Source organism: Deltaproteobacteria bacterium (assembly GCA_030690165.1).
Classification (GTDB): Bacteria; Desulfobacterota; GWC2-55-46; order UBA9637; family UBA9637; genus JACRNJ01.
The window spans coordinates 1-57,671 of sequence record JAUYHF010000062.1 but is presented as its reverse complement, the minus strand read 5'-3'; the positions used below and the strand labels follow the sequence as shown (position 1 = coordinate 57,671).

General features: G+C 44.7%; 60 protein-coding genes and 2 pseudogenes (1 of these 62 running past the window's edge). 57 read left to right on the top strand and 5 right to left on the bottom strand.

The annotated features are described in order from the left end of the window. The 14 genes from phoU to Q8P28_10765 all read left to right on the top strand — a co-directional run. Window positions 1–114, top strand: partial view of a phosphate signaling complex protein PhoU gene (phoU, locus tag Q8P28_10830; protein ID MDP2683271.1) — the 3' portion only. The gene continues 552 nt to the left of window position 1, outside the view; only the last 114 of its 666 coding nucleotides appear in the window; the start codon falls outside the window, past its left edge; the stop codon is at window positions 112–114. 183 nt (window positions 115–297) lie between these two features. Beyond that, window positions 298–1,089, top strand: coding sequence for an undecaprenyl-diphosphate phosphatase (locus Q8P28_10825; protein ID MDP2683270.1), 792 nt, complete (start codon window positions 298–300; stop codon window positions 1,087–1,089). 33 nt (window positions 1,090–1,122) lie between these two features. Then, complete coding sequence (locus Q8P28_10820; protein MDP2683269.1) at window positions 1,123–2,754, top strand: class I SAM-dependent DNA methyltransferase; 1,632 nt, start codon at window positions 1,123–1,125, stop codon at window positions 2,752–2,754. Next, a complete protein-coding gene (locus Q8P28_10815; protein MDP2683268.1) occupies window positions 2,751–3,806 on the top strand; it encodes a PDDEXK nuclease domain-containing protein in 1,056 nt (351 codons plus the stop codon). Before Q8P28_10820 ends, Q8P28_10815 begins: the two co-directional genes overlap by 4 nt. Continuing rightward, the gene (locus Q8P28_10810) at window positions 3,799–4,968 is read left to right on the top strand and encodes a restriction endonuclease subunit S (GenBank protein ID MDP2683267.1); all 1,170 of its coding nucleotides are present in this window, start codon (window positions 3,799–3,801) and stop codon (window positions 4,966–4,968) included. Before Q8P28_10815 ends, Q8P28_10810 begins: the two co-directional genes overlap by 8 nt. Continuing rightward, window positions 4,965–5,714, top strand: coding sequence for an HNH endonuclease (locus tag Q8P28_10805; protein MDP2683266.1), 750 nt, complete (start codon window positions 4,965–4,967; stop codon window positions 5,712–5,714). Before Q8P28_10810 ends, Q8P28_10805 begins: the two co-directional genes overlap by 4 nt. A gap of 220 nt (window positions 5,715–5,934) precedes the next feature. After that, entirely contained in the window at window positions 5,935–7,683 is a 1,749-nt protein-coding gene (locus tag Q8P28_10800; GenBank protein ID MDP2683265.1) for a DUF2326 domain-containing protein, read from the top strand. A 61-nt stretch (window positions 7,684–7,744) separates the two neighbouring features. After that, complete coding sequence (locus tag Q8P28_10795; GenBank protein ID MDP2683264.1) at window positions 7,745–8,350, top strand: four helix bundle suffix domain-containing protein; 606 nt, start codon at window positions 7,745–7,747, stop codon at window positions 8,348–8,350. Then, entirely contained in the window at window positions 8,347–11,577 is a 3,231-nt protein-coding gene (locus tag Q8P28_10790) for a type I restriction endonuclease subunit R (GenBank protein ID MDP2683263.1), read from the top strand. Before Q8P28_10795 ends, Q8P28_10790 begins: the two co-directional genes overlap by 4 nt. A gap of 6 nt (window positions 11,578–11,583) precedes the next feature. After that, the gene (locus tag Q8P28_10785) at window positions 11,584–12,555 is read left to right on the top strand and encodes an ATP-binding cassette domain-containing protein (GenBank protein ID MDP2683262.1); all 972 of its coding nucleotides are present in this window, start codon (window positions 11,584–11,586) and stop codon (window positions 12,553–12,555) included. A gap of 2 nt (window positions 12,556–12,557) precedes the next feature. After that, window positions 12,558–13,322: an ABC transporter permease gene (locus Q8P28_10780; protein MDP2683261.1), complete on the top strand. Its 765-nt coding sequence runs from the start codon at window positions 12,558–12,560 to the stop codon at window positions 13,320–13,322. Window positions 13,323–13,431: 109 nt separating this feature from the next. Then, complete coding sequence (locus Q8P28_10775; GenBank protein MDP2683260.1) at window positions 13,432–13,728, top strand: PilZ domain-containing protein; 297 nt, start codon at window positions 13,432–13,434, stop codon at window positions 13,726–13,728. A gap of 19 nt (window positions 13,729–13,747) precedes the next feature. Next, complete coding sequence (gene rsmI, locus Q8P28_10770) at window positions 13,748–14,581, top strand: 16S rRNA (cytidine(1402)-2'-O)-methyltransferase (protein MDP2683259.1); 834 nt, start codon at window positions 13,748–13,750, stop codon at window positions 14,579–14,581. Next, window positions 14,578–14,796, top strand: a complete 219-nt coding sequence (locus Q8P28_10765) for a hypothetical protein (protein MDP2683258.1) — start codon at window positions 14,578–14,580, stop codon at window positions 14,794–14,796. Before rsmI ends, Q8P28_10765 begins: the two co-directional genes overlap by 4 nt. A 9-nt stretch (window positions 14,797–14,805) precedes the next feature. Here Q8P28_10765 and Q8P28_10760 read toward each other — a convergent pair whose 3' ends face one another. Both Q8P28_10760 and Q8P28_10755 read right to left on the bottom strand, forming a co-directional pair. Further along, window positions 14,806–15,486, bottom strand: a complete 681-nt coding sequence (locus Q8P28_10760; GenBank protein MDP2683257.1) for a hypothetical protein — start codon at window positions 15,484–15,486, stop codon at window positions 14,806–14,808. After that, window positions 15,487–15,771, bottom strand: a complete 285-nt coding sequence (locus Q8P28_10755) for an acylphosphatase (protein MDP2683256.1) — start codon at window positions 15,769–15,771, stop codon at window positions 15,487–15,489. 116 nt (window positions 15,772–15,887) lie between these two features. On the opposite strand from Q8P28_10755, the gene Q8P28_10750 reads away from it, so the two are divergent. From Q8P28_10750 to Q8P28_10610, 29 genes are all read left to right on the top strand, one after another. Beyond that, a complete protein-coding gene (locus Q8P28_10750) occupies window positions 15,888–16,451 on the top strand; it encodes a HEAT repeat domain-containing protein (protein ID MDP2683255.1) in 564 nt (187 codons plus the stop codon). A gap of 108 nt (window positions 16,452–16,559) precedes the next feature. Continuing rightward, window positions 16,560–17,171: an NAD(P)H:quinone oxidoreductase gene (gene wrbA, locus Q8P28_10745; GenBank protein ID MDP2683254.1), complete on the top strand. Its 612-nt coding sequence runs from the start codon at window positions 16,560–16,562 to the stop codon at window positions 17,169–17,171. 134 nt (window positions 17,172–17,305) lie between these two features. Further along, window positions 17,306–17,668, top strand: coding sequence for an NADH-quinone oxidoreductase subunit A (locus tag Q8P28_10740; protein MDP2683253.1), 363 nt, complete (start codon window positions 17,306–17,308; stop codon window positions 17,666–17,668). After that, on the top strand, window positions 17,659–18,228 hold the full coding sequence (nuoB, locus tag Q8P28_10735; protein ID MDP2683252.1) for an NADH-quinone oxidoreductase subunit NuoB: 570 nt from the start codon (window positions 17,659–17,661) through the stop codon (window positions 18,226–18,228). Before Q8P28_10740 ends, nuoB begins: the two co-directional genes overlap by 10 nt. Next, window positions 18,229–18,726, top strand: a complete 498-nt coding sequence (locus Q8P28_10730) for an NADH-quinone oxidoreductase subunit C (GenBank protein MDP2683251.1) — start codon at window positions 18,229–18,231, stop codon at window positions 18,724–18,726. 61 nt (window positions 18,727–18,787) lie between these two features. Next, window positions 18,788–19,975, top strand: coding sequence for an NADH dehydrogenase (quinone) subunit D (nuoD, locus tag Q8P28_10725; protein ID MDP2683250.1), 1,188 nt, complete (start codon window positions 18,788–18,790; stop codon window positions 19,973–19,975). An 89-nt stretch (window positions 19,976–20,064) separates the two neighbouring features. Further along, entirely contained in the window at window positions 20,065–20,529 is a 465-nt protein-coding gene (nuoE, locus tag Q8P28_10720; protein ID MDP2683249.1) for an NADH-quinone oxidoreductase subunit NuoE, read from the top strand. Between the two features lie 4 nt (window positions 20,530–20,533). Next, window positions 20,534–21,793 carry an NADH-quinone oxidoreductase subunit NuoF gene (nuoF, locus tag Q8P28_10715; GenBank protein MDP2683248.1) on the top strand — a complete coding sequence of 420 codons (1,260 nt, stop codon included), beginning with the start codon at window positions 20,534–20,536 and terminating at the stop codon, window positions 21,791–21,793. Next, window positions 21,794–24,268: an NADH-quinone oxidoreductase subunit NuoG gene (gene nuoG, locus Q8P28_10710; protein ID MDP2683247.1), complete on the top strand. Its 2,475-nt coding sequence runs from the start codon at window positions 21,794–21,796 to the stop codon at window positions 24,266–24,268. It begins immediately after the preceding gene. Between the two features lie 73 nt (window positions 24,269–24,341). Next, on the top strand, window positions 24,342–24,812 hold the full coding sequence (locus tag Q8P28_10705; protein ID MDP2683246.1) for a cyclic nucleotide-binding domain-containing protein: 471 nt from the start codon (window positions 24,342–24,344) through the stop codon (window positions 24,810–24,812). A 52-nt stretch (window positions 24,813–24,864) separates the two neighbouring features. After that, complete coding sequence (nuoH, locus tag Q8P28_10700) at window positions 24,865–25,860, top strand: NADH-quinone oxidoreductase subunit NuoH (GenBank protein MDP2683245.1); 996 nt, start codon at window positions 24,865–24,867, stop codon at window positions 25,858–25,860. Continuing rightward, window positions 25,857–26,402 (top strand): NADH-quinone oxidoreductase subunit I, encoded by a 546-nt coding sequence (locus Q8P28_10695; GenBank protein ID MDP2683244.1) that lies wholly within the window; start codon window positions 25,857–25,859, stop codon window positions 26,400–26,402. The genes nuoH and Q8P28_10695 overlap by 4 nt, the downstream gene beginning before the upstream one ends. Before the next feature lie 28 nt (window positions 26,403–26,430). Beyond that, on the top strand, window positions 26,431–26,988 hold the full coding sequence (locus Q8P28_10690) for an NADH-quinone oxidoreductase subunit J (GenBank protein ID MDP2683243.1): 558 nt from the start codon (window positions 26,431–26,433) through the stop codon (window positions 26,986–26,988). Continuing rightward, a complete protein-coding gene (nuoK, locus tag Q8P28_10685) occupies window positions 26,988–27,290 on the top strand; it encodes an NADH-quinone oxidoreductase subunit NuoK (protein ID MDP2683242.1) in 303 nt (100 codons plus the stop codon). Before Q8P28_10690 ends, nuoK begins: the two co-directional genes overlap by 1 nt. Window position 27,291: 1 nt before the next feature. Further along, window positions 27,292–29,313, top strand: coding sequence for an NADH-quinone oxidoreductase subunit L (nuoL, locus tag Q8P28_10680; protein ID MDP2683241.1), 2,022 nt, complete (start codon window positions 27,292–27,294; stop codon window positions 29,311–29,313). Between the two features lie 9 nt (window positions 29,314–29,322). Then, entirely contained in the window at window positions 29,323–30,915 is a 1,593-nt protein-coding gene (locus Q8P28_10675; GenBank protein MDP2683240.1) for an NADH-quinone oxidoreductase subunit M, read from the top strand. Further along, window positions 30,912–32,495 (top strand): NADH-quinone oxidoreductase subunit M, encoded by a 1,584-nt coding sequence (locus tag Q8P28_10670; GenBank protein ID MDP2683239.1) that lies wholly within the window; start codon window positions 30,912–30,914, stop codon window positions 32,493–32,495. The genes Q8P28_10675 and Q8P28_10670 overlap by 4 nt, the downstream gene beginning before the upstream one ends. Then, a complete protein-coding gene (locus tag Q8P28_10665; GenBank protein MDP2683238.1) occupies window positions 32,492–33,934 on the top strand; it encodes an NADH-quinone oxidoreductase subunit N in 1,443 nt (480 codons plus the stop codon). Before Q8P28_10670 ends, Q8P28_10665 begins: the two co-directional genes overlap by 4 nt. 40 nt (window positions 33,935–33,974) lie before the next feature. Beyond that, entirely contained in the window at window positions 33,975–34,160 is a 186-nt protein-coding gene (locus Q8P28_10660; protein ID MDP2683237.1) for a hypothetical protein, read from the top strand. Window positions 34,161–34,410: 250 nt separating this feature from the next. Continuing rightward, window positions 34,411–35,772 carry a sensor domain-containing diguanylate cyclase gene (locus Q8P28_10655; GenBank protein MDP2683236.1) on the top strand — a complete coding sequence of 454 codons (1,362 nt, stop codon included), beginning with the start codon at window positions 34,411–34,413 and terminating at the stop codon, window positions 35,770–35,772. Between the two features lie 153 nt (window positions 35,773–35,925). Then, entirely contained in the window at window positions 35,926–37,725 is a 1,800-nt protein-coding gene (lepA, locus tag Q8P28_10650) for a translation elongation factor 4 (GenBank protein MDP2683235.1), read from the top strand. 207 nt (window positions 37,726–37,932) lie between these two features. Continuing rightward, window positions 37,933–38,631: a signal peptidase I gene (gene lepB, locus Q8P28_10645; protein ID MDP2683234.1), complete on the top strand. Its 699-nt coding sequence runs from the start codon at window positions 37,933–37,935 to the stop codon at window positions 38,629–38,631. 83 nt (window positions 38,632–38,714) lie between these two features. Continuing rightward, a complete protein-coding gene (locus Q8P28_10640) occupies window positions 38,715–39,668 on the top strand; it encodes a tyrosine recombinase XerC (GenBank protein MDP2683233.1) in 954 nt (317 codons plus the stop codon). A 92-nt stretch (window positions 39,669–39,760) separates the two neighbouring features. Further along, the gene (gene hslV / locus Q8P28_10635) at window positions 39,761–40,288 is read left to right on the top strand and encodes an ATP-dependent protease subunit HslV (GenBank protein MDP2683232.1); all 528 of its coding nucleotides are present in this window, start codon (window positions 39,761–39,763) and stop codon (window positions 40,286–40,288) included. Window positions 40,289–40,291: 3 nt separating this feature from the next. Beyond that, window positions 40,292–41,656 carry an ATP-dependent protease ATPase subunit HslU gene (gene hslU / locus Q8P28_10630; protein MDP2683231.1) on the top strand — a complete coding sequence of 455 codons (1,365 nt, stop codon included), beginning with the start codon at window positions 40,292–40,294 and terminating at the stop codon, window positions 41,654–41,656. Window position 41,657: 1 nt separating this feature from the next. Continuing rightward, window positions 41,658–42,524 (top strand): acetylglutamate kinase, encoded by an 867-nt coding sequence (gene argB / locus Q8P28_10625; GenBank protein MDP2683230.1) that lies wholly within the window; start codon window positions 41,658–41,660, stop codon window positions 42,522–42,524. A 13-nt stretch (window positions 42,525–42,537) separates the two neighbouring features. Further along, the gene (prmC, locus tag Q8P28_10620) at window positions 42,538–43,452 is read left to right on the top strand and encodes a peptide chain release factor N(5)-glutamine methyltransferase (GenBank protein MDP2683229.1); all 915 of its coding nucleotides are present in this window, start codon (window positions 42,538–42,540) and stop codon (window positions 43,450–43,452) included. A gap of 341 nt (window positions 43,453–43,793) precedes the next feature. Next, window positions 43,794–44,060 carry a DUF4160 domain-containing protein gene (locus tag Q8P28_10615; protein MDP2683228.1) on the top strand — a complete coding sequence of 89 codons (267 nt, stop codon included), beginning with the start codon at window positions 43,794–43,796 and terminating at the stop codon, window positions 44,058–44,060. A gap of 16 nt (window positions 44,061–44,076) precedes the next feature. Then, window positions 44,077–44,307 carry a DUF2442 domain-containing protein gene (locus Q8P28_10610; protein MDP2683227.1) on the top strand — a complete coding sequence of 77 codons (231 nt, stop codon included), beginning with the start codon at window positions 44,077–44,079 and terminating at the stop codon, window positions 44,305–44,307. A 275-nt stretch (window positions 44,308–44,582) separates the two neighbouring features. On the opposite strand, the gene Q8P28_10605 is transcribed toward Q8P28_10610, so the two are convergent. Genes Q8P28_10605 through Q8P28_10595 form a run of 3 tightly spaced genes read right to left on the bottom strand, consistent with a single transcriptional unit; the run spans window position 44,583 to window position 46,063 of the window. After that, window positions 44,583–45,137, bottom strand: a complete 555-nt coding sequence (locus Q8P28_10605; GenBank protein ID MDP2683226.1) for a hypothetical protein — start codon at window positions 45,135–45,137, stop codon at window positions 44,583–44,585. Between the two features lie 13 nt (window positions 45,138–45,150). Continuing rightward, window positions 45,151–45,411, bottom strand: a complete 261-nt coding sequence (locus tag Q8P28_10600; GenBank protein ID MDP2683225.1) for a hypothetical protein — start codon at window positions 45,409–45,411, stop codon at window positions 45,151–45,153. Window positions 45,412–45,463: 52 nt separating this feature from the next. After that, window positions 45,464–46,063, bottom strand: coding sequence for a hypothetical protein (locus tag Q8P28_10595; protein ID MDP2683224.1), 600 nt, complete (start codon window positions 46,061–46,063; stop codon window positions 45,464–45,466). Window positions 46,064–46,317: 254 nt separating this feature from the next. Between Q8P28_10595 and Q8P28_10590 the strand changes: the two genes are divergently transcribed. The 14 genes and pseudogenes from Q8P28_10590 to Q8P28_10525 all read left to right on the top strand — a co-directional run bounded on the left by Q8P28_10590 (window position 46,318) and on the right by Q8P28_10525 (window position 57,463). Beyond that, entirely contained in the window at window positions 46,318–46,452 is a 135-nt protein-coding gene (locus tag Q8P28_10590; protein ID MDP2683223.1) for a hypothetical protein, read from the top strand. 81 nt (window positions 46,453–46,533) lie between these two features. Further along, the gene (locus Q8P28_10585; GenBank protein MDP2683222.1) at window positions 46,534–46,749 is read left to right on the top strand and encodes a type II toxin-antitoxin system HicB family antitoxin; all 216 of its coding nucleotides are present in this window, start codon (window positions 46,534–46,536) and stop codon (window positions 46,747–46,749) included. Window positions 46,750–46,751: 2 nt separating this feature from the next. Continuing rightward, window positions 46,752–46,972 (top strand): annotated as a pseudogene (locus Q8P28_10580) (type II toxin-antitoxin system HicA family toxin). A gap of 160 nt (window positions 46,973–47,132) precedes the next feature. After that, window positions 47,133–48,326, top strand: coding sequence for an aspartate aminotransferase family protein (locus Q8P28_10575; GenBank protein ID MDP2683221.1), 1,194 nt, complete (start codon window positions 47,133–47,135; stop codon window positions 48,324–48,326). Between the two features lie 11 nt (window positions 48,327–48,337). Then, window positions 48,338–49,279: an ornithine carbamoyltransferase gene (gene argF / locus Q8P28_10570; GenBank protein MDP2683220.1), complete on the top strand. Its 942-nt coding sequence runs from the start codon at window positions 48,338–48,340 to the stop codon at window positions 49,277–49,279. Next, a complete protein-coding gene (locus Q8P28_10565; protein MDP2683219.1) occupies window positions 49,266–50,480 on the top strand; it encodes an argininosuccinate synthase in 1,215 nt (404 codons plus the stop codon). Before argF ends, Q8P28_10565 begins: the two co-directional genes overlap by 14 nt. Window positions 50,481–50,483: 3 nt before the next feature. After that, complete coding sequence (locus Q8P28_10560) at window positions 50,484–51,239, top strand: fumarylacetoacetate hydrolase family protein (GenBank protein ID MDP2683218.1); 756 nt, start codon at window positions 50,484–50,486, stop codon at window positions 51,237–51,239. Between the two features lie 34 nt (window positions 51,240–51,273). Continuing rightward, a complete protein-coding gene (locus tag Q8P28_10555; protein ID MDP2683217.1) occupies window positions 51,274–52,509 on the top strand; it encodes an LL-diaminopimelate aminotransferase in 1,236 nt (411 codons plus the stop codon). 4 nt (window positions 52,510–52,513) lie between these two features. Beyond that, entirely contained in the window at window positions 52,514–53,005 is a 492-nt protein-coding gene (gene folK / locus Q8P28_10550; GenBank protein ID MDP2683216.1) for a 2-amino-4-hydroxy-6-hydroxymethyldihydropteridine diphosphokinase, read from the top strand. Window positions 53,006–53,082: 77 nt separating this feature from the next. Further along, window positions 53,083–53,250, top strand: coding sequence for a hypothetical protein (locus Q8P28_10545; GenBank protein ID MDP2683215.1), 168 nt, complete (start codon window positions 53,083–53,085; stop codon window positions 53,248–53,250). A 52-nt stretch (window positions 53,251–53,302) separates the two neighbouring features. Next, a pseudogene (gene lsrF, locus Q8P28_10540) lies at window positions 53,303–54,106 on the top strand (3-hydroxy-5-phosphonooxypentane-2,4-dione thiolase). Window positions 54,107–54,115: 9 nt separating this feature from the next. Further along, window positions 54,116–54,940: a 3-deoxy-8-phosphooctulonate synthase gene (kdsA, locus tag Q8P28_10535; GenBank protein ID MDP2683214.1), complete on the top strand. Its 825-nt coding sequence runs from the start codon at window positions 54,116–54,118 to the stop codon at window positions 54,938–54,940. Then, window positions 54,937–55,911: a KpsF/GutQ family sugar-phosphate isomerase gene (locus tag Q8P28_10530; GenBank protein ID MDP2683213.1), complete on the top strand. Its 975-nt coding sequence runs from the start codon at window positions 54,937–54,939 to the stop codon at window positions 55,909–55,911. The genes kdsA and Q8P28_10530 overlap by 4 nt, the downstream gene beginning before the upstream one ends. A gap of 286 nt (window positions 55,912–56,197) precedes the next feature. Beyond that, window positions 56,198–57,463 carry an alginate export family protein gene (locus tag Q8P28_10525; GenBank protein ID MDP2683212.1) on the top strand — a complete coding sequence of 422 codons (1,266 nt, stop codon included), beginning with the start codon at window positions 56,198–56,200 and terminating at the stop codon, window positions 57,461–57,463. Window positions 57,464–57,671: the final 208 nt, after the last annotated feature.

Below are 57,671 nucleotides of genomic sequence, written 5' to 3'. Positions count from 1 at the left end.
ATCTGGCTTGCCCATAACCTGGAAAGGATAGCAGACAGGGTAACAAACATTGCGGAGAGGGTGGTTTTTATGGCTACAGGGAAGATGGAAGAGGTGAATGTGTCGAAGTATTAAATTTAGGGTTTTCAATTTAAACTTTTCTGCGGGAGCAGGTTTGCAACCTGCTCCCTAAATTTCGTATGTGCTGCATACGAATTGTTTGGGTTCAAGTTACAAACTTGAACCCGCAACAGAGGGAGGATTTTCACGCATCACGCTCACATATAACGGTATTTTCAGTGTAAAAAGGGGGATTTTATATTTGTTGATATTATAAAGGCATGTGTCCTTGGCATCGTTGAGGGTGTTACAGAATTTTTGCCCGTCTCATCCACAGGTCATCTCATACTGGCAGGTAATCTCCTTTCATTCACAGGGGAGAATGCGAATACCTTTGAGATATTTATACAACTCGGCGCCATTATAGCAGTGGTCTGGCTTTACAGGGAAAGGCTTTTCTTTATGGCCATGGATTTGGGTAGCGGAAAATCCAGAAGGCTATCAGCCAATATCATCATTGCGTTTCTGCCAGCGGCAATCATCGGCCTTTTAACACATTCATGGATAAAATTGTATCTTTTCAATACCCGCACAGTTGCCGCTGCGCTTATCGCCGGCGGCCTTGTAATATTGATTATTGAAAGGACTGTAAAGGCTCCACATGTTTTGGAGATTGAAAATATATCTTTGCGCACAGCATTGGGCATTGGTTTTGCTCAGGTATTTTCCCTGTTCCCGGGTGTTTCAAGGTCAGGGGCAACAATCATGGGCGGGCTGGTTGCCGGCCTTGACAGAAAAACAGCAACAGAGTTTTCATTCTTTCTTGCAATACCCACAATGTTTGCAGCCACATCGTATGACCTGCTTAAAAACCTGAAACACCTTTCAGCAGGAGACATCCCTGTCTTTGCAACTGGTTTTATAATCGCATTTCTATCAGCCCTGCTGGTTATAAAGGCATTCCTTGGTTTTGTTACGAAACATAACTTTTCAGCGTTTGCATACTACCGCATTATATTCGGCATTCTCATCCTGCTGCTGCTTGGATAGGCATATTGTTATGTCAGTTATTCAGGTTACATAATGGCAAGAACCAAAAATGATAAAAAAGAGATACAGGAAGAGCCGTTAGAAAAGAAGCTCTGGAAGTCGGCCGACAAGCTGCGGAAGAACATGGATGCGGCTGAATACAAGCACATTGTATTGGGCTTGATCTTCCTGAAATATATCTCTGACGCCTTTGAAGAACTTTATCAAAAACTCACCACACAGAAAAGCGAAGGCGCTGACCCCGAAGACAAGAACGAATATACCGCTGAAAAGGTTTTCTACGTGCCACCTTCTTCGCGCTGGGATTGGTTGCAGGGGCGGGCAAAACTTCCTACCATTGGCAAAGATATTGACAATGCAATGGATGCTATTGAAAAGGATAATCCTTCGCTCAGAGGGGTCTTGCCAAAGGTTTATGCGCAAGAGAAGTTGGACAAGGCAAGCCTCGGCGGATTGATTGACCTAATAGGCAGTGCGGCGATTGGGACAAAGGAAGCGCGGAGCAAAGATGTTCTCGGTAAGGTCTATGAATACTTCCTTGGTGAATTTGCCTTGGCTGAAGGAAAAAAGGGAGGGCAGTTCTACACTCCGGGAAGTGTCGTAAAACTGCTTGTTGAAATGCTTGAGCCTTACGAAGGAAGGGTATTTGACCCATGCTGCGGCTCAGGCGGGATGTTTGTGCAGAGCGAGAAGTTTGTAGAGGCGCACCGTGATTACTACAAGAAAAAACGCAACGGATTATCCCTGAATCCGGCAGACCGCATATCAATTTATGGGCAGGAAAGCAACCAGACTACATGGCGATTGGCAAAGATGAACCTCGCAATCCGCCATATAGACAGCAGTAATGTGAAATGGAATAACGAAGGCTCTTTTCTTAATGACGCACACAAAGACCTGAAGGCAGATTATATCATCGCAAACCCGCCGTTTAATGACAGCGATTGGAGCGGCGACCGGCTTCAAAATGACGCCCGCTGGAGCGTGCTGGGACAAAGACTACCACCTCCGCCGAATAATGCAAATTACGCATGGATACAACACTTTCTTTATCATCTTGCGCCTACAGGACAGGCAGGCTTTGTATTGGCAAAGGGTTCGCTGACAACCAAGACCAATAATGAAGGCGAAATACGCAAGGCAATGGTTGAAAACGATTTGATAGACTGCATCGTCAACCTGCCATCCAAATTATTTTTGAATACGCAGATACCTGCCTGCCTTTGGTTTCTCAGACGCAACAAACAAAATCGCAAACGGCAAATGCTGTTTATTGATGCCCGTAACCTTGGTTTTTTAAAGACCCGAAAAAACCTTGAATTTACCGATGAGGATATTGCAAAGGTGGCAAGCACATACCACAACTGGCGTTTGTCCCCCGCTGGAGGGGGCAAGGGGAAGGAATATGAGGACATACAGGGTTTCTGCAAGAGCGTAAGTATTGAAGAAGTAAAAGCATTGAACTATGTAGTTACACCCGGCAGGTTTGTGGGTTTGCCCGATGATGAAGATGATTTTAATTTTGAAGAACGTTTTACTTCATTGAAAACAGAATTGGAAAAACAGATCGCCGAAGAAGCGGCGCTGAACAAGAAAATACAGGAAAACCTTGCGAAAATTAAGCCTGTCCCGTTATCTCTTAAAACGGGATTGGAGGGCAAATGAGTAATATAACCCCCATCGGATATGCGGAGTTATTGTCAGATATTAAACAAAGAATCCGTTCTGCACAATACGAGGCATTAAAAGCGGTCAATAAGGAACTGATCGCATTATATTGGGACATCGGCAAATCCATTGTAGAGAAACAGAAGAAGACCGGCTGGGGAAAATCGGTTGTTATTCAATTGGCGAAGGACCTGCAGGAAGAATTTCCCGGTATCGGCGGTTTTTCGTCTTCAAATCTTTGGAGGGCAAGATTATTTTATGAAACGTATGCCGACAAGCCAAAACTCGCACCATTGGTGCGAGAAATTGCATGGTCACACAATGTCCTTATTTTCGAGAAATGCAAAGATGCTCATGAGCGGCAGTTCTATATCATGGCAACGAAAAAGTTCGGCTGGTCAAAAAATGTCCTCATACACCAAATAGAAAACAAATCATACGAAAAATATCTTCTGAATCAGACAAATTTTGATAAGACCGTGCCTGAGAACATTAGACATCAGGCGAAGCTGGCGGTAAAAGATCATTACACCTTTGATTTTCTGGAACTGGCGGACGAACACTCCGAACACCAGCTTGAACAGGCGCTTATAAAAAATATCCGGAACTTTCTTTGTGAGATGGGCTATAGCTTTGCGTTTCTCGGCAATCAGTTCAGGCTTACCGTTGATGAGGAAGATTTTTTTATTGACCTGTTGCTTTATCATCGCGAGCTGCAATGCCTTGTAGCCATAGAGCTTAAAATCGGAGATTTCAAGCCGGAATACAAGGGCAAAATGGAGTTTTACCTTAATCTGCTGAACGACAAGATAAAGCTGCCCCGCGAAAACGATTCCATTGGTATTATTATCTGCAAAAACAAAAAGCGTACCATTGTGGAATACGCCCTAAAGAAATCAGTTCATCCTATTGGCGTGTCAACTTACAGCATCAGCCCCGCCCTGCCGGCAAGCTATAAAAACATTTTGCCAGACGCAAAAACCATTGCCCGAAAATTGCAAGCATTCAATTTAAACAGTGTGGATGAAGAGGCAGATGGTAATGGGTGAGTGGAAGGAATATAAGTTAGCCGACATAGCGGAAATTATTGGCGGTGGCACGCCTAAGACTACTGTGACTGAGTATTGGGATGGCGATATACCTTGGCTTTCTGTAGTAGATTTTAACAACGGTAGAAAATTAGTATTTGATACAGAAAAGAAGATAACTAAAAAGGGATTACAAGAAAGTAGCACAAAACTCTTAAAGAAGGGGCAAATAATTATTTCAGCAAGAGGAACTGTTGGGGCTCTTGCAGTCTTAGGCAAAGATATGGCCTTTAATCAATCTTGCTATGGATTAACGACTAAAGAAAACCTCACATTTAATGACTATCTCTATTATCTGGTTAAAGACAATGTTTCCTCTTTGCTTAATAACACACATGGTGCGGTTTTCGATACCATTACAAGAGAAACTTTTGAGCATATTTCAGTAGAGTTACCTTCTCTCCCCGAACAAAAATCCATCGCCTCAATCCTCAGCAGTTTGGATGACAAGATAGACCTGCTGCACCGCCAGAACAAGACCTTGGAGGCATTGGCGGAGACGCTTTTCAGACAGTGGTTTGTGGAGGAGGCGGAGGAGAGTTGGGAGGTGACGAAACTTGGAACGTTAGGAAAAATCATTTGTGGCAAAACGCCATCAAAAAAAATTACGTCTTACTTTGATGGAGAAATTCCATTTATAAAAATTCCTGATATGCACGGAAATACATTTGTTTTTGATAGTGAGGATAGTTTAACTGAATTGGGATTGAAATCGCAGTCAAACAAAACACTACCACCTAAATCTATTTGCGTTAGTTGTATTGCAACGGTTGGCTTGGTTATTATGAATGCCAAAACTGCACAGACAAACCAACAGATTAATTCAATCATTCCAGCAAAAGAGATTTACAGGTATTTTCTATATCTGAACATGTTAAGCATGAAAGATGAATTGTTAGCAATGGCAAGTGGAGGAACAGCAACAGACAATTTGAATACAGGTGATTTTTTAAATATTGATATTGTGCTGCCACCGGATACTTTGATAAAAGAATTTGATGATAAAGTAAATCCAATGTTTGAAAAAATATTTACAAATCAAATCCAAAGCAGCACTCTCACTAAACTGCGCGATACGCTATTGCCAAAGCTGATGAGTGGGAATGTTAGGGTACTAGGATGAGTGGGACAATAAAAACTAAAGATCAGAAAATATTATGCACTAAAAGTGGCAATAGATGTGCATTGCCTGATTGTAGGAAAATCCTGGTTATTGACGGAACAGCAACTGATTTAGCTTCACTTGTTGCAGAGATGGCCCACATCAACGGTGAAATGCCTGGTGCTGCACGCTATGATGCCAGCATGTCTGACATAGAACGGAATACACACCCCAACCTCATTTTTGTGTGCCCATCATGCCATAAAAAAATAGATGATCAGCCAAATAAATATAGTGTTGAAAAACTATACAACATTAAGAGTGACCATGAGGAATGGATAAATAAGCTGACTGGACAAGCCGTTGTAGATGTGACTTTTGCAGAGCTTAGTATTGTTACAAAATATATCATGTCTTGTCAGGCAGGTATAAAGGACTCATTAACCCTAATTCCTCCAAAGGATAAAATTCAGAAAAATGGCCTTTCTAATAACATTGAGCAAATGATCATGATGGGAATGATTCAAGTAAAACAGGTCGCTGATTTTGTTAATAGATGCCCAGATATAGAATTTGGTGATCGTTTGTCGCAGGGCTTTGTATTGGAGTATGAGCGACTGAAAAATACTGAATTGATGAGCGGCGATGAACTATTTAACGGACTTTTGGATTTCGCATCTTCAGGCGCTACTGATTTTAAACAGAGAGCTGCGGGGCTGACAGTGCTTGTCTATTTGTTTGAAAAATGTGAGGTGTTTGAAAAGTGATTCTCCCATCAAAACACTTAAAGCTGTCTAACACACTAATCGGCGCAGGTGCAGTTCTTCTGAAATGTCTTGATTCAGATAAAACAGTCACTTCTTTATGGACGGCCACGCGCGCGCTGCCTGAGATTAATAGCTTCGAGCGGTTTACTTTAGGACTTGATTTTTTATTTATAATAGGCGCTGTTGATTTTAATGAAGGTCTCTTGAGGAGGGTTGGTAAATGATATATTCCGTGAAGAGCGATCAGCCTTCATTCAAAAAAATAGATTTGAAGCCAGGATTTAATGTGATTCTTGCAGAAAGGACAAAAGAGTCCACAAAAAAAGATTCACGAAACGGGCTTGGGAAGTCCACTCTTATCGAGATCATACATTTTTGCTTGGGTGCAAATAAAGGAGAAACGCTTTCAAAGAAGGAATTGGATGACTGGGCATTCACCATAGACCTTGACATCGCAGGGAAAAAATATTCTGTTACCAGAAACACTACCAAACAAAATAAAATTATCATAGAAGGGGACTGTTCTGGATGGCCGATTCCACCAGATGCCGACCTTGAGACAGGCAACAAAATGCTTTCCAAAAATGACTGGAATAAGACACTCGGCGTATTGATGTTTGGACTTAAACCTTCATACGACACTATGAAATACGTACCAACTTTTAGAAGTTTGATTTCTTATATTGTCAGGCGTAACGGTCAGAGAGGTGCTTTTCTTAATCCATTTCAGCAGTACAAGCAACAGCATACGTGGGATATTCAGGTGAATAATGCATATCTTCTTGGCCTTGGTTGGGAATTTGTTTCTATGTTACAGGTATTGAAAGATAGAGAGAAAATTCTTGCTCAGATTAAGCAGGAAGCACAATCAGGAATTCTTGCTAATTTAATGGGAACGATTGGAGAGCTTGAAGCGGTTAAGGTTAGGCTTGAAGCTCAAACTAAGCAAGAAGAAGATGATTTAAAAAAATTCAAAGTGCATCCGCAGTACAGTAATATAGAGTTAGAGTCAAACGACATAACCAGAAAAATACATGAACTTATTAACGAAAACATCAATGACAAGAGACTGCTTGAACACTATGAGTCAAGCATTAATGAAGAAGTCGACGTGAAACCGGAGCGCGTCATTAAAATCTATGAGGAAGCAGGACTCCATTTACCGAACTTAGTGACGAAAAGAATTGATGATGTTTTGTCTTTCCACAAGCAGGTTGTTACCAATAGAAAGGATTTCCTGAAAGCAGAAATAGAAAGAATAAAAACTAACATCGGACGGATAGAAAATGAAAAGCAGCGGCTCTCCTCAAAAAGGGCTGAATTAATGCTTGTTTTGAAAGAGCATGGCGCACTTGAAGAGTATACACAGTTGCAGAATCACCACCAAAAAACCGTTTCTCAACTTAAAGATTTAGAGTTAAGAATCGAAAACTTGAGAAAATTTGAGCAAGGAAAGAGCGAGCTTAACGTAGAAATTGAACTGCTTCAGCAACAGTTAAGCACAGATCTTTCCGAAAGAAAGGCGCAAAAAGAAAAAGCTATTCTCCTGTTTAATTCTAACTCACAAGCACTCTATGAAGCCCCTGGTACACTCTCAATTGATGTTACAAAGACCGGTCTTAAGTTCGGTGTAAATATAGAACGCTCAGGAAGTCACGGCATTGGCAATATGAAAATATACTGTTATGACCTTATGCTTGCACAGATTTGGTCTGAAAAAGGATTTGCGCCACGCTTCCTAATCCATGACAGCATAATTTTTGCTGATGTTGATGAAAGGCAAAAGGCGTTAGCTCTTGAACTTGCGGCAAAAGAATCGGCAAGGCTAAATTTTCAGTACATATGCACGATGAATTCCGATGCGATACCCACTAATGATTTCAGTGCTGATTTTAAATTTGATGATTATATTCGTCAGACGTTCACTGATGCCACAGAAGCGGGTGGGCTCTTGGGAATACGTTTTTAGAGCTAATAGTGTCAGTTGAAAATTAGCCGCATGAGATATACAAGATGTACAAGAACAGAAAATGAATAACAAAAACCAGAAACCAAAACCTTCCCTCATCCCGCCTCACGGCGGATACCGCAATCTGAGATCCTACCAGACGGCGGAACTTGTCTATGACGCTACGGTGTCGTTCTGTGACCGCTTTATTGACAGGCGTTCGCGCACGCATGACCAGATGGTGCAGGCGGCGCGAAGCGGGGTGCAGAACATTGCTGAAGGTAGTATGGCGTCTGCAACCTCAAAAAAAACAGAACTCAAACTGACTGGCGTTGCCCGGGCAAGTCTTGAAGAATTGTTGCTGGATTATCAGGCTTTTCTTCGTCAGAAGGGTTTGCGCATCTGGGCTAAGGATTCACCAGAGGCTATGGCAGTGCGAAGGAATTATCAGTCAGACAAGTCGGACATGTCTGACAGGTCAGACCCTTCTGCCTGTGCGGACGCAGACAGGTATTCTTTGAAAGCGGCTTCACCAGAGGTTGCGGCAAACACTCTTATTTGCCTGATAAACCAAGCCAGTTATCTCCTTGGGCGGCAGCTTCGGAGGCTGGAACAGCAATTTCTTGAAGAAGGCGGTTTTACAGAAAGGCTATATAAGGCGCGGGTACAGGCCAGAAAAACAAAATGACCAAAATCACTGAAAACAACATAGAAACCTTTGCCATAGAAACGCTCCAGTCTCTGGGCTGGGAGTATGTTCACGGCCTCGCTATTGCCCCGGGCGCAGAGCACTCGGAAAGGGAAAGTTTTGAACAAATCATTTTAACGCATCGCTTACGCAAAGCTATTGCAAGGTTAAACCCCGATATTCCAGCCGATGCACAGGAACAGGCTATTCAAAAGGTATTGCGTATTTATTCGCCTGACCTGCTGCACAACAACGAGACCTTTCACCAGTTTTTGATTGAGAAAATAAAAATCCCTTATCAGCAGGACGGTTATGAAAGAAGCTATGAGGTTAGTCTGATTGATTTTGACAATCCTCTGAATAATGAATTCTTAGCCGTCAATCAATACACAATCATTGAGAACAATCAAAACAAGCGTCCCGATATTTTGCTTTTTATCAATGGCATTCCGTTAGTTGTGATTGAATTGAAGAATGCGGCGGATGAAAATGCCACCATAAGGAAAGCCTTTGACCAGATACAGACTTACAAGGCTACCATACCGAGCCTTTTCACCTACAATGCCGTTTGTGTAATCTCCGATGGTATGGAATGTAAGGCAGGGAGTCTTTCAGCAGGGTTCAGCCGTTATATGACATGGAAGTCCGCAGACGGCAAAAAAGAGGCATCACGGTTTATTCCACAAATAGAAATTCTGATAAAAGGAATGTTGAACCCCGCTACATTATTAGACCTTGTCCGCAATTTTATCGTTTTTGAGAAATCAAAAAAAGAAGACCCCAAGACCGGTATTATAAAAGTTGAAACTGAAAAGAAACTATCTGCATACCATCAATACTATGCGGTGAATAAGGCAGTAGAAAACACCCTCAAGGCTGCTTCCACTGATGGAAACCGCAAGGGCGGCGTTGTGTGGCATACACAGGGCAGCGGCAAATCCATTTCAATGGTTTTTTACACAGGCAAACTGGTATTGAGTCTTAACAATCCAACTGTTGTAGTTATCACAGACCGCAATGATTTGGACGACCAGTTGTTTGAAACCTTCGCAGCATCAAAGCAATTGCTCAGGCAAGAGCCGGTTCAGGCAAAAGACCGTGAACATTTAAAAGAACTTTTAAAGGTTGCATCCGGCGGAATTGTGTTTACCACTATTCAGAAATTTTTGCCTGAGGCAGGCAGGGCGGAATACGACAGGCTTTCGGACAGAACAAATATAGTTGTTATCGCTGACGAAGCCCATCGGACTCAATATGGGTTTGAGGCAAAACTGATCGATGAAAAGGACAAAGAGACCAAAGAGGTTGTCGCCAAACGGATAGCCTACGGTTTTGCCAAGTATATGAGGGATGCGCTGCCCAATGCCACATATATCGGATTCACAGGCACGCCCATTGAGAGCGCAGACATAAACACCCCGGCGGTGTTCGGCCAGTATGTTGATATATACGATATTTCACAATCAGTTGCCGACGGCGCAACCGTCAAGATTTATTACGAGAGCCGTTTGGCAAAGGTGAATCTGGATGAAGAAGGCAGACGGTTGATTGAAGAGTTTGACAAAGAACTTGAAGAAGATGGAGAAATAACCGACAAGCAGAGAGCCAAAGCAAAGTGGACGAAACTTGAGGCGATTGTAGGAAATAAAGAAAGAGTAAGAAACTTAGCCAAGGATATTGTTACCCATTTTGAGCAGCGGCAGGCTGTATTTGACGGCAAGGGCATGATTGTGGCTATGAGCAGAAGGATTGCCGTTGACCTCTACAATGAAATTATCAGGCTGAGACCTGACTGGCATAATGACGATCTGACAAAAGGCGTAATCAAGGTTGTAATGACCGCATCCAGCGCGGACGGCCCTGTTATGCAGAAGAAGCACACGACAAAAGCACAGCGCAGGGTTTTATCCGACAGAATGAAAGACCCTGCAGACACGATGAAGCTCGTTATTGTCCGGGATATGTGGCTCACAGGATTTGATGTGCCGTGTCTGCATACAATGTATATTGATAAGCCCATGAGAGGCCATACCCTGATGCAAGCAATAGCAAGGGTGAACAGGATATTTAAAGATAAGCCCGGCGGCTTGGTTGTAGATTATTTAGGCATTGCATCAGACCTCAAAAAAGCATTGGCCTTCTATTCCGATTCAGGCGGCAAGGGCGACCCGGCAGAAGGGCAGGAAAAGGCAGTTGCAGCGATGCTGGAGAAATTGGAAGTAGTGCGCCAGCTTTTATTTGAAGAAAGCAAAACAAAAAAAGCAATTATGATTGCAGAACCCTCTGCTTATTATGCCGACTATCCCGGAACAGGCTTTAATTATAAGCGTTTCTTTTCTGCAGCCCCAAAAGAAAAACTGTCTATCATCTTACAGGCAGAAGAGCATATATTAGGTTTGGAAGACGGCAAGAACCGTTTTGTTCGTGAGGTAACATTGTTAAGTCAGGCATTTGTTCTCTCTATACCGCATGAAAAGGCATTGGTGGTTAAAGAGGAAGTCGCATTCTTTCAGGCAGTAAAGGCAAGGCTTGTAAAGTTTGTCGTCAGCGGCACAGGCAGGTCGGATATAGATATTGAAACGGCCATAAAGCAGATAGTTGATGAGGCATTGAGTTCCGGGCAGGTAATTGATATTTTTGATGCGGCTGGGATTAAGAAGCCGGAGATATCTATTCTGTCAGAGGAATTTTTGCTGGAAATAAAGGGAATGAAGCATCAGAACCTTGCCCTTGAATTATTGAAGAAAATATTAAATGATGAAATCCGAAGCCGTTCAAGAACCAATCTTGTAAAAGGCAAGGCATTACTTGAGATGCTTGAAACAGCAATCAAGAAATACAATAACGGATTGCTTACAACAGCGGAAATCATACAGTTCCTTGTTGATGAAGTCGCCAAAAAAATAAGGGAGCATGACGAAAGAGAAAAGAATCTGAACTTATCAACAGAGGAGCTGGCTTTCTATGATGCGCTTGCGGAAAACAAGTCGGCGGTTGAAATCTTAGGGGATGAAAAATTGAGAATTATTGCAATCGAAGTGGCGGAAAAGGTAAAGGCTAATGCAACTATAGATTGGACGATTCGGGAAAGCGCAAGGGCAAAGCTGATGGTGCTGGTGAAAAGAACATTAACCAAATACGGTTACCCTCCGGACGTGCAGCAAAAGGCTATTGATACGGTTCTGAAGCAGGCGGAGCTGCTGGCGGATTGGTTTGTCGCCGCATAAAATTTTATGTCAATTATCGAAGTTACAGACCTTGTAAAAAGATATAACGGCCTTACAGCCGTAAACGGCATATCATTTACTGTAAATGAGGGCGAATTCTTTGGATTTCTCGGGCCTAATGGCGCTGGGAAGACAACAACCATAAACATACTCTGCACACTTCTGGCCCAAACATCGGGAAAGGCTGAGGTCAATGGTTTTGACTGCCTGAAACAGCCGCCCAAAGTTCGCTCATCCATTGGGTTGGTGTTTCAGGACATCACCCTTGATAACGAGCTGACAGCGTATGAAAATCTCAAGTTTCACTGCTACCTTTACAATATGGAGAAGGCAAAGGCAGAAGAGAGGATAGAGGCTATACTCCATATTGTGGGTCTTTATGACAGGAAGGATGACCTTGTAAAAAGGTTTTCCGGGGGCATGAAGAGGCGCCTTGAAATAGCGCGGGGGCTTCTGCATCATCCAAAGGTTTTATTCCTTGATGAGCCGACCCTCGGCCTTGATCCTCAGACAAGGGCGCATGTCTGGGAATTTATAAATAACTGGCGCAAAAAAGAGGGTATAACAGTATTTCTTACAACGCATTATATGGACGAGGCAGAGGTGTGCGACAGGATAGCCATTATAGACCACGGGAAGATAATTGCCTGCGGCACGCCTGAAGAACTTAAAAAGATGATAAAGGGCGATACCATTTATCTGAAAACAGAGGATGATAACGCTGCCGGCGCAGAGATAGAAAAAAACTTTGGTATAAAGGCCATAAAACTACACGACAGCATCTGTTTTAATGTGGAGGCAGGCGACAAATTCATCCCGAAGATTTTTAACGGCCTCAAAACGGCTGTCTTTTCCGTGAATCTGAAAAAACCTACGCTTGATGATGTCTTCATGCACCTTACAGGCAGGGAGATAAGGGAAGATAATAACAGCAGCAGGGGCGGAGAGACCTTAAGGCTCAGAAGGAAAAAGGGCTAACCATGTTTTCTTATAAAGCAATATATGTAATTGTAAGCAGGGAGTTTAAGCGGTTTTTCCGCCAGCGCGGGAGACTGATCGTTACCTTTGCCCGCCCTATCCTATGGCTGTTTGTAGTGGGGGCAGGTTTTACCCGGCTTGTCAATATTCCCGCAGGTATGAACTATAGGCAATTTTTGCTGCCTGGCATTATCGGCATGACAATACTTTTTAGCTCTATATTTTCCAGCATATCTGTTGTGTGGGACAGGGAGTTTGGATTTTTAAGGGAGATGCTTGTTGCGCCCATATCACGGACTACCATTGTGATAGGCAAACTCTTAAGCGGCGCCGCGCTTTCCGTGCTTCAGGGCGCTGCCTTGCTTGTTTTTTTGCCGTTTTTAGGCCTTAATATGAATCTTGTGGAATTTCTTGCAATGCTGTTTTTCATGACCCTTTTGAGCGTTGCCATAACCGCCCTGGGGCTTTTTATATCTGCATTCCTCACATCCCTTGAAGGTTTTAATGTGATTATGAATTTTATAGTCCTGCCCATGTTTTTTTTAAGCGGCGCACTTTATCCCATGAACGCCCTCCCTCCTGCCCTTCATTATTTTACGCTTATAAACCCGCTCTCCTACGGCATTGATGCCTTTAAGCATGTATTATTCAAAAACAACACTGCATTTGGCGCTGAATTTCCCCTCTTCCTTGACATAGGTTTACTGGCGCTGTTCTCAGTTGGAATGACAATCCTTGCGGCGCGTTTTTTTGAGAGAAAAGGATAATTTTTTACTTTAGTTATGGAGGTTAACCTGATAAATTTGTTTTATGCGCCTTTTGCTGAAAGGATAACAGATAGCTGAAAAGAAGGTTATTAATAGACATTTAAAGAGAATGAATGTGCTGTTTGGAACTGATAAGCCGGTATTTCACGGTTTTACAGTGGATATTTCCAATACAGGGATATTTTTAAAGAGCGTTAAGGTATATACGCCGGGTTCTGTTGTTGCCGTAGAGATTCATATACCCGGCTGCGGTGTTGTAGAGTTTCATGGCAGGGTTATGTGGGCAAAGGCTGTTCCATCCAATATGATAAATATTATTAAGAAGGCTGGAATGGGTGTAAAGATAATAAATTTTTTGAAAGGCGAAGATGAATATCGGAAATTGGTAAAGGAATTACATCATTAGCAGATAGGGTTTAGGAGATATGAAAACTCTTTTTATAGTTGCCACGCCGATAGGAAATCTTGAAGATATAACATTGAGGGCGCTCAGGGTCTTGAAAGAGGTGGATATAATAGCCGCTGAAGACACGAGGCATACGAAAAAGCTTCTCAACCATTACGGTATAGCTAAACCGCTTACAAGCTATTTCGAGCACAATGAGATTAAAAAGGCAGAGCAACTCATATCACAGCTTAAAGAGGGAAAGGATGTAGCCCTTGTATCTGACGCAGGAACGCCAGGGGTATCTGACCCCGGTTACAGGCTTGTAAAACTGGCAATTGAAAATTCCATCCCTGTTGTTTCAATACCAGGCCCATCTGCAATTATAGCCGCATTAAGCGCTGCCGGTCTGCCTACGGATAGTTTTTGCTTTGAGGGCTTTATCCCGTCAAAGTCTGGGGAAAGGCGAAGATTTCTTGCAAGTCTTAAAGGGATGAAAAAAACCATTGTGCTTTATGAGTCGCCGAAAAGGCTTTTGGAGTCATTGGCTGATATAAATAGTATATTGGGCAATATTAGTGTGGTAGTTGCAAGAGAGATGACTAAACTCCATGAAGAGATTATAAGGGGAAAGGTGATTTCTGTATTGGAAGGATTAAGAGGCAGAGAGATGAAAGGGGAAATAACCCTTCTCCTTAATCTTAAAGAGTTTAAGGCCGAACAAGAACTTTCCCTGATTGACGAGATTAAAATCCTGCAAAAAGAACTGGGGCTGCCCCTTAAAGAAATAGCTAAAATAATAGCTGAACAAAGGGGAATCCCCAAAAGAGAGGTTTATAAAGAAACGTTGAAATTGAAGGAGGAGAAAGAATGATAAAAAAGGCAATGCAGATAACCCTCGGCATATTTATCGGGGTCATATTATTATACCTGTTTATCTACTTTGGCGGCGCAGACTACCTAAAGGCCTTTGGCAAAAAAACAGAGCAGGCCGGCGAGGGGCTTAAACAGTATGAAAAGGGCGTTAAGGATGTTGGCGATAAGGTCTTGGAAAAGGCCAAAGAAAAGGTGAAGGAAAGGATGCCGTAAATAAATTTGTCATTTGGATGCTTCCTTGGATTCCTCTGTAATTTTAAATCCAAACGATAGCGCTATTGTTGATGTGCCTATATAAATCTCTTTCATGGTTATTGCTGCCTCGCTTGCTTCTTCATCAATACCGGAAAAGAGCAAAAGACGCGATGTCCGCTGTCCTGGGGCGAGGGTGATGGTAAGGTCATAGATTATATCCTTTATGACGTTAATCGTAGTCTCGGGATTAGGTAAATTCCCAAGAAGGGTATACAGGTCTGTATAATCTAAAGGTTTATGCAGCCCCATATTGTTGTCAAATAATGTTGTGAGCGACGGGTTATACATTACCTTTGCCTTTGAAGAGTTTTCTATGTCTAATAAAAATACAAAATATCCCGGTTGGGTTAGTATCTCTATCAAAGGATTATTCGCATCTTTGCCTGTGAGTAATTTTTTAGTTTCCGATGAATTAAGCGGAGAGATGCTGACCTTTACATCATTATTGCTGAATACTATATTTTGTTCTGTAATACTGTATCCTGGCAGCGTGGTCGGCAGCGGCGTAAGAAATGGATGGCCTTTTGTAGATGCGCAGCCTGTTAAAACAGTAAGCAGTAAGCAGGTAGCCGCAACCTTTAGATTGCGTTGCAATCGCAGGCTAAAGCCTGCGGCTACCTGCTGACTCCTGACTTCCGTATTTATCATCTACACCCCATGGATCACTATAAAATTTTTAAACTCACCTTTATATGTTTCCCAATCTGTCTTTACATTTTTAACCACGGCCTCAGGAGGGCCGTTATGACACCACTCAATAAGTTTTTTTACAGGCTCTTCATCTTCTTCAAAAACAGCCTCTACTGTGCCGTCAGGCCTGTTTCTGACCCAGCCGTGTATAGAATTTCTGTCTGCCTGTTCCTTTGTGTGTGCCCTGAAGAAGACGCCCTGCACAATGCCTTCTATGATGAGATGCGCCCTGACCTTTGCCATGTATTTCTCTGTCTCAAAGTTAGCACAACTTTTAAAGAACAGCAAGTCCTGTTAAGAAAATAATATTAAGAAAATAATTCCTTGCAACTTTAGGCAATATTTGGTAGCAATAGATTATGGATAAGAGGAAAGAGGCGCTGGTTAGGTCTTTAAAAGACACTGATGAGGCTGTAAGAAAGCTGGCAGCAGAGGCTCTGGAAAAGGTTGAGACCAGAGATCGGATGGAGAATATCGAAAAACTTATAAACCAGGGCGAAAAGGTGGAAAAGCTCCGCGCTGTTTATGCCCTCGGAAGGCTTAAGGGCCAAAAGGTAATCCAACTGCTCCTTAAGGCCGTTAAAGACCCGATTGAGGATGTGAGGGCTGCATCAATAAGGGCTCTTGGCAGTATGGGGGATGCCAGGTTAATTTCTCCGTTGACAGAGTGCCTTTCAGACAACAGCCCTGTCATAAAAAGGGCTGCAATAGAGGCGCTTGGAGATTTCAGGGATCCCAGATTGACGGATTCCATTATGTTGATGCTTAAGAACGATGACAGCGGTGTTGTGGAAAGGGCAATAGATGCGCTTGGGAAAATCGGCGACAAAAAGGCAGAAGATGCCCTGATATATTTTGCTGTAAAAGGCTCCGGTAACATCAAGGCCAATGCTATAAAGGCCCTCGGGGAAATAGAATCTTAATCTTTAATAAAGGTTTGCTATTGTAAAAATATCTGCTATAACTTATAACATCAAGGTTTTTAACAGAAGAGATTATATCAGGCAAAAATAAAAAAAGGGGGTAAAATCATGAAAATCTTAATTGTTTACTATTCCATGTATGGGCATATATATCGTATGGCAGAGGCTGTTGCAGAGGGGGTTAAGGAAGTCAATGGCGCAAAGGTAGAGATGCGCCGTGTGCCGGAAACACTGCCGGAAGATGCGCTTAAAAAAATGGGGGCAATAGAGGCTCAAAAAAGCTTTGTGCATATTCCTGTATGTACTGTAGATGAGCTATCTTCCGCTGATGCGATCATCTTTGGCACGCCGACGCGGTTTGGAAATATGTGCGGGCAGATGCGCCAGTTTCTTGATGCTACAGGCCAGCTCTGGTTAAATGGCGCGCTTGTCGGCAAGGTTGGGAGTGTATTTACAAGTTCCGCTACACAGCACGGCGGCCAGGAATCTACCATCCTCAGTTTCCATACTACACTCCTCCATCAGGGGATGGTTATTGTGGGTTTGCCATATACCTTTCAGGGCCAGATGCGCATAGATGAGATTACCGGCGGTTCTCCCTACGGCGCCTCTACGATTGCCGGGGGGAAGGGGGAGCGGATGCCAAGCGAGAATGAACTGGCAGGAGCTCGGTTTCAGGGAAAACATGTTGCAACAATAGCCTCCAAACTTGCTAAATAGCTTAAGTATCTTTGGCTTTATCATGTTACCTCTGCAATATTTACCTTTTTTCTTGACAATTGGATGTCAGATGTTTTATGGTTTGCAACGCTATTTTATTTATCATTAATAAGCTGATGCGGAGGTAACCGGTAATGCTCTTATCTTATCTTCCTGTCCTGGTAATTGTTGGTTTTGTTGTTTTTCTTGCCTCTGCTATTCTATTTATAAATCACCTTTTAAGTCCAAAAAATCCTTATAAAGATAAACTATCGCCGTGGGAATGCGGCATGGAGCCTATTGGCGATGACGCCAACGCAGGTCATTTTAAGGTTCACTTTTTTATTATAGCAATCCTGTTTATAGTCTTTGATGCAGAGACCCTGTATTTATTTTCGTGGGCGGTTGTTCTTAAAGAACTTGGGGTGGCCGCATTCGTGGAGATGTTTATATTTATAGCCATCTTGCTTGTTGGCCTCATATACGCATGGGCAAAGGGGGCGCTGGAATGGGTATAATAAAAAGTCCATTAGAAGGGGTTGTGCAGTTTACAACCCTTGATGATATTGTAGAGTTGACAGGCAGGACAGCAGCCGCTCTGGCAAAGACTACAGGGGTTGATGTTGTTGTTGACAGTGTTGTCAACTGGGGGAGAAGGTCTGCCCTCTGGCCCATGACATTCGGCCTTGCGTGCTGCGCAATAGAGATGATTGCGGCAGGCTGCTCCCGCTATGACACAGACAGGCTTGGCATAGTTTTCAGGCCTTCTCCAAGGCAGAGTGACGTCATTATCATTGCAGGCACCATGACAAAAAAAATTGCGCCTGCTGTTAAAAGGGTGTACGACCAGATGGCGGAGCCGAGGTGGGTTATTGCCCAGGGAGGCTGCGCATCGGCAGGCGGGCCTTATAATACATATTCGGTCGTTCAGGGCACAGACCTTGTTATACCTGTGGATGTTTATATCCCAGGTTGTCCGCCAAGGCCTGAGGCGCTTTTATACGGATTTTTACAGTTGCAGGAAAAGATAAAAAAAGAGATGCCGTCAATATTTGCAAGATATGAGGTAAAGGCATAAATGACAATCGCTCCTGATTCAATCCTTATAAAAAATATAAAAGAAAGATTTGGCCCGTCTATCCTTGACACCATCATATTCAGGGATGAAGTAACCCACTTAATCAGGAAAGACAGCTTATTAGAGATATGCGGATTCCTGAAAATGGATTCTGAACTTCAATTCAATTTTCTTTCAGATATTGCAGCCGTTGATTATTTTCCCCAAAGGCCGAGATTTGAGGTTGTATATCACCTTTATTCAATCCCCAAAAAACACAGATTAGGGCTAAAGGTTAAGGTAGAAGATGGCGAGGTTGTCCCTTCTGTTACCTCTCTCTGGAATAGCGCGGATTGGGCAGAGCGGGAGGCATACGACATGTTCGGAATTATATTTGAAGGGCATCCGAATCTTAAGAGGATATATATGCCTGATGACTGGGAGGGGTTTCCCCTGCGAAAGGACTATCCTTTAAAGGGATATAAAGACCAGTATAATCCGTATGGGGAAGAAAAGTAGTTGCCGATTTATCGGCGTTTTTAAATGCGCCCAATAAATTGGGCAACTACCGTTATTATATATGGCAAACAACGAAGAAATAGCAACAAAAGAAATAACATTAAGTATGGGGCCGCAGCACCCGTCCACCCACGGTGTCCTTCATATGCTTCTGGATATGAAAGGCGAAAAGGTTATCAGGGCATATCCTGATATAGGCTACCTGCACAGGGGCACCGAGAAGATTGCGGAAAACCTGCTGTATCATCAGTTTGTTCCGTATACGGACAGGCTGGAATATTGGTCTGCAATGGGCAATAACTTAGCCTATGTAATGGCTGTTGAAAAGCTTCTTGGCATCGAAGTTCCTGAGCGGGCAAAATATATAAGAGTAATAACAGCTGAACTTTCACGTATTACAGGGCATCTTACATGCATCGGAGCATGGGCGCTTGATCTCGGCGCGATGACAGTACTGCTTTATGCTTTCAGAGAAAGGGAGATGGTGCTTGATTTGTTTGAGATGATATGCGGGGCAAGGGTTACGCACAATTATTTGCGAATCGGAGGAGTGAGGTACGACCTCCAGCCTTTGTTTAAAGAGAAGTGTCTTGAATTTGCCGAGTTTTTTCCAAAGAAGATAGACGAATATGAACAGCTTTTAACTAATAACAGGATTTGGCTTAAGAGGAACAAAGGGGTTGGGGTAATTTCAGCAGAAGATGCTATAAATCTTGGATTGACCGGGCCGATACTGCGCAGTACAGGCGTCAAATGGGATATTAGAAAAGATGAGCCATATCTTGTTTATGACAGGTTAGATTTTGATGTGCCAATTGGTGAAAATGGAGACTGCTTTGATAGGTATGTTCTCCGCATTGAAGAAATGAGGCAAGCGGCAAGAATAATAAAGCAAGCTCTTTTACAGATGCCAGATGGCAAGTCATCCGTTGATATGCCGGATGTGGTTCTGCCTCCACGAAGGGATATAGAAACTAATATGGAGGCGCTAATACATCATTTTAAAATTGTTTCTCATGGCTTCAAGGCGCCAAAGGGCGAGGTTTATGCCAGTGTTGAAGCGCCAAAAGGTGAGTTGGGGTTCTACATCCTAAGTGATGGATCTGAAAGACCATTTAGGGTAAAGATACGGGCGCCCTCCTTTGTAAATCTGCAAGCTATAGACCATCTGTGCAAAGACTGTTATCTTGCAGATGTTGTGGCAATAGTTTCAAGCCTTGATCCGGTATTTGGAGAGGCGGATAAGTAAGACGGGCAAGAGGCAATGGGCAAGAAGCAATAGGTAAAACAAAAGGCAGAAAATATTTTCCTATAGCCCATCGCCTATCACCTAATTTTATGTTATCAACCAAGACAATAGAAAACATTAAAAAGGCAATAGACAAGTATCCGAGGAAGAGGTTTGCATCGATGGATGCCCTTATGATAGCGCAGGAGGAGTGCGGCTGTCTTACAGAAGAGGTTTTGAAGGAAGTTGCCCACATGCTGGATATGGCGCCGGTTCAACTCAATCAGGTTGCGGCATTTTATACGATGTATAATAAGAAGCCTGTGGGCAAATATCATATACAGGTCTGCACAAATGTTCCATGCTCCCTTCTTGGCGCAGAGCATATTGCTGAATTTCTTTCAAAGAAGCTTGGCGTAAAAAAGGGAGGGACAACTCCCGATAAAAGATTTACCTTATCAGAGGTAGAATGCCTCGGTTCATGCGGCACAGCGCCAATGATGCAGATAAACGACGATTATTATGAGAATCTTACAGAGGAAAATATTGAGGAGATTTTGAAAGGATTAAAATAGGAAAATGTTTGAACCTGTCCTCTTAAAAAACATAAACACACCTGATTCCCACAGGATAGAAGTGTATCTGAAAAACGGGGGTTATCAGGCGCTTCCATCCGCGCTTAAGCTCCAGACGGATGCGCTTATCCAGATGATAAAGGATTCGGGACTCAGGGGCCGCGGCGGGGCAGGTTTTTCTACAGGCCTCAAGTGGAGTTTTATTACAAAAGATCCCACCATACCAAAGTATCTCTGCTGTAACGCGGACGAGGGCGAGCCGGGGACATTCAAGGACAGGGCTATTATTGAAAAAGACCCGCATGAGCTTATTGAGGGTATGGCCATTGCGTGCTATGCCATTGGCGCCGCAGCGGCGTATATATATATCAGAGGCGAGTTTGCCTTTGGGGCAAAAAGACTTGAGCAGGCAATCTCTGAGGCATATAAAAAAGGCTATCTTGGTAAAAATATTTTGAATTCAAATTTTAACTGCGACATCTATGTGCATAAGGGCGCAGGCGCATATATATGCGGCGAAGAGACAGCGCTTATTGAATCAATAGAAGGGAAAAGAGGACAGCCGAGGATTAAGCCGCCTTTTCCTGCGCAGGTCGGTCTTTTTGCAAAGCCTACTGTTATAAATAATGTTGAGACCCTTGCATGCATCCCGCATATTATAAATAAAGGGCCGAAGTGGTTTGCATCCATCGGGCCAGAGAAAAGCCCCGGCCCAAAGATATTTGGTGTAAGCGGCCATGTTAAAAAACCGGGGCTTTATGAATTGCCGATGGGAACTCCATTAAGGGAGGTTGTTTTTACACATGCAGGCGGCATCAGAGACGGCAGAAAATTTAAGGCAGCAATACCAGGCGGGGTTTCCGCGCCAATGCTTACAGAAAAGGATCTGGATACGTCAATGGATTTTGACAGCATGGCTGCAAAAGGCACAATGCTTGGCTCTGCAGGCGTTATAGTGATGGATGATACAACCTGCATTGTAAAGGTTGCCATGAGGACTATGGGATTTTTCAGGCATGAATCCTGCGGAAAATGCACGCCGTGCAGGGAAGGCACAGACTGGACATACAAGGTTCTGCATAGGATTGAACATGGACAGGGTAAAGATGGCGATGTGGAACTTATTGAAACCCTTTGCGGAAACATATTCGGCAGGACATTTTGTCCGCTTGGAGATGGCGCAGTAATGGCGCTCCGCGGGGCTTTGAAGAATTTCAGGGATGAATTTGTGTATCATGTGAAGAACAAAAGGTGCATGGTATAAATGGCAACTGTAAAGATAAATGGGAAAGAGATAACTGTAGAGGACGGCACTCTAATCCTTGATGCTGCCCGGCAGGCAGGGTTTGAGATACCGACCTTTTGCTATCAGGCAAGGCTTTCAAGGCTGGGTTCATGCAGGATGTGCCTTGTTGAGATAGGGGGGCAGAAAAAACTTCAGCCGTCCTGTGTAACGCCTGTACTCCACGGTATGGAGGTATTTACTGAAAACCAGACCGTTAAGTCCGCGCGCGCATCTATGCTGGAATTTCTGCTTGCAAACCATCCTCTTGACTGTCCTACATGCGACAAGGGCGGGGAGTGTGAATTGCAGGATTTTGTTTTTAAGTCAGGTCCGAGACATAGCGCCTTTGGTGAAAAGAAGAGACAGTTTCACGATAAGGACGAGATATTAAGCCCGATTATTGTAAAAAACCACAATCGCTGCATTCATTGCGAAAGGTGCGTGAGGATATGCGACGAGGTTGTCGGCGCATCAGCGCTCGGCGGGATCGGCAGGGGCGCCAAGACACAGGAAACCAGTTTTTGGAATACAAGGCTTGACTGCGACCACTGCGGCAACTGCATAGAGGTCTGCCCTGTCGGCTCATTCATGAGCCTGCCATACAGATACCGGTCAAGGCCGTGGGATTTAAAAGAAACAGATACAGTCTGTCCATACTGCGCAACAGGCTGCCAATTTACAATCGGCGCAAGGGATGGCGAGGTTTTAAGGGTAAGGAGCAAGATTGAAACCGGTATCAACAAGGAAACCCTTTGCGCAAGGGGGAGATTTGGCTATCACTTTATCCAGAGTGAAAAGAGGCTTAAGTCTCCAATGATTAAGAAAAATGGGGTGCTTCAGCCTGTTTCATGGGACGAAGCCGTTGGTGTAATAAAAGACAGGTTTGGAAAGGCTGACGCCAAAAAGATTGCCGGTATTGCGTCTGCAAGGCTTGCCAACGAAGAACTTTATCTGTTCCAGAAACTTATGAGGAACACATTCAAGACCAACAATATTGATTCAGGCAGCCGCTGGGCGGATAAGGCGACAACAACTGCAATGGTTGATGTGTGCGGTCTCGCAGGCGAAGGCGCTTCGATATTTGACGCAATGAAGGCGGATCTAATACTCATTATGGGGTCTTCAATATCAGATGAGAATCCAATAACAGATTATTTAATAAGGACTGCTGCTGCGGACAAACGGAAAACCCTTATACTTGCATACCCGCGAAGGATAAAGCTTGACAGTTCTGCGTCAATTTCGTTCAAATACAGGCCTGGAAGCGAACACATACTTGTTTCCGCCATAACCGCCGCCATAGAAGGAAAGGCTGTGAAGGCAGGTTTTTCAGATGTGCCGGAGGCAGATATTACGATGGCTGCTGCAAAGATTTCCACGGCTTCAAATATATCGGTGTTTGCAGGCACGGATTTCCTGAGGTCGGTAAATGGAAAGGATGCCTTGCTTGAAATAGAGAATATGACAAAGGCCATAAAATCCTCCGGCAAAAATATAAGGGTCATGCCTCTCCTTGACAGGTGCAACCAGAGAGGCGCATGGGATATGGGCGTGCATCCGGTATTTTTACCCGGCTATAAAACGGCAGCCGGGGCTGGCATGGACTGCGGTGAGATGCTTGATGCGTCTTCAAAAGGCGGGATGGATGCGGTTTATATACTTGGCGAAGATGTGGTTTCTATGTATCCTGACGCAGGGTTTGCAAGAGGCGCGCTTTCAAAGGCGGGCTTTATTGTCGTGCAGGACATATTCTTGACTGAGACCGCAAAAATGGCGGATGTTGTCCTGCCTGGCGCAAGTTATGCTGAAAAGGACGGGACATTTACAAATCAGGAAGGAAGGGTTCAGAGGATTAGAAAGGCGGTACAACCTGTTAATGGGGTAAGAGGGGATTTGGATATCTTATGCAGTATCGGCGGCTTTGGGTATAAATGCGCAGGAGATGTGTTTGATGAGATAAAAAGGGAAGCGCCGGGTTATAAGGATATATCATTTGATAGTTTAAATAATACAGGGGCGTTGGTAAAGGGACATGGGACAGAAGTTCAAAGTTCAAGGCCAGCCCCTGCAGGCTTTAAGCAGGGGTTCAAAGTTCAAAGTTCAAAGACAGTAGAAACTGAAGACAAGGAATTTCCATTTTGGTTGATAACCGGCAACCATCTTTTACATTCAGGGAGATTGTCGCAAAAGGCTGATGTATTGAAGCAATTGCTGCCGGAACCATTCGTTGAGATAAGCGGTGAAGATGCGATGTCGCTTGGTGTGAACGACGGTGATATGGTTACTGTCAAGGGACGGCATAATACCACGAGATTAAAGGTCAGGGTAAAGCATGGTTCAGTGAAAGGCGCAGCCTTTATTGCAGAAAATTTTGAAGATATCCCTGTAAATCTGTTTTTTAAAGAGGGCGAAGGGATACCGAGGGTGAAGATAATAAAGCAGGTTGAGGTTTAGGTTGAGGTTGAGTAAAAGATTTTTTCTTAACCTTAACCTCAACCTAAACCTGTCCTAAAAAGGGAGGTGAATTATGGTTGACCCAAAGATTTTAAGAGAGATGTCGTTTTTTTCAGACCTTACTGATGAAGAACTAAGCGCCATATCAAAGATTATAAAAAAGAAAAACTATAAAATAGGCGAAGCTGTTTTTAAAGAAAATGAAGATGGAACTTCCATGTACATTATAAGGAAAGGTGAGGTAAAGGCATGCAAGGCCGCGCCGGACGGCGAGCTTATGACCCTTACACTTATGAAAGACGGGGATATGTTCGGCGAGATGAGTTTCCTTGACGGGAGACCCCGTTCTGCCACAATAATATCCATATCAAACACAGAGGCATTTTGCATTGAGAAACAGGATTTTGAAAAACTTATGGATTCACATCCAAGAATGATTTATAAGATACTTAAGAACATTATCTTTACTATTCACACCCTTGTCAGAGGAATGAATACCCGATATGTTGAGATGGTGAATTATATGTGGGGGAGGAGGAGGTAAAAATTGCAAATTGTAAATTGCAAATTGCAAATTTAAAATTGTGATGATGGACATCAACACGCTCATAGAAGTAGCTTTGATTATTATAAAGGTCATCGTAGTAAGTATGATCCTTTTCGGGCTTCCAATCCCTCTTACATGGATTGAGAGGAAGGTTGCAGGCCATATCCAGGTCCGGCTTGGGCCATTCAGGGTCGGGCCGCATGGCATACTGCAACCTATCGCAGACTCAATTAAACTTATGTTCAAAGAGGATATTGTGCCTGAGAAGGCTGATAAATGGCTCTTCAAGATTGCGCCCCTGCTTGCCATGGTGCCTGCATTCGCTGTTTATGCCGCCATACCTTTTGGCGATAAGATGACTATCCCGTTTATCAATAAAGAGGTTACACTCTATATCTCCGATATGAATGTAGGCATACTCTATGTGCTGGCTATCGGAGGGATCAGCGTATACGGCATCATCTTAGGCGGCTGGGCGTCCAACAGCAAATACGCTGCCATGGGAGGCATAAGGTCGGCTGCCCAGATGATAAGCTATGAGATAGCCCTGACATTTTCCTGTGTAGCCGTTGTGATGATTTCAAATTCCCTGAGCCTTCTGGATATAGTAAACAGCCAGAAGGGTTTATGGAATATTGTCTATCAGCCGCTTGGATTTATAATTTTCTTAATAGCAGGTCTTGCAGAGATAAACAGGATACCTTTTGACCTGCCGGAGGATGAAGGAACCCTGGCTGCAGGCTACCATGTGGAATACAGCGCGATGAGGTTTTCATTCTTCATGCTTACGGAATATGTGGCATTGGTGACTGCCTCTGTTCTGGCTGTAATACTTTTCTTTGGAGGCTGGAATGCGCCGATGTTTATGCCGGAGATACCGATTTTCTGGTTTGTCGCCAAGGTGGCATTCTTCATATACTTTTTCATGTGGATAAGATTTACCCTGCCGAGGTATCGTTACGACCAGCTTATGACCATCGGATGGAAGATTTTGCTGCCTCTCTCTTTGGTTAATATATTGATTACAGGATTATTTCTACTATGAGCATTTTCAAAAACATATTTTTTATAGATTTTATAAAGGGGCTTTCCCTGACCCTTAAATATAATGCATCAAAGAGTATTACCATGCGTTATCCTGATGAGGAGAAATGGCTGCCTTATCAGAGGTTCAGGGGCCTTCATACATTGAACAGGGACGCGCAGGGAAGGGAGCTCTGTGTTGCGTGTGAGCTTTGCGCAAAGGCGTGCCCCACAAAGTGCATTACAGTTATTCCAATGGAAGACAATACAGGCATCGGCATATCTGACAGGATTGCAAAGGTTTATGAGATAAACCTTGTCCGGTGCATGTTCTGCGGCTTTTGCGAAGATGCCTGTCCTACAACCGCAATCAGGATGGGGCGGGATTATGAGCTTGCGTGTTTTTCTCTTGATTGCGCCCTTGCCGTAAAGGAAAGGCTTCTTGAGCCAAGGGAAATGCCTCAGGAACTTGAGGGCGGTTATGTGGTAAAGGCCATGCTTGAGAAGACTAAAGAGGGGCTTAAGGTTACGGCCGATTTAACAAAAAAGAAGAGATGGTGGTAGGTAAAAGAAACTGGCGCTGGTAACAACTATGGAACTAATCTTTTTCTACATATTCGCAATACTGGCTGTGTCATCTGCGATAGCGGTTGTCTCTATTAGAAACCCTGTTCACAGCGCCTTCTTCCTTATGGTTTGTTTCCTGCAGGTGGCGGCGATATTCATCCTTTTAAGGGCGCCTTTCCTCGCGGCGGTGCAGGTATTTATATATGTGGGCGCGGTAATGGTGCTGTTCCTTTTCGTGGTATTGGTACTTGATATCAGAAAAGAGACGTTCAAGGAGCACATGCACAGCCAGAGCGTTTCCGCCCTCGTGATAGTGGCGGCGCTCTTTGTGCTAATGGGCTTTCTCATGTTCTCGGGCAAATTGACCGTGCCTCGCGGCATATATAACGAGGCGGTCCTTGCCAAGAATACCGAGGTCATAGGCCGCTTAATATACACGAAGTTCGTATTCCCGTTCGAGATAGTCTCTCTCATTCTCCTTATAGCGCTGATCGGCGCCGTTGTGCTGGTAATGAGGACGAAAGGCACAGAAGCGCCTTTCGTGGGCAGGGGCGCAGACAGAAACAAACCGGAAGATATATAATGCTGACACTCTATCACTTTTTAATCTTAAGCTTCATACTCTTCCTCATAGGCATTGCCGGGGTTTTGCTCAGGCGCAATATCATTATTGTATTGATGTCGCTTGAGCTTATATTCAACTCTGTAAACATAAGCTTCGCCGCGTTCTCGTATTATCTGCAAACGATTACAGGGACAGTCTTTGTGGTGTTCAATATAACCATCGCCGCTGCCGAGGTCGCGATAGGGCTTGCGATACTCGTTGCCGTATACAGAAGAAGGCAGACGGTCTATGTCGACGAACTCGACGAGATGAGGGGATAGGATGATACAACAGGTCTGGCTTATACCTTTGCTTCCGCTCATAGGCGCCATAATAAACGGCGTAGTGGGGGGCAGGATCGGGAAGAAGGCTGTAGGGTTTGTTGCCTGCCTCTCGATGGCCGTCTCTTTCCTCATCTCGGTATCCATATTCTTCAGCCTGATAGCGCTGCCGGAAGGGGCGCGTTCGGTCGAGGTGAACGTATTCAACTGGATAACGAGCGGCTCGTTCCATATAGACGTCTCCTTCCTCGTTGACCCGCTCTCCACCCTGATGTCCCTCGTAGTTACGGGAGTGGGCTTTCTAATACACATATATTCAGTCGGCTACATGCACCACGACAAGAGCTACTGGAGGTATTTCTCCTATCTAAACCTCTTTGTCTTTTTTATGCTCATGCTGGTACTGGGGTCGAACTACCTTATCATGTTCCTCGGATGGGAGGGCGTGGGCTTGTGCTCGTACCTGCTTATAGGCTTCTGGTATGAGAAGAAATCAGCGAGCGACGCCGGGAAAAAGGCTTTCGTGGTGAACAGGATCGGGGACTTCGGCTTCATACTCGGCCTATTTCTTTTATTCTGGACTCTGTCCGGCCATGGGGTCAATTCGCTTGATTACAAGGTAGTGTTCGCCAGTCTCCACGAGCTCGACCCGAGGATAGTGGCGACGATTGCGGCTCTCCTGTTCGTCGGGGCTATCGGAAAGTCAGCCCAGTTCCCTCTGTATGTCTGGCTCCCCGACGCGATGGAAGGCCCCACGCCAGTCAGCGCCCTCATACACGCCGCGACGATGGTGACAGCTGGCGTATATATGGTGGCGAGGAATAGCGCGCTTTATTCGATGGCGCCTGAAGTAGGCCATGTCGTGGCGGTCATAGGGATATTTACGGCCCTATTCGCCGCTACCATCGGCCTTGTGCAGAACGATATAAAGAAGGTGCTTGCATACTCGACGGTAAGCCAGCTTGGGTACATGTTCGCCGCTGTCGGCTTGGGCGCGTACGTGGCAGGGGTATTCCACCTCATGACCCACGCCTTCTTTAAAGGTCTACTCTTCTTAGGCTCCGGCAGCGTTATACACGCCATGTCCGGCGAGCAGGACATGAAGAAGATGGGCGGGCTGCACCGCCACCTTAAAACCACTTCGATAACATTCACCATAGGCGCTCTCGCCATAGCGGGGATACCGCCTTTAAGCGGTTTTTGGTCAAAGGATGAGATACTCTGGGAGGCCTTCTCAAGAGGGCACCTTATTATATGGGCGGTCGGGCTCTTTACGGCGTTCCTTACGGCGTTCTACATGTTCAGGCAGGTCTTCCTGACATTCAGCGGAGAGTGCAGGGCTGATGAGCATACGAAGCACCATATACATGAGTCGCCCCCGGTAATGACGATACCTCTTATTGTGCTTGCCTTCCTCGCGATAGTCGGCGGGGTGGTGGGCATACCATTCTTCGAGGGAGGCTCGAAGCTCCATAGCTTCTTGAGCCCTGCGATAGGGCATGCCTCGCACGGCACAGCCGGCGCGGCTGAGGCTGGGCACGGCAGCCTTGAGTTCATACTTATGGGCGTATCAGTCGGGGCAGGGGCCCTCGGGATATTCCTTGCGGCCTTGATGTACTACGCGCCTTTAAGGTCGTTCTCCCCTTCGTTCTGGACAGCGGAGAACATGGCCGGGAACTTTAGCGGGATACATAAGCTCCTCTACAACAAATACTACGTCGATGAGATATACGACGCCGTAATAGTGAACCCCATAAAGAGGTTCTGCGGCTGGTGCCTGTCGTTCGACCTCGGGATTATAGACGGGATAGTCAATAACGTCGCATGGATAACGAGGTTATTATCGTGGGCTTCGCATAAGTTTGATATATACATAGTCGACGGGATCGTGAACTCCATAGCTACCCTTGTGAATTTCAACAGCTCCATCTGGAGGAAGCTCCAGACAGGGTATCTGCAGAACTACGCCTTTATATTCGTGCTCGGCGTTCTCATAGTGCTCGTAAGGGTGCTTTTGGGCTAAGGAATAAATATGATAGAAAACGCGCTGCATTTTCCGATATTGACCATACTTATACTCCTGCCCATACTGGGGGCGGTGATACTCGTTTTCATCCCCAAGGAGAGTAAGGACGCGATAAGGTTCGCCGTCCTCGGGATCACTATGGTGGAGTTCCTTATATCTATCATCCTCCTATTCTACTTCGACACCACTACCTACAAGATGCAGTTCGTGGAGAAGGCGGCGTGGATACCTGGCATCGGGGCCGAGTACTTCCTCGGGATGGACGGGATAAGCCTTGTCCTTATACTCCTTACGACATTATTTGGCATCATAAGCGTGCTCATCTCATGGAGCGCGATAGAGGAGCGGGTAAAAGAGTACATGATACACATCCTCATCCTGGAGACCGGGATGATAGGGGTCTTCGTCTCCCTCGATATGATACTGTTCTTCCTTTTCTGGGAGGTAGGGCTTGTGCCGATGTTCTTCCTCATAGGCATATGGGGCGGGGCACGGAAGCTTTACGCCAATATGAAGTTCTTCCTCTATACGTTGTTTGGGTCCCTCTTTATGCTTGTGGGAATACTCGCGCTATATTACGCCCACGGCAGCGCAACAGGCGAGTACACCTTCAACCTTCTTAAATTGTATGAAGTGACCTATCCCTATAACCTCCAGTGGTGGGTCTTTATAGCGTTCTTCTTAAGCTTTGCCATAAAAGTGCCGGTATTCCCGTTCCATACATGGCTCCCGGACGCGCACGTCGAGGCCCCGACCGCTGGCAGCGTCATCCTCGCGGGTGTGCTCCTTAAGATGGGCACCTACGGGTTTTTAAGGTTCAACCTGCCTCTATTAGGCGATGCGAGCCTTGCCTTTACCCCTTACATATTGATACTCTCGGTAATCGGGATAATCTACGGGGCATTCCTTGCGATGGCGCAGAACGATATAAAAAAGCTCGTCGCATATTCAAGCGTAAGCCATTTAGGAGCCGTTATGGCGGGTATATTCGCCATGAACCAGCAGGGCATAGACGGCGGGGTCATCCAGATGATAAACCACGGCGTCTCTACCGGAGGGCTCTTCCTTATAATAGGAATGATCTACGAGCGCAGACATACCCGCCTTATAGACGACTTCGGCGGGATAGCCAAGGTAATGCCTCTTTACGCCGCGTTCGTCATGATAATAGTCTTTTCTTCCATCGGGCTTCCTGGCACGAATGGGTTCATCGGCGAGATACTTATCTTGATAGGGTTGTTTAAGGCGAGTATGGTTGCAGCAGTCCTTGCGGCGACCGGCGTCATACTCGGCGCGGCCTACATGCTATGGATGTTCCAGAGGGTCATATTCGGCAAGATCACGCACCAGGAGAACGTCGAGCTTAAGGACTTGAACGCAAGGGAGTTCCTGACCCTTTTGCCCATAATAATATTGATACTCTGGATGGGCGTTTACCCGCAGCACTTCTTTAAGCTTACCTCGGCCTCAACCGCGCATATCGTTGAGATGGTAAAGAAGAACAAAGTTAAAAATCAGTCCCAGCCAGCTGCCGAAGGCCATGTCTCTATACCCTCAGGAGATCTCAATCTCGTGAAGGCAGAAGGAGAAAGCAAATGACCGGACCCGAGATCATAGGGGGGTTCCCGATACTCTCAACGTTAATATTCCTGCCGGCTGTGGGGGCGCTCTTTATCGTCCTTTTCCTTAAGAAGGAATGGGATATCCTCATCAAGTGGGTCGCACTCGGGTTTGCATTCGTTGAGTTCCTCCTTTCGCTTTACCTGCCTTTTACATTCGACATCAATAACCCGGGGCTGCAGTGGGTGGAGAAGACCGTCTGGATAAAGAGGTTCGGGATCAGCTATTACCTCGGGGTCGACGGGATAAGCCTCCTTCTTGTCCTTCTTACGACGTTGATAACGTTTATATGCGTCATTGCCTCGTGGACAGATATAACAAAGAAGCTTAAGGGCTACATGGCCATGTTCCTTCTTACGGAGACGTTCTCGCTCGGGGTCTTTATGGCCATGGATATGTTCCTCTTCTATATATTCTGGGAGGCTGTCCTGATACCAATGGTCTTTATAATAGGTATCTGGGGAGGGGACAGGAAACTCTACTCCGCCATAAAGTTCTTCCTCTTCACCTTCGTGGGCAGCCTATTTATGCTCCTCGGCATCCTTGCGCTTTACTTCTTTCACGCTAAATTGACCGGCGTTTACACGTTCGACTCTACAATCTTATCGCAGACTATGGTTGCCCCCGCGATACAGCTCTGGGTATTCATAACATTCTTCCTAGGGTTTGCCGTGAAGGTGCCGATGTTCCCGTTCCATACATGGCTCCCGGACGCTCATACGGATGCGCCTACGGCGGGAAGCATAGTCCTTGCGGCGGTGCTTTTGAAGCTCGGCGCGTACGGCTTTGTGAGGTTCAGCCTGCCTCTCTTGCCGAATGCCTCCATTCAGCTCGGGCCTGTTATGGCCGGGATTGCGATATTCGCCATACTTTACGGGGCGCTTGTAACTATCGCGCAAAAGGATATCAAAAAACTTATAGCGTATTCGAGCGTAAGCCATATGGGCTTCGTGATGCTCGGTATTTTCGTATTCAATATTGAGGGGCTCAAGGGCGGGCTCCTTCAGATGATAAACCACGGGATCTCGACCGGCGCGCTCTTCCTTCTGGTCGGGATGATCTACGAGAGGACGCATACCCGCATGATAGGGGACTACACGGGGTTGTTTAAGGAACTTCCTGTTTACGGCGCCTTCTTCCTGATCATCGTCCTGTCATCGATGGGCATGCCTGGCACGAACGGTTTTATAGGAGAGCTGTTTGTGCTCCTCGGGGCATTCAAGGCGAACTGGTATTATGCGGTTCTTGTGGTAATGGGGGTGCTGTTCGGTGTGGTCTATCTCCTGTGGCTCTTCCAGAGGGTCTTCCTCGGGAACTACTATTACGGCGGGAAGGGGCCGCTTCTGGATTTGAGTTTCAGGGAGATAATAGTGGCGCTCCCTCTGCTTATAATGGTCTTCTGGATAGGGCTTTTCCCGAGGCCGTTCCTAAGGGTAATGGATGCGTCGCTAAATAACCTCGTAAAGCAGGTCGAGGTCAATTACAAGAAGGGGAACGGCGAAGTCCCCGCTAACGCTGCGACCATGTTTGAGCCTGCCGGCGAAAGGACAGGAAGATGATTCCGATAGAGAGCCTTAATATAAGTTTCACATCCATAATGCCGCAGATCCTTTTAACCGGGCTTGCGCTGCTGGTGCTCGTACTTGATCTTTTTATCCGCGGGGAGAAATCCATCCTTGGGTATGTGAGCATAATAGGGCTTATAGTAATCCTTTTTGTCTCCGCAAAGACGATAGAGACGGCCCCGTCCTTCGGCGGGATGGTCATGGCGGACGGGTTAGCGGCCTATTTTAATGTCATATTCATCATCTCCGCGATATTCACGATCCTGATATCGATGGATTATCTAAAAAAGATGAATATAAGGAGAGGCGAGTACTATCATATTATCCTTTTCGCTACCGTAGGCATGATGGTCATGGCCTCGGCCAACGATCTGGTGAGCCTCTATGTCGGGCTTGAGCTCATGGCGATGTCGTTCTACATACTCGTTGCCTACAATATAACGTCCTCGAGATCCGTGGAGGGCGGACTTAAATATTTTGTCCTCGGCGCGCTCTCATCAGGGATACTCCTTTACGGCATTTCCTTCACATACGGGGCGAGCGGGTCAACAAATCTCGTTGAGATAGCAAGACAGCTGGGCAGTTTCCAGAACCCATTCCTCGTGCTTGGGATAGTTCTTATAACCGTCGGGTTCGGGTTCAAGGTGGCGGCGTTTCCGTTCCATGTGTGGACGCCCGATGTCTATGAGGGCGCACCTACGCCGGTAACCGCGTTGCTTTCCATAGGGTCGAAGGCGGCGTCATTCGCGGGGTTTCTACGCGTCTTTATAGTGACGTTCCCGGCTTTCCATGCGCAGTGGGCGGAGATACTTTGGATGCTTTCCGCGGCTACCATGATATTTGGGAGCGTAGTGGCCATCGCGCAGAAAAACATCGTAAGGATGCTGGCGTATTCCTCTATCGCGCACGCCGGGATAATAATGATAGGGCTCCTTGTATATAACGAGTTAGGGGCAGCCAGCGTGATCTACTACCTCCTTGTCTACGTGTTCATGAACATGGGGGCGTTCGCGATAGTGACGCTATTCAGGAACGATAGGATCGGCGAGAACATAAGCGACTACAGGGGGCTTGCCGCCACAAGGCCGGTATTGTCCTTCCTTATGGCGCTATTCCTGCTGTCCCTTGCAGGGATACCGCCTACAGGGGGTTTCGTGGCGAAGTTCTTCGTATTCTCGGCAGCTATCGACGCGCGTTACTACTGGCTTGCGGCAATAGGGGTGGTGAGCACGGCCATATCACTGTTCTTCTACGCCAAGGTAATATTCTATATGTACATGAAGGAGCCTGAGAACGAGAATGCCCTGCCGGAACCGGGGGTATTGTATAATGTAGTACTCTTCCTGACCGCTTTCGGGACGGTATTTTTGGGGATATATCCCACGCCATTTATCGATCTGGCGATAAAGGCTGTAAAACCTCTTTTAATGTAACCCAGGAAATGCAATAACATTTTCTAGTAAGGAGACTCAAATGGCTCACGATAACAGCCATAACCATAACCAGCAACAAAAGCCTCAGGAGGATATCGGGGTTAATATCTGGTGGAAACTTCCCTTTGACCCCACTACGAATTTTTCGCTGCTCGGATATATCCTCGGGGGATTTCATTGGGAGTCGAACCTAATAAAGAGGGTGGACCTCACCCTGAATAAATAGAAGAATTTTCCCCTCAATGCTGTCATAGATTTGGAACCGTATGATACCCCATCAAAACTCTATATTCAAAGAAACCGGCAGCTTATAACCAACCTGCCTCCCGATAACCGGCAGGGGATCTTCTTCACGAATCGTTAGCCACCCTTTTTGGCAACCAAAAGTTTTTGCATTGATAATCGCAGATGATGTATAATAAAACATTCTTACAATATACAGTCCCGATCATGCGGGATTAGCGGAGGAGAGCGGTTTGGCAAGGACAAGGGTTATCATTATAGGCGGCGGGAGAGGCGGCTCTGCAATACTCCCCATCCTTTTGGAAAATCATGACATAAAGATAGTCGGGTTGGTTGACAAGGATAAAAATGCGCCTGCCATGCAGATGGCGGAGAATTTGGGCATACCTGTATCCACTGACTTGGAAGGCTCCATAGGAAAAAAGGATTTTGATGTGGTCATTGACGTAACAAGAAATAAAGAAGAGGTATCCGATTTTTTAAGAAACAATCTTCCTGCGCATATAGAGATTCTGGGCGGCGCCTGTTCAAGGATTGTATGGGATCTGGTAACGGAAAGACGGAGAATGGTGGAAGAATTGAAGACAAGCCTTAAAGAGTACGAGGCGCTTTATAAAATCGGCATTGAACTGGCGTCTGCGGAAAGGTCTCAGAGGATCTTTGATATAATACTTAACAGCGCAATAGACTTAAGCGGAATACCGGCCGGAAGCATTGCCATCTTTGATGAAAAGAGCTCCATGTTGAAGATGGTTATGGCAAAGGGGTTCAGCCAGAATTTTATATGCAGGTCTTCGGTATGGCCTCTGAGAAAAAACGGCTTTACCGCCAATATATTAAACAGCAATACCCCTACCATCATCCCGGATATCTCAAAAATAGACCCAAAGAATATCAACCCCATTCTCATTGAGGAAGGCGTCAAATCTCTTATCGCTGCGCCTTTAAAGATTCATAATAAGATACTTGGTATCCTCTATCTTGACGATTATCAACCGAGAGAATTTAAGCACAGGGAGATTGCCATCTTAAATCTCCTTGCCACTCAGGCCACCATTGCCATAGAAAAGATGCACATTCTGGAGAGGGTGGAATCTCTTTCCATTACAGACGAATTGACGCAGCTTTACAATTACCGGTATTTTTCCAATACCCTCTCCAACGAGGTTCACCGGGCAGCGAGATACGGCAATCCATTGTCCCTCATTATTATAGATATTGATAATTTTAAAAAATTCAATGATGCCCACGGCCACCAGCAGGGAAATTTTCTCCTTTCTTTCATGTCGGAAATATTTAAAAAAAATGCGAGAAACACAGACACGGTTGCGCGGTACGGCGGAGAAGAATTCATCATTGTATCTCCTGAAAACAATAAACAGAACGCTTTCATTCTGGCGGAGAGGATACGCAAGGATGTGGAAAAGTTTTGCAGACCTGAGGTAAATAAAGCGATACCCGTCTCTGTTACCATAAGCATGGGAATAGCATCCTTTCCGGACGATGCGTCCAATAAAGAAGGGCTTATTCAAAAGGCCGATGAGGCGCTGTATAAGGCAAAACAAGCGGGAAAAAACAAGGTCTGTTGCGCGTAGTTGACTATCTCCTGAGTTGCCAAACCGCTTGCCGCAGTTTGATACTGTCTTGCCTGACAAAAACAATCATTTTTATCATTACCCCCTTTCTTTTCATTTTGACAATATCTCTAAAAATTGATTATAATAAAAAACTAAACTCAAAGTCATCTTATGAAGATAGAAAACATTAGAAATTTTTCCATTATAGCCCATATAGACCACGGCAAATCAACTTTATCCGACAGGCTTTTAGAGTTTACCGGCGCTATAACTGCAAGAGAAAAAAAAGATCAGTTTCTTGACAAGATGGAACTGGAAAGGGAACGTGGCATTACCATCAAGGCCCAGACCGCACGGCTCAAATACACGGCGCTTTCCGGCAAAGAGTATATCCTGAATCTTATAGATACCCCCGGTCATGTTGATTTCAGTTACGAGGTTTCCAGAAGTCTTGCGGCGTGTGAAGGCGCAGTGCTTGTTGTGGATGCATCCCAGGGTGTTGAGGCCCAGACCCTTGCGCATCTCTATACTGCGATGGATGTGGGGCTGGAGGTTTTTCCGGTATTGAATAAGATTGATCTGCCCGCTGCCGAGCCTGAGAGGATTAAACAGGAGATTGAGGATGTGGCAGGCATTGACGCATCTGACGCAATTCTTGCCAGCGCAAAAGAGGGGATAGGCATAAAAGAGATTCTTGAGGCAATAGTTAAAAAGATACCGGCGCCCCAGGGTGATATTAATAAACCCTTAAAGGCCCTGATATTTGACAGTTGGTATGATACATATCTCGGTGTTGTGGTCCTGGCAAGGGTCTTTGACGGCGTAATAAAAAAGGGCGTTAAGATAAAATTTGTTTCAACCGGCAAGGTATTTGAGGTGGATAAGGTTGGGGTCTTTGCCCCCAATCCGGTTGAAATAAAAGAACTTTCTCCGGGTGAGGTAGGGTTTGTAATAGCAGGGATAAAAGAAGTCGGCGAGACAAAGATAGGCGATACCGTAACCGATGCCGCACACCCGACGAATAATCCGCTGCCCGGATTTAAGACAGTCAAGCCCATGGTCTTTTCAGGTCTCTATCCTGTGGATTCTTCAGAATATGAATCGCTCAAAGAGGCCATGGAAAAATTAAAGCTCAATGACGCATCTTTTACATACGAACCTGAAACATCGCTCGCCCTCGGTTTCGGCTTCAGGTGCGGGTTTTTAGGCCTGCTTCACATGGAGATTATTCAGGAGAGGCTTGAAAGGGAGTACGGTTTAAACCTTATAACAACAGCGCCGACAGTTGTCTACAAGATTACAAAGACCGGCAATGAGGTTGTATTTATTGATACGCCAACCAAACTTCCGTCAGTTCAATGTATAGAAAGGATTGAAGAGCCGTATATCCTGGCTACTATACATTTGCCCAACGAATATCTCGGCGCTATCATCGGGCTATGCGAGTTGCGGCGCGGCATCCAGAAGACCATAAAATATATTACTCCCACAAGGGTTATGGTGGAATATGAGATTCCATTAAACGAAGTGGTGCTGGATTTTTATGACAGGCTCAAGACCGTAAGCAAGGGTTATGCGTCAATGGATTATGAATATCTTGATTACCGGGAGGCTGACCTTGTGAAGATGGATATTCTGCTGAACGGCGAACCTGTGGATGCGCTGTCTATCATAGTTCCGAGGGAGAGGGCATATTACCGCGGCAAGGAACTGGCGGAGAAGATGAAGGGACTTATCCACCGGCAGATGTTTGAGATTATAATTCAGGCGGCGATAGGAAGCAAGATTATTGCCAGAGAAACGGTAAAGGCGATCAGAAAAAATGTTACTGCCAAGTGTTACGGCGGCGATATTAGCAGAAAGAGAAAGCTTTTGGAAAAACAGAAAGAGGGAAAGAAGAGGATGAAGCAGGTTGGGAATGTAGAGATACCGCAGGAGGCGTTCTTGGCGGTGCTGAAGATAGGAGAGTAAACTATACACAGCGGCATAAATAGTGTCATGGTTATACCCCATCCCCACCCTGTCCCTACCCTTGAAGGGGAGGGAAGATTTGCATTTAGAACAAATGCTCCCTCTCCCTCAGGGAGAGCTTGCACACTTTAACTCCCTCTCCCTCAGGGAGAGGGTTGGGGTGAGGGTGGGGTAATTCAGATCATAAAAGGAAAAAGGAGACCATACATGCAAAAAAAGAAAGTAATACGGGAGACCATTGAGGCCATAGTTATTGCGCTGGTTCTGGCTCTATTCATAAGGACATTTGTTGTCCAGGCCTTTAAGATTCCGTCAAGCTCTATGGAGCCGACGCTTTTAGTCGGCGACCACCTGCTTGTAAATAAGTTTATTTATGGCGTATCATTGCCCTTTACTGACAGTAAGATTTTTTCGTTCAAAAAACCGCAGCAGGGCGATGTGATTGTCTTTGAATTTCCCAGCAACCCGGAGTATTGCAAAAGTTTTTCAAGCATAATTATGAAAAGAATTGAAAATACTGTGGAGAGAAGAGATGTCTGGCAGTTCTTTATGGATGACTGCAAGGATTTTATAAAGAGGGTTGTTGCTGTGGAAGGGAATGTTGTTGAGGTAAAGGATAAAAAGGTTTTTGTAAATGGCAGGCCGCTTGAAAATAACCGTGGGGTTAATATTGACCCGTCTATATATCCACCCGGACATGATCCGAGGGATAATTTTGGCCCCTATACAGTTCCAAAAGATTCAGTGTTTGCAATGGGAGATAACCGCGACAGGAGCTTTGACAGCCGCTATTGGGGGAGTGTTAATCTTAATGAGATAAAGGGAAAGGCGTTTATTATCTATTGGTCATGGGACGGCATAGAACATTGGGTAAGGTGGCGGCGGTTTGCGAATATTATAAGGTAAGGCGGATATGGTAGGGGCAGTCTCCTGAGTGCGAGTATCTTCTGTAGATTTTATTTCTTCTATGTGATAAGAACAACTTCTGTATGGATAGGTATAAAAAGGAATTTGACAAATACCTCTCAATAGAAAAAAATGCGTCACATTATACGATAGAGAATTATTTAAGAGATATAACGCAATTAGAATGTTTTTTAAAAGATAACGCGCTTTGTCTTGCTGAAGGAGAGGTTGATGCGGGCAGGATAGATGAAAAGGCGATAAGGTTTTTTTTAGGCAATCTTTATAAAGACCATAAAAAGGCATCCATTGCGAGAAAACTTGCATCCATAAAGGCATTTTTCAGATTTCTGGTCAGGAAGGGGTTTTTATCGAAAAACCCTGCGGAGTTTATCTCTTATCCTAAAATAGAAAAGTATCTTCCGACTGTTTTGACAGTTGATGAGGTAAAGGGGCTTGTGGAGGCGGATATAAGTCAAGAGCCTGCCCCTGCAGGCAGTAAGCAGGGGTTAAAAAAGAATTCACTGATCACAACATTAAGGGATAGGGCAATACTTGAAGTTTTGTATTCATCCGGTATAAGGGTCAGCGAACTCGCAGGGCTCAACATGAGAGATGTTGACCTTAATCAAGGGATAATAAGGGCGCTGGGGAAGGGCAATAAAGAAAGGCTCGCTATGCTCGGAAGCATGGCTCAGGATGCGTTGAAGGCATATCTTGAAGAAAGGAAACAACTCCCTTTTGCTAAAAATCCCGAGGCGGTATTTTTAGGCGCAAGGGGGGAGAGGATTTATCCAAGGGCTGTGCAGAGGCTTGTGAAGGACGCTGCCGGGAGAGGCGGTGTTTCAAAAGATCCCACACCCCATTCGCTCAGGCATACATTTGCAACCCATCTTTTAGATGCAGGAGCGGATTTGCGGACAATACAGGAGATGCTCGGACATGCTAGCCTGTCAACAACACAGAAGTATACAAAGGTGAGTGTTCAGAGGCTTTTGGAGGTATATGATAAGGCGCATCCGAGGGCAAAGAAGAAATAATTGCAAGTTGCAAAACGCAAATTGCAAATTATAAAAATAACCTTAATTTTGCATTTTGAACTTTGCATTTTTCAATGGAGCGCAGCGACTATATGTTTCACGGAACAACAATATTAGCGGTAAGAAGGGATGGCAAGGTTGCCATTGCAGGCGACGGTCAGGTTACGCTCGGAAATACTGTGATGAAGAAGGGCGCTGTCAAGGTAAGGCGAATGGGCGACGGCAAGGTGCTTGCGGGTTTTGCGGGCTCTACCGCAGATGCCTTTACCCTTTTTGAAAAGTTTGAGTCAAAGCTGGAAAAGTATCGCGGCAATCTCCAGCGGGCTGCTGTTGAACTTGCAAAGGATTGGCGCACCGACAAGATACTCCGAAGGCTGGAGGCGCTGCTCATAGTTGTTGATAAGGAACATTCCCTGATTTTGTCCGGCAGCGGCGATGTGATAGAGCCGGAAGGCGGCGCGGCGGCAATCGGCTCCGGCGGCCCGTTCGCCCTTTCTGCGGCAAGGGCATTGCTTCAACATTCAAACCTTGACGCAAAAACGATTGCAACAGAGGCGATGAAGATTGCAGCGGAGATATGCATATATACGAATGAAAATATAACGGTAGAGGAATTGTAAGAAATGAAAACATTCACACCAAGGGAAATCGTAGCAGAGCTTGATAAATACATCATCGGTCAAAAGGAGGCAAAGAGGGCGGTTGCCATTGCCCTCAGAAACCGCTGGCGCAGGCAGCAGGTGCCGCCTGAACTGAGGGACGAGATTGCGCCAAAAAATATTATTATGATCGGGCCGACCGGCGTGGGCAAGACGGAAATATCCCGAAGGCTTGCCAAACTTTCACAGGCGCCGTTTATAAAAGTTGAGGCGAGTAAATTTACCGAAGTGGGCTATGTGGGCCGGGATGTGGAGAGCATCATCCGTGATTTGACCGACCTTGCCGTTAAAATGGCCAAAGATGAGGAGCGGATAAAGGTTCGGGAAAAGGCCTCTGAAATGGCTGAGGAGAGGCTTTTGGACCTGCTTCTGCCGCCGGTAACATCAGTCGGGCCGCAGCAAGATCCGCAGAGGATTATGCAGGAGAGGGAACTGCAAAAAAGCACAAGAGAAAAACTCCGCGCCCTCTTAAAAGAAGGTAAATTGGATGACCGTGTCGTTGAGATAGAAACAATAGAGCAGAAGATGCCTGTTGTAGAAATATTTTCCACAAGCGGTATGGAAGAGATGGATTTGAATATAAAAGATATGTTTGCAAATATGTTTCCTAAAAAGACCAGGAGGCGGAGCGTGAAGATACCTGAGGCCGTGAAGATTTTGAATCAGGAAGAGGCGCAGAGGCTCATTGATATGGATAAGGTGGTAAAGCAGGCCATAGAAAGGGTTGAGCAGTCGGGCATTGTGTTTATAGATGAGATAGACAAGATCGCAGGCAGAGAATCGGGGCACGGTCCGGATGTTTCCAGAGAAGGGGTGCAGAGGGATTTGCTGCCGATTGTTGAGGGTTCGACGGTCAACACAAAATACGGCATGGTAAAGACAGACCATATCCTCTTTATCGCATCCGGCGCATTTCATGTGGCAAAACCGTCCGATCTGATACCTGAGTTTCAGGGGAGATTTCCTATCCGCGTTGAGCTTAAATCCCTTGGCAAAGACGATTTTATCAGGATATTGCAGGAGCCTGAAAATGCCCTCACAAAACAATACACCGCGCTTATGGAGACGGAGGGGATAAAGCTCAAATTTACAGAAGATGCGATTGCGGAGATTTCGGAGATGGCGACTGTCGTAAATGACAGGATGGAAAATATCGGGGCGCGGCGCCTGCACACCATCATGGAAAGGATTTTAGACAACATCTCCTTTGATGCGCCGGACATAGTTGCAGCAGAAAAGGAAAAAGAGATTGCAATTGATGCGAAGTATGTTAAGGACAGGCTCTCTGATATTATAAAAGACGAGGATTTGAGCAGATATATTTTGTAAAATGCAAAGATACATCCAAAAAATAGAAACGCTTCTTGAGTCATTGCCGTATATCCGGCAGTTTTACGGCAAGACCATTGTCATAAAATACGGCGGTCATGCAATGGTGGAGGAGAGGCTCAAACAGAGCTTTGCCAGGGATATAATACTCATGAAGTATGTTGGCCTCAATCCTGTCATTGTGCATGGCGGCGGGCCGCAGATTGGCGAGTTTTTGAAAAAACTCGGCAAAGAATCCAGGTTTGTAAAAGGGATACGGATTACCGATGAAGAGACCATGGATGTTGTGGAGATGGTTCTTGTCGGCAAGGTTAATAAAGAGATAGTGGGGCTTATCAATCATTTCGGCGGAAAGGCGGTGGGGCTCAGCGGCAAGGATGGCGGACTCATAAAGGCAAGTAAGTTAAAGAATAAGGGTGAAGACATGGGTATGGTAGGCGAGGTTAAATCAGTCAATCCAAAAGTTATAGAAACACTTGACCGCGATAAATTTATACCTGTCATAGCCCCTGTTGGTGTTGGCGATGATGGTAAGACATACAACATAAATGCGGACAATGTGGCCGGAAAGATAGCTGCTGCGCTGAAGGCGGAGAAACTGATACTTCTGACGGATGTGCAGGGAGTTTTTGATAAAAATAAAAAACTTATATCAGCAATGGATACTACCCATGCAAAGAAGCTTATAAAATCAGGCGCGGCCTCAGGAGGCATGATTCCAAAGCTGGAATGCTGTTTGGACGCCTTAAAAGGCGGGGTATACAAAGCCCACATAGTAGACGGCCGTGTTGAACATGCGGTTTTGCTGGAGGTGTTTACAGACGCAGGGATCGGGACGGAGATTATGCGGGTAGTAAGTAAGAAGTAAGCAGGAGAAAGATATGGCATGTGCTGCTGAGAAAATCTGGACAATAAGTGAAACCCTATTATGGGCAGAAGAATATCTTGCAGGCTATAATGTTCCTGATGCAAAGATAGAGACCGAGTATCTCCTTGCTCATGCGCTTGACTGCAAAAGGACGGAGCTTTATTTAAATCATGAGAACCATCTTTCTGATTATGTCTTGCAAGAATTTATTGGTTTTGTTGAGCGGAGGATAAAAAGAGAGCCGTCCCAATATATAATCGGCGAGCAGGAATTTTGGGGACTTGGATTTAAGGTTACAAGGGATGTTCTGATACCAAGGCCTGAGACTGAAATTTTGGTGGAAGAAGCGATAAAGACAGTGACCAGTGAACAGTGGCCAGTGGTCAGTAAAAATATTAGAAACCACTCACCGCTCATTTTAGACCTCTGCACCGGCAGCGGCTGTATAGCTATCTCCCTTGCAAAGGAGATTCCGGGTTGCAAAGTATATGCAATTGATATATCGGAAAGGGCTCTGGACGTGGCAATGGAGAATGCTGAAAGACATGATGTTGCCGGCAGAATAACCTTTTTACAAGGCAACATGTTTGAACCGTTGAACGGCCTGAATATAAAAGCCGATATAATTGTTTCCAATCCGCCTTATATTTCAAAGGATGAGATGAAGAAGATAGAGCCGGAGATATCTCAGTATGAACCGGCCGGGGCGCTTTACGGCGGAGATGACGGCCTTGATTTCTACCGAAGGATTATCGCTGAGTCGCCGGCATATCTTGCAAAAGGCGGTTATCTCATGCTTGAGATGGGTTACGGCCAGGCAGAGGAGATAAAAAAGTTAATAAAACAGAACAATGTTTTTGAGCAGATAGATATCAAAAAAGACCTTGCAGGGATAGACAGGGTAATAAAGGCACAGAGAAAAGGATAGAATCCAATACCTCAATTTGAAGTGCGAATAGGAAATTACACCAAGGAAAGAGAACACTGGCTTAATGGGTTAGATGTTAAGACAATAGTTAAGGAAATAAAGGCCATGAGGAAGTGAAAGTAGGATGAGGCAAAAAGGCTGGGGGTTAACGATAACAACAGACAAGGAATTTATTTAAGAAGTTGCGGGGTAAGGTTAAGATTGAATGGATGTGATAATAAAAAATGGGGGAACCGTTCCTGAGCCGTTCTGAGCCCTTAGGATTTTGGGGCATCGAAATTCTTGACAACTAAAGCATTGTGCTGATAATCTTTAAATGAACACTCAGAGGAATCCGAGATATGCCTACTATAAGTATGTTTTACGGAATCATTATCAGGATGTATTGCGGAAAGGCTGAGCACAACCCGCCGCATTTTCATGCATACTATCAGGAGTATAAGGCAATAGTGGATATAACATCGTGTGAAATCATTGACGGAAATCTGCCTGCAAAGCAGGCAAAACTTGTCTTGGCGTGGGCGGAGCTTCACAAAGATGAGTTAACCGCTGACTGGGAGCTGGCTTCAAAAGGCGAGTTGCCTTTTAAGATAGAACCACTCAAATAAGTGTGGAGGTGTTTGTATGTATGTCGGTGTAAAAAACGTTCGCCCTTTATCGGATTTCAAGCTTGCCATTACCTTTGAAAACGGTACAGAAAAACTATTTGATGCAAAACCTTATCTTGAGAACGGCATTTTCAGGGAATTGAAGGACGAGAAGCTTTTTAATTCAGTCCACGTAAGCTTTGATACCGTAGAATGGGACAACGGAGCGGATTTAGACCCTGAACTGCTGTTTGCTGAAAGCAGGTGATTTTGAGTCTGCTGCCGGCAAGAAGTTTTGCAGGCTATTGGGATTGAAATTAAAACCGGAGTATCCTTGGTTTTTCCCATTGAATCAAGTCAACTATTCCGGGAATTGCTTACGATTATCCTTTGCTTACAGGAGACAGGGAATTTAAGAAGCTGATGGATAAGGTTAGGGTTGAATGGATGTGAATGAATATTTATAAAATAAATCTGATGCCTTTTCCTTCATTTTACAAGAAACTTTTTTTCTAAAACATATCTGATAAAAAAATAGATTTATCAACTTTTATTCTTCATGTAAACAAGCCACTCTTCTTTCTCATCATTGCTTAATGGTCTTACATCATTGAAGTCTTTAACCATTGGATATCCAGTTACCTCTGATGCTACGGCTACGGCTGCTGGGTCTCCTGATGCAAGGAGTGCTTCGTATATCTCCTTCTTACAGCTATAAAGTTTTATCTCTGATAGTTCGCCCTCATTCATAGATGCTTCAACCCATCGTATAAGTATTTTACCTTTTATTTGGCAAAAATATTTTGGTATGTCATCAAAACCGCAATCAATAAAACTTTTCATAGAGGTATAGACAGCACATAGTTGCTCGCTATTCGGCGAAGTGCAAAGTAATTCTTTTGCCTTATTTATAGTTTTCCTCAGGTATGTCTGTATACAATTACAACTTATAAGACATTCCTTTCCATCAGTGCCATTTTCTATTACTTCCATTGCGCTTTCCAATGCATTTTCAAGATGATGATAGCCCTTTTCATTAGCCATATTATTTTCATAACCTTGAAACTGTTGCCTGATATAATTAAGATTGGAATCCATAACCACGGCCTCCTTATTCAGTCTTCCTATAGGTTGTAATTATAGTCTCATTGTCTTCTGCTACTATTACGGATACCTTCTTTAGTTTATCAACCTGCTGAACCATTGATTTAAGTTCATGAATCATTTTGTCTAAATCTTTCTTGCAAATTGTTGACAATGTAGCCCCGTATGATCTTTTTTCCTTAACACCTATATCTTTGATTATCCCCAACACATATTCTGGTATTCCCCGTTGCCTGCACCGTTCTAACGCATGAGCAGTTATACTCATTTTCTTAACCCTCCTTTTTTTATAAAATAATTAGAAAATTAGTTTTGTTAAACTAAAAATCAGGATTTATAGGTGTTCCTTTAGTAAGATAGGCTTCTATATCCTGTATAAAACCATCTACTGCAGACACTATTAACCCAAACCGGTTACATATCGGATCATCTCCTCCCAACTCTTCACACAACTTTTCTTTTATGTCACATACCTGATCCCAAAATGGATTTAATATCGTATCAAATATTTTCTGAACTTTTTCCTTCCTATCAGATTCAGATTTGTGGAAAAGAGCCTTCATTTGTAAAGCAGCCTGTTCTATTATATTGTCACGAGATGTTTTTTTGCCCTTGGCAATTTCTGCCAACTTATGTAGTGTCCTTTTTTCAACAACATAAGTTTTTCTTATCAGGGTTCTATTTTCTTCAGTTACCAACGAGATAGGGTTTTTTTCACATACCTTAAAAACAGCTAATAACAAATCAAAGACTACAGAGTTCTTAAGGCCAGATAGTTTCGCATGCTCTCTTATAGCATCGTGTGCTTTTTGGCTAATGCAAAATGTCGTGTACACAACTGGTTGTTTTTTTGTGAACACTGCCTTTAAGTCTTCCTTTAAATTGGCTGGAACTACTACTTCTTCTTTTTTCAATGTCATGGTAGCCTCCCGTGTTACAAGATTAGCTACATCCTAATAGATTATAAATATAATGTCAAATTATTTTTTATAGTCATACCACAATAACTAACTTATTTGATATGCGCTATTCTGAATAACTGCTTGAATAAATTGACTTTATTTGTATAAATATGCAATAAAAAATAATTAAAGAAGCGGCTTTAGGTGTGAAGGGTTAAGAGACATCAGAAAACTATAAAATCAGCAAACTTGCCCATGCCCTTGAAGTGCAGATGTGGGAGATTTTTGATTTTGGCCATGAGGTGAACATAAAGGAACTGCTGGAGGCCATTAGCAAGTTTTTAAAAGAAACCGATGAGGAAAGCCTGCGGCTGGCTATAAAAATCATGCGGGCTGTGGTGAGATGAGACAGACCATTCGTTAATACGCTTGACAGTAAAGGTTCAGGGTGTTAAGTTGTATTTAAACCGATTTTATCAGGAGTAAATATGATATTTCATGTAACCCTTGAGCATGCTGAGGACGGATGGATTGTTGTGGAATGCCCGGCTCTTCCGGGCTGCGTTTCTCAGGGTAAGAATGAAGAAGAGGCCATTGAGAACATCAAGGAGGCCATAACAGCCTGGTTATGGGCCGAAGACCAGAAAGCCGTCTCTGCCTTGCCTAAAAAGGTTGTTCAGCAGCAAATTGTTGTGGCAGTGTAGACATGGGAAGGCTGGGCAATATATCCGGCAAAGATGCTGTGAAGGCATTTCAAAAGGCCGGATGGGAATCTATGGGACAAGTCGGCAGTCACTTAGTGATGGTCAAACAAGGCATCCGTTTAATCTATCAATCCCGCAACATAAAGAACTGTCAGTTGGCACCCTCCGCGCCCTTATCCGCAATAGTGGTCTTACCGTGGATCAATTCCTTAAATTGCTTTAACTCACCCAAAAATAGCGCTTAAATATTTTATATCGCACAAACAAGTTTCATTTCTGCAAAGAAACAACAGGGACAGCTTTTTAGAGATTAGCAAGTTTTTTCTTTTGAATTTTAAGTTTTGATTTGGTATCTTTATACACTTTCAATCGTGAGGATAGTTGTGAATACGCAGGAAATCATAAACCTAACCGGCAAATACATTACAAATACCTACAATCGTTTTCCTATTGTCATTACAAAAGGCAAGGGATGCAAGGTCTGGGATGTGGACGGCAAGGAATATCTGGACTTTGTGGCAGGGATTGCCGTGTGCAACCTCGGACACTGCCATCCAAAGGTTGTAAAGGCAATTCAGGAGCAGGCAGAGAGGCTCATCCATATATCTAATCTTTATTATATTGAGCCGCAGGCAAGGCTTGCTGAACTCCTTTGCAAGAACTCATTTGCCCAAAAGGCATTTTTCTGCAACTCAGGCGCAGAGGCTAACGAAGCTGCGATAAAGCTTATAAGGAAATACTTTAAGGATAAGAATGAAGACAAGTTTCAGATAATTACAATGGAACAGTCTTTTCATGGAAGGACAATGGCAACACTTGCGGCAACAGGCCAGAAGAAGTTTCAGCAAGGATTTGAACCATTGCTTGAGAAATTCATCTATGTGCCTTTTGATAATGTTGGCGCAGTGGCAGATGCCATAACTTCGCAGACTGCTGCTGTTATGGTTGAACCGATTCAGGGCGAGGGCGGGGTAAATATTCCGTCGGATAATTATCTGAAAGAGTTAAAAGCGCTCTGTAAGGGAAAAGGCTTGCTCCTCATATTTGACGAGGTTCAGGTTGGTATGGGACGCACGGGAAAGTTATTTGCTTATGAGCATTATGACGTAACACCCGATATTATGACACTTGCAAAGGGTCTGGCAGGCGGCGTTGCCATAGGCGCAATGCTTGCAACAGATGAGGTGGCAAAGAGTTTTGTTCCGGGAACCCATGCATCTACATTCGGAGGGAATCCGCTTGTAACAGCGGCAGGTATCGCGGCAATTAAGGCAGTATTGGAAGAAGGCATGTTGGAAAATTGCCGTAAGGTCGGCAATTATCTTATTAAAAGATTGGAAGGATTAAAGGCGAAATATTCGTTTATAAAAGAGGTCAGAGGGAAGGGATTGATTATAGGGATGGAGCTGAATATTTCCGGAGCGGATATTGTAAAAGGGTGCATGGAAAAGGGGGTTTTAATAAACTGTACTTCCGATAAGATACTGCGCTTTATCCCTCCGCTTGTGGTTACAGAGAATGAGGTTGATGAGATGTTCATGATACTGGAAGAGGTATTAAAAGGTGTAAAGGTATGAAGGCAGGGGGCATGGATAAAAAAAATCTTCTGACTATCTTTGACTTAACTAAGGAAGAGATAGTCGCCGTCTTTGAGAAGGCCGCTATTTTAAAGGGCAGACAGAAGAGAGGCATTCCGTATCAGCCTTTAACAGGCAAGACCCTGGGTCTTATCTTTGAGAAGGCATCAACAAGGACACGGGTTTCCTTTGAGGCTGCGATGTATCAGATGGGCGGTCATGCTGTATTTATAAGCCACAAGGATTCTCAGATAGGGAGGGGAGAACCCGTAAAAGATACTGCAAGGGTTTTGTCAAGATATTTGGATGGCATTGTAATAAGGACATTTGGCCATGATATGGTGGAGGAGTTTGCAAAATATTCTTCAGTCCCGGTTATAAACGGTCTTACGAATTTGCATCATCCGTGTCAGGCTCTGGCGGATATCTTTACTGTTATAGAAAAAAAAGGGGGATATAAAGGGCTTAAGGCCGCATGGATCGGCGACGGCAACAACATGGCTAATTCATGGATTGAAGCGGCGTCAAGGCTTGGTTTTGATTTGATGCTTGCCTGCCCTGACGGGTATTGGCCTGACAAAAAGATTTTGGAAAAGGCAAAAAAAGAGACAAAATCAAATATAGCGATTGTAAAGAATCCGAAAGAGGCCGCAAAGGATGCGGATGTCCTGAATACAGATGTCTGGGCCAGCATGGGTCAGGAAGATGAGGCGGAAAAGCGGAAAAAGGCATTTCAGGGCTATCAGATAGATTCGGGATTGTTAAAACTTGCAAAAAAAGACGCCATTGTTATGCACTGTCTCCCTGCGCATAGGGAAGAAGAAATTACAGATGAGGTGATAGAAGGAAGTCAATCTGTTATCTTTGATCAGGCGGAAAACAGGCTGCATGTGCAGAAGGTGATACTGGAGATGCTGTTAACAGGAGGGGAGGATTTTCATGGGCAGTATTAAGAAGGTTGTTTTGGCCTATTCAGGCGGGCTTGACACATCGGTTATAATAAAATGGCTTATAGAAAATTATAACTGCGAGGTCATTGCCTTTGCCGCTGATCTGGGGCAGGGAGAGGAGTTGACGCCGCTTAAGAAAAAGGCCATAGCCACAGGCGCAAAGAAGATTTATATAAAAGACCTGAAAGAGGAGTTTGTAAGGGATTTTATCTTTCCGATGCTCCGTGCAGGCGCTGTTTATGAAGGGAAATACTTGCTTGGCACATCCATAGCAAGGCCGCTCATTGCAAAGGCGCAGATGGAGGTTGCGAAAAAGGAAAGGGCTGATGCAGTATCTCACGGCGCAACAGGAAAGGGTAATGACCAGGTAAGATTTGAACTTACATATTATGCATTTGACCCGCACATAAAGGTTATAGCGCCGTGGCGCGAATGGGATATGAAATCAAGGACAGACTTGATAGATTACGCAGAGAGGCACGGCATCCCTGTTACTGCAACAAAGGCAAAGCCGTATAGCTCGGACAGAAACCTGTTTCATATAAGTTTTGAAGGCGGCATACTTGAAGACCCATGGGCTCCTCCGCCTGAGGATATGTTTGTATTGAGTGTATCGCCGGAAAGGGCACCGGATAAGAAGGCATATGTTGAGATAGATTTCAAGGACGGAGATCCAGTTGCAGTGGACGGCAAAAAAATTGCGCCTGCAAGGCTTCTTGCAGAGTTGAATAAGCTTGGCGGGAAAAATGGCATAGGGAGAGTAGATGTAGTGGAGAACCGCTATGTGGGCATGAAGAGCAGGGGCGTGTATGAAACGCCGGGCGGCACAATACTCCATGCGGCGCGAAGGGCTGTAGAATCTATTACAATGGACAGGGAGGTAATGCACCTCAGGGACAGCCTCATAATGCGATACTCAGAACTGGTCTATTACGGATACTGGTATTCACCTGAAAGGGAGATGCTTCAAAAGATGATAGATGAGGCTGCAAAAGGGGTGACGGGAACTGCAAGGATAAAACTCTATAAGGGTAACTGTGATGTTGTCGGCAGAAAATCAAACCGATCCCTTTATCATCCTGATTTTGCCACATTTGAAGAGGATGTTATATATGACCAGAAGGATGCAGAGGGTTTTATAAAACTTAATGCCTTGCGCTTGAAGATAAAGGCGATGGTGGGGAAGAACATAAAAAGGAGATGATAGTTGAAACTTGCAAGGATTTTGAAGGATGGTTTAATAAGATGCGGTATTGTTGAAGGGGAAGATGTTGTTGAGATAGAAGGGGGTATTTTTGGCAGCTTGAAAAAAACCTCTGTCAGTCACAAACTCAACTCCATAAAACTCCTTGCGCCATGCGAACCTTCAAAGATTGTTGCAATAGGGTTAAATTACAAGGCCCATGCAGTAGAGTTTAACAAACCGCTGCCGGAAGAGCCCATGATATTCATGAAACCACCTACTGCTGTGATAGGGCCGGGTGATGAAATCATCTATCCACATCATATGTCAAGGCAGGTGGATTATGAAGGCGAACTGGCGATTGTCATCGGCAAAAAAGCTCACATGATAAGGAAGGAGGACGCAATGGCCTATATACTGGGCTATACCTGCATAAACGATGTTACAGCGCGGGATTTGCAGGGCAAGGATATCCAGTACATAAGGGCAAAGGGATTTGACACATTTGCGCCTATTGGACCGTGGATAGAAACTGATTTAAATCCGGATAATATCCGCATAGAGACATATCTTAACGAAGAAAAGAGGCAGGATACATTTACGCACGATATGATATTTGATGTTTATCATTTACTATCTTTTGTGTCTCATGTAATGACCCTTCTCCCCGGCGATGTGATTGCTACAGGCACGCCTTCAGGCATAGGAAAGATGAAACCGGGGGATAAGGTTGAGGTCAGGATAGAGGGGATAGGAAGTCTGGTAAATACAGTAAGGTAGTTAATGAGCAATAATAATGAATGGAGGTGTTTAAGTGTCTGAGAATTACATCCAGGATCTTTTCGCTGATAGGATAGGCAGTTCCGCCTTTGGTAAGGAGACAAAGATCTATAAATTTGAAAAAATAAAGAGGGCAAAGGCAGCAGCCAGGAAGGCTTGTCCCAATGTTGAACTCCTTGATTTCGGCGTCGGCGAACCTGATGAGATGGCATTTCCGATGGTTGTGGAGGCGTTAAAGATTGAATGCGCCAAGTCTGAAAACAGGGGCTATGCAGACAACGGAATTCAGGAACTGAAAGACGCTGCTGTAAAATACATGGAAAGGGTATATGGTGTAAAGGGGATAGACCCTGTTAAGGAGGCTCTTCACTCCATCGGCTCAAAGTCTGCCCTTGCAATGCTCCCGTCAGTATTTATAAATCCCGGAGATGTGGCATTGGTTACTGTTCCGGGGTATCCTATCCTTGCCACGCATACCCGGTGGTGCGGCGGCAGGGTAGTTAATCTGCCGTTAACAGAGGAGAATAATTTTTTACCCAATATTGATGCTGTAAATAAAGATGATTTAAAAAGGGCAAAACTCCTTTATATAAATTATCCTAATAATCCGACAGGCGCAGCGGCAACAATTGATTTTTTTAAAAATTGCGTAGAGTTTGCCCATAAAAACAATATTATTGTTGTGCATGATGCTGCATACGCCGCCATCAGCTTTAACGGTAAGCCATTATCTTTTTTGTCAGTTGACGGCGCAAAAGATGTTGGCATAGAATTGCATTCATTTTCAAAGGCATTCAATATGACAGGGTGGAGGATTGCATTCGTTGTCGGCAACGAAAAAATAATCAGCGCCTTTGGCCATGTGAAGGATAATTATGACTCAGGCCAGTTTATTGCAATACAGAAGGCAGGGGTGTATGCTCTGGAACACCCGGAGATGACTGAAAAAATTTCCGTAAAATATAAGAGAAGACTTGAGATGATGGTGGAGGCCCTCAAATCAGCGGGCTTTTCTGCAAAAATGCTGCAAGGTTCATTCTATCTGTATGTCGGGGCGCCAAAAGGTATTAAGAGCGGCGCAAGGTTCAATACAGCCGAGGATGTATCTGAATACCTTATTACAGAAAAACTCATATCAACTGTCCCATGGGATGATGTCGGGCATTACTTAAGATTTTCAGCCACCTTTGCCGCAAAGAATGAGGAGGATGAGAGAAGGGTTGTTGCAGAGATGAAGAAGAGGTTGGGGGAACTGGAGTTGGTGTTTTAACTACATGTCTCATACTGTCTTTATCAGCATAGGTTCAAATATCGGCGACAGGCTTGGGAACTGCAGGAAGGCTATAGAGCGTATAGTTGATAGTAAAAATATAAAGTTGGTAAAGATGTCTTCTTTTTATGAAACAGAACCGTGGGGTGAGATAGAGCAGGACTGGTTTATAAATTGTGTGGTTAAGATTGAGACGTCTCTTGATGCAAAGGCATTATTAGCCCTGCTTCAAGATATAGAAAAGGGGCTTGGAAGAAACAGGATAAAAAAAGGCGGGCCAAGGGTTATTGATCTGGATATCCTTTTCTTTAACAGGGATATAACAGAGATAAAAGAAATCATTATCCCGCACCCGCTGCTTCATAAGAGAAGGTTTGTTTTGACTCCGGCAAGCGAGATAGCCCCGGATTTTATTCATCCTGTTTTAAAGAAAAGAGCGGCTGACTTGTTGAGAGAGTTAGACGATAATAAAAAGGTTATTCGCCTGAATATATGAGAATCCTGATATACATCATACTGATTTTTTTGCTGTACAGGATTATCATGGCGTTTTTATATCCTAAGAAAGCCCCTATGCAGCAGAAAGGTAAGCCTGTGCCGCAGGGCGACGAGATGGTGCTTGACCCTGTTTGTCAAAGCTACTATCCAAAGACTGAAGCCTTGAGAGTGAGAAATGGAAATGAGATAATCTATTTTTGCAGTGAAGAATGCAGGGAGAAGTTTGTAAAACAAGCGCCATAGAGTCAAAGGGTCATAGTGTCAGAGTAAAAAACTTTGACTCTATACAACAAAGGAGGATTTTAAAATGGACTGGGGAATGAAGAATCGTTTGTCACAGATAATAAAGCCTGACGGAAAGTGCCTGTTTATGCCTATTGACCATGGGTATTTTCTGGGGCCGACATCAAAATTGGAAAAACCGGGGGAGACCATTAAACCCCTTCTTCCATACAGCGACGCCCTGTTTGTTACAAGGGGGGTTCTCCGTTCCTGTGTGCCGCCTGACAATACGGTGCCGATTATCCTGAGGGTATCAGGAGGCACAAGCATTGTAGGAAAAGATTTGGCAAATGAATGTCTTACTACATCCATAAAAGAGGCGATAAGGCTCAATGTCTCTGCTGTAGGACTGTCGGTTTTTATAGGCAGCGATTATGAGCGCCAGACGCTGCAAAATCTTGCAGAGCTTGTGAATGAAGCCGAAGATTATGGCATTCCGGTAATGGCGGTTACTGCGGTTGGCAAGGAACTGCAAAAGAGGGATGCCCGTTATCTTTCCCTGTGCTGCCGCATTGCAGCTGAGCTTGGCGCAAAGGTTGTAAAAACATACTGGTGCGAAAACTTTGACAAGGTAGTGGATAGCTGTCCTGTCCCTGTTGTCATAGCAGGAGGGCCAAAGACAGAGACGGATTTTGAGGTATTGGAATTTGTCCATGACGGCATGAAGAGGGGCGCTATAGGCGTCAATCTTGGAAGGAATATCTGGCAGAATCCGCATCCTGTTCCAATGATAAAAGCAATCCGTGCCATCATCCACGAAAACGCAACAGCAAAAGAGGCAAATAAAATATATGAAAGCGGGAAGAAAAATAAATAGAACGAAACTATTATGAGAAAAATAAAGATCGGTAACATAACCATCGGCGGCAATGCCCCTTTTGTCTTGATAGCAGGACCATGCGTCATAGAAGATAAAAAGACAACCCTTGCCATTGCAGGCAGGCTCAGGGGCATTGCCGGAAGGCTCAAGATACCCCTTATATTCAAAGCCTCGTATGACAAGGCAAACAGGACATCCGTCAAATCATACAGAGGACCTGGGCTTGAAAAAGGGCTTGAGGTATTGGCAGAGGTAAAAAAGAGATTTAATCTGCCGGTTCTTACAGATGTCCATTGCAAAGGGGATGTAAAAGAGGTTGCAGAGGTGGCGGATATTATCCAGATACCCGCGTTCCTTTGCAGGCAGACAGATTTGATATTAGAGGCAGCAGGGACAGGCAGGATTATAAATATCAAAAAAGGACAGTTTCTCGCGCCGTGGGATGTAGGGCAGGTAATTGATAAGGCTGTCTCCACTGGAAATAAAAATATAATCATTACTGAAAGAGGCGCATCCTTTGGCTACAACAACCTTATTGTTGATTTCAGGGCAATCCCTCTGATTAGAGAAATGGGGTATCCTGTGATATTTGACGCAACCCACAGCGTTCAGATTCCGGGCGGACTTGGCAGCGCATCAGGCGGAGAAAGGGATATGGTGGAATATCTCGCAAGGGCTGCTGTTGCAGTAGGTGTTGACGGCATATTCATGGAGGTTCACCCAAATCCTGATAAGGCTTTATGTGATGGCCCGAATTCGGTGAGTCTTTATAATCTTCTGGGGCTGTTGAAACAGTTGAAAGAATTGGATAGGGTGGTGAAACGATTATGACTACCGACAAAACCATCTCAACCGCAAAACGAGTTTTAAAAACAGAGGCGGATGCCATATCCGGTCTTGCAAGAAGGCTTGATAAAAATTTTTCAAAGGCAATTGACCTTATATTAAATTCCGGAGGCAAGGTCGTCATAACCGGCATGGGCAAGAGCGGGCTTATATGCAAGAAGATTGCGGCCACCTTTGCCTCAACAGGCACCCCTGCATTTTTTCTGCATCCTGCCGAAGGCGTTCACGGCGACCTCGGTATGCTTATGAAAGGCGATGTGGTTATTGCGGTCTCCAACAGCGGTGAGACAGAGGAGATAATAAGGATACTTCCCCTGATAAAAAGGATGGGCGTAAAACTCATTGCAATGACCGGCGATCTGAAATCAAACCTTGCAAAGGCAGGCGATGTTGTCATTGATATAGCTGTAAAAGAAGAGGCGTGTCCTCTTGGTCTTGCGCCTACCGCCTCTACAACCGCCGCTCTGGCTATGGGCGATGCCCTTGCAGTTGCGCTGCTTGAAAAAAAAGGTTTCAAAGAAAGAGATTTTGCGCTGCTCCATCCAGCAGGAAGCCTTGGCAAAAGGCTTTTAAAAATAGATAAACTCATGCATACAGGCAAAGACATCCCGCTTGTTAATATCAATGCGTCAATGAAGGATGCCATATTGGAGATAACTGCAAAAAGGCTCGGCATAACAGCCGTGCTTGATAAGAATAACCGCCTTGCCGGCGTTATAACAGACGGGGATTTGAGAAGGGCGTTGGAAAAAGGTGGAGATATACTTAATAAAGAGATTAAGGATGTAATGACCAAAAATCCAAAAAAGATAGAAAAGGGCGCCTTCGCAGAGTCCGCATTAAAGGTGATGGAGGATTATTCAATAACCACCCTCTTTGTCTATGAAGGTAAAAAAGAGGATAGGGTTGCGGGTGTTATCCATTTGCAGGACCTGCTGAAGGCAGGGGTGGTATAAAAAAACACTTGACAACCTATTTGTTTATGGTATAAAAACTTCATAATTTAAAGATGGCCCTTATTTTGAGGATGATGTTTCGGCGCGTGGACGCGCTGAAACATCAAGAAAATCAAAAGGAGGTGTGTAAGAAAAAGAAAATAAATTGATGCAGGGCAGGGCTTTAGCCCTGCGGTTTGAGGGTTTTCAAGGCTGAAGCCTTGAGCTACTGTAACTCAAACCTTTAGGTTTGATAATTCTCTTCAAAGAAGAAGTAATAAAAAATAAAACAAAGGAGGAAGTAAATATGAAGAAGATTCTAATAGCAGTTTTTGCAGCCCTTGTGACCGCTGCATGGGTATTGCCAGTAATGGCAGCAGATGTGAAGATAGGAGGAGAGCTGCGGGAAAGGGGCATATGGGTTGACAATGAAAAACAGACAGACGGTGCACAGGCCCGTGATGTAAAATATATAGAGCAGAGGCTCCGCCTTAATGTGGACGCAGAACTTGAGAGCAATGTAAAGGTATTTGTCTCACTCCAGGACTCAAGGAACTGGGGAGATGAAGGGTCGACAGCAACCACTGGTAATGATGCTCAGGCAGTTGACTTAAGCCAGGCATATGTTGTGTTCAGCAATATCCTTGACCAGCCGCTCTCTATAAAGGTAGGCCGTCAGGTGCTGGCATACGGAGAGCACAGGCTAATAGGCTCATTTGAGTGGAGCAACAATGCAAGAAGGTTTGACGCAATAAAGCTCAGCTACAACCACGAGGTATTTAATGTTGACCTTTGGACAGCAAAGGTGGATGAGGGAGGAACTACAACAACCACCTCAACAACAGGCTTTGGACAGAAGGATTTAGACTTTAACGGCATCTATGCCACGGTAAAGGCAATACCGATGAATACCCTTGACCTCTATTACTTTCAGGACAGGGACGGCGCTACTACCGTAAAGAGGGATGTAAGGACCATGGGCGCAAGGCTCAACGGCGGCGCTATTAATATTGACTGGACAGCAGAATATGCCAAGCAGGGTGGCAGAAGCAGTATGAGTTCAACAGAGGTTGAAACAAAACAGGACTCGAACGCGTACGCTATAAAGGCGGGCTATACCATACCGCAGGCTGTGAACCTCAGGATAGGCGCAGAGTATGATAAGGCAACTGGAGATAAGGCAGGTACAACTGACAAGAACGAGGCATTTCGTAACCTATATCCAACAAACCACCCCCTCTATGGCTTTACTGACGATATAACCTGGTCAGATATGAAGGCATGGTCTATAAACGTTGGTATAAAGCCCATGGATAATCTCAAGGTGGCTGCAGAGTACTGGAAATACAAGGCCGACGAGGTTGCCTCAGGCCAGAGCGATGACCTTGGAAAGGAAATAAATGTGAAAGCCAACTATAATATAACAAAGAACACATCCCTTGAGGTAGCCTATGCCATAAGGGACGCCGGGAATGCAGGTGATAGCGGCTTTCCAAAGGATTATGCCGGAAGGGCAATACCAAAGAATGAGGACGCAACATTTGCATATCTTATGCTTGATGTGAAGTTCTAATCAGTAGCAGTAGGGTGGGCATTGCCCACCATGATTACAAAAAGGGCGGGCTAAAACCCCGCCCTTTTTGGTAATGTATTATTTCTTGTGTCAGAAGCAAGAAAGGGGTATCTCCATGGTAAGCCAATACCAAAACAAAAGGAGGATACCCCATGACTCAAAGAGCCACAATAGAGAATTATGCACAGGCAGTAAGGATAGTCAAGGA

Excerpts from the sequence above, each read along its gene's own strand:
- Q8P28_10820 (MDP2683269.1), top strand. The coding sequence starts at position 1,123 with ATGGCAAGAACCAAAAATGATAAAAAAGAGATACAGGAAGAGCCGTTA.
- Q8P28_10815 (MDP2683268.1), top strand. The coding sequence starts at position 2,751 with ATGAGTAATATAACCCCCATCGGATATGCGGAGTTATTGTCAGATATT.
- Q8P28_10810 (MDP2683267.1), top strand. The coding sequence starts at position 3,799 with ATGGGTGAGTGGAAGGAATATAAGTTAGCCGACATAGCGGAAATTATT.
- Q8P28_10805 (MDP2683266.1), top strand. The coding sequence starts at position 4,965 with ATGAGTGGGACAATAAAAACTAAAGATCAGAAAATATTATGCACTAAA.
- Q8P28_10800 (MDP2683265.1), top strand. The coding sequence starts at position 5,935 with ATGATATATTCCGTGAAGAGCGATCAGCCTTCATTCAAAAAAATAGAT.
- Q8P28_10795 (MDP2683264.1), top strand. The coding sequence starts at position 7,745 with ATGAATAACAAAAACCAGAAACCAAAACCTTCCCTCATCCCGCCTCAC.
- Q8P28_10790 (MDP2683263.1), top strand. The coding sequence starts at position 8,347 with ATGACCAAAATCACTGAAAACAACATAGAAACCTTTGCCATAGAAACG.
- Q8P28_10785 (MDP2683262.1), top strand. The coding sequence starts at position 11,584 with ATGTCAATTATCGAAGTTACAGACCTTGTAAAAAGATATAACGGCCTT.
- Q8P28_10780 (MDP2683261.1), top strand. The coding sequence starts at position 12,558 with ATGTTTTCTTATAAAGCAATATATGTAATTGTAAGCAGGGAGTTTAAG.
- Q8P28_10775 (MDP2683260.1), top strand. The coding sequence starts at position 13,432 with ATGAATGTGCTGTTTGGAACTGATAAGCCGGTATTTCACGGTTTTACA.
- rsmI (MDP2683259.1), top strand. The coding sequence starts at position 13,748 with ATGAAAACTCTTTTTATAGTTGCCACGCCGATAGGAAATCTTGAAGAT.
- Q8P28_10765 (MDP2683258.1), top strand. The coding sequence starts at position 14,578 with ATGATAAAAAAGGCAATGCAGATAACCCTCGGCATATTTATCGGGGTC.
- Q8P28_10760 (MDP2683257.1), bottom strand. The coding sequence starts at position 15,486 with ATGATAAATACGGAAGTCAGGAGTCAGCAGGTAGCCGCAGGCTTTAGC.
- Q8P28_10755 (MDP2683256.1), bottom strand. The coding sequence starts at position 15,771 with ATGGCAAAGGTCAGGGCGCATCTCATCATAGAAGGCATTGTGCAGGGC.
- Q8P28_10750 (MDP2683255.1), top strand. The coding sequence starts at position 15,888 with ATGGATAAGAGGAAAGAGGCGCTGGTTAGGTCTTTAAAAGACACTGAT.
- wrbA (MDP2683254.1), top strand. The coding sequence starts at position 16,560 with ATGAAAATCTTAATTGTTTACTATTCCATGTATGGGCATATATATCGT.
- Q8P28_10740 (MDP2683253.1), top strand. The coding sequence starts at position 17,306 with ATGCTCTTATCTTATCTTCCTGTCCTGGTAATTGTTGGTTTTGTTGTT.
- nuoB (MDP2683252.1), top strand. The coding sequence starts at position 17,659 with ATGGGTATAATAAAAAGTCCATTAGAAGGGGTTGTGCAGTTTACAACC.
- Q8P28_10730 (MDP2683251.1), top strand. The coding sequence starts at position 18,229 with ATGACAATCGCTCCTGATTCAATCCTTATAAAAAATATAAAAGAAAGA.
- nuoD (MDP2683250.1), top strand. The coding sequence starts at position 18,788 with ATGGCAAACAACGAAGAAATAGCAACAAAAGAAATAACATTAAGTATG.
- nuoE (MDP2683249.1), top strand. The coding sequence starts at position 20,065 with ATGTTATCAACCAAGACAATAGAAAACATTAAAAAGGCAATAGACAAG.
- nuoF (MDP2683248.1), top strand. The coding sequence starts at position 20,534 with ATGTTTGAACCTGTCCTCTTAAAAAACATAAACACACCTGATTCCCAC.
- nuoG (MDP2683247.1), top strand. The coding sequence starts at position 21,794 with ATGGCAACTGTAAAGATAAATGGGAAAGAGATAACTGTAGAGGACGGC.
- Q8P28_10705 (MDP2683246.1), top strand. The coding sequence starts at position 24,342 with ATGGTTGACCCAAAGATTTTAAGAGAGATGTCGTTTTTTTCAGACCTT.
- Q8P28_10695 (MDP2683244.1), top strand. The coding sequence starts at position 25,857 with ATGAGCATTTTCAAAAACATATTTTTTATAGATTTTATAAAGGGGCTT.
- Q8P28_10690 (MDP2683243.1), top strand. The coding sequence starts at position 26,431 with ATGGAACTAATCTTTTTCTACATATTCGCAATACTGGCTGTGTCATCT.
- nuoK (MDP2683242.1), top strand. The coding sequence starts at position 26,988 with ATGCTGACACTCTATCACTTTTTAATCTTAAGCTTCATACTCTTCCTC.
- nuoL (MDP2683241.1), top strand. The coding sequence starts at position 27,292 with ATGATACAACAGGTCTGGCTTATACCTTTGCTTCCGCTCATAGGCGCC.
- Q8P28_10675 (MDP2683240.1), top strand. The coding sequence starts at position 29,323 with ATGATAGAAAACGCGCTGCATTTTCCGATATTGACCATACTTATACTC.
- Q8P28_10670 (MDP2683239.1), top strand. The coding sequence starts at position 30,912 with ATGACCGGACCCGAGATCATAGGGGGGTTCCCGATACTCTCAACGTTA.
- Q8P28_10665 (MDP2683238.1), top strand. The coding sequence starts at position 32,492 with ATGATTCCGATAGAGAGCCTTAATATAAGTTTCACATCCATAATGCCG.
- Q8P28_10660 (MDP2683237.1), top strand. The coding sequence starts at position 33,975 with ATGGCTCACGATAACAGCCATAACCATAACCAGCAACAAAAGCCTCAG.
- lepA (MDP2683235.1), top strand. The coding sequence starts at position 35,926 with ATGAAGATAGAAAACATTAGAAATTTTTCCATTATAGCCCATATAGAC.
- lepB (MDP2683234.1), top strand. The coding sequence starts at position 37,933 with ATGCAAAAAAAGAAAGTAATACGGGAGACCATTGAGGCCATAGTTATT.
- Q8P28_10640 (MDP2683233.1), top strand. The coding sequence starts at position 38,715 with ATGGATAGGTATAAAAAGGAATTTGACAAATACCTCTCAATAGAAAAA.
- hslV (MDP2683232.1), top strand. The coding sequence starts at position 39,761 with ATGTTTCACGGAACAACAATATTAGCGGTAAGAAGGGATGGCAAGGTT.
- hslU (MDP2683231.1), top strand. The coding sequence starts at position 40,292 with ATGAAAACATTCACACCAAGGGAAATCGTAGCAGAGCTTGATAAATAC.
- argB (MDP2683230.1), top strand. The coding sequence starts at position 41,658 with ATGCAAAGATACATCCAAAAAATAGAAACGCTTCTTGAGTCATTGCCG.
- prmC (MDP2683229.1), top strand. The coding sequence starts at position 42,538 with ATGGCATGTGCTGCTGAGAAAATCTGGACAATAAGTGAAACCCTATTA.
- Q8P28_10615 (MDP2683228.1), top strand. The coding sequence starts at position 43,794 with ATGCCTACTATAAGTATGTTTTACGGAATCATTATCAGGATGTATTGC.
- Q8P28_10610 (MDP2683227.1), top strand. The coding sequence starts at position 44,077 with ATGTATGTCGGTGTAAAAAACGTTCGCCCTTTATCGGATTTCAAGCTT.
- Q8P28_10605 (MDP2683226.1), bottom strand. The coding sequence starts at position 45,137 with ATGGATTCCAATCTTAATTATATCAGGCAACAGTTTCAAGGTTATGAA.
- Q8P28_10600 (MDP2683225.1), bottom strand. The coding sequence starts at position 45,411 with ATGAGTATAACTGCTCATGCGTTAGAACGGTGCAGGCAACGGGGAATA.
- Q8P28_10595 (MDP2683224.1), bottom strand. The coding sequence starts at position 46,063 with ATGACATTGAAAAAAGAAGAAGTAGTAGTTCCAGCCAATTTAAAGGAA.
- Q8P28_10590 (MDP2683223.1), top strand. The coding sequence starts at position 46,318 with ATGTGGGAGATTTTTGATTTTGGCCATGAGGTGAACATAAAGGAACTG.
- Q8P28_10585 (MDP2683222.1), top strand. The coding sequence starts at position 46,534 with ATGATATTTCATGTAACCCTTGAGCATGCTGAGGACGGATGGATTGTT.
- argF (MDP2683220.1), top strand. The coding sequence starts at position 48,338 with ATGGATAAAAAAAATCTTCTGACTATCTTTGACTTAACTAAGGAAGAG.
- Q8P28_10565 (MDP2683219.1), top strand. The coding sequence starts at position 49,266 with ATGGGCAGTATTAAGAAGGTTGTTTTGGCCTATTCAGGCGGGCTTGAC.
- folK (MDP2683216.1), top strand. The coding sequence starts at position 52,514 with ATGTCTCATACTGTCTTTATCAGCATAGGTTCAAATATCGGCGACAGG.
- Q8P28_10545 (MDP2683215.1), top strand. The coding sequence starts at position 53,083 with ATGCAGCAGAAAGGTAAGCCTGTGCCGCAGGGCGACGAGATGGTGCTT.
- Q8P28_10530 (MDP2683213.1), top strand. The coding sequence starts at position 54,937 with ATGACTACCGACAAAACCATCTCAACCGCAAAACGAGTTTTAAAAACA.
- Q8P28_10525 (MDP2683212.1), top strand. The coding sequence starts at position 56,198 with ATGAAGAAGATTCTAATAGCAGTTTTTGCAGCCCTTGTGACCGCTGCA.